We start from the raw sequence: 55,873 nt of genomic DNA on the forward strand, positions 1-55,873 counted from the left end.
AATCACATCCACGTAGATGCCCGCCATGGCGCTCATTAACGTGTCTGACTGTAAATCAAAATGGTCAAGCTGGCGCTGCAGGCCGTTAATGCGATCGCCTAACGTATTCAACGCGCCTTTGGCGGATGACAGCTTGCGCTCCAGCACCATCAGGCTAAGCGTATAACGCGTCAGTTCGGCGTTAAGTCCTTGTCGGCTGCTGGCATTCAGCACGCCGAGCAGTGTTTCCAGACCAAGACGCAGGTTATCTTCGCTGCCGCCGAACACGCCCAGAGTAGAACTGGGATTCATATCAATGACACTGTTGAGTGAAACGTGCAACGCGTCGGCATCACAGTGCCCCTGGTGCGCCAGTTGTTGCACCAGGCGTGCCGACTGGCAAATGCCAGACAGCGCGAGGGTGATGTCATAATAATTCTTTGCCACAATCACTGCTTCCTTGCATCAAATAAAATACACTTCATCTTTTAAGCCGCTTTGAGGCGACTTGAATGGTGTTGTGTATTGAATAATCAGACCGTCAGCGGCAGTCGCTGCTCGATAATGCCGCCGCCCAGGCAGACTTCGCCGCTGTAAAAGACAGCGGACTGGCCCGGCGTAACGGCGGCAACCGGCTCGTCAAAAATGACCTCGATACGATCGTCATCCAGCGCGTTAATCGTGCACGGAATATCGGTCTGGCGGTAGCGGGTTTTTACCGTACAGCGCAGGGTGCCGGTGAACGGTTCGCGATCGACCCAATGTAGCTGCTGGGCGATGAGGCCTACCGACATCAGACGTGGGTGCTCATGCCCCTGGGCGACAATTAACACATTGTTTTCAACGTCTTTATCCACCACATACCAGGGGTCTTCGCTACCGTCTTTGGTGCCGCCGATTCCCAGCCCTTTACGCTGACCGAGCGTATGATACATCAGACCCTGATGCTCGCCGATTTCATCGCCGTCAACGGTAATGATTTTCCCCGGCTGCGCAGGCAGATAGCGCCCTAAAAAGTCGCGGAATTTGCGCTCGCCGATAAAGCAGATACCGGTAGAATCTTTTTTCTTGGCGGTTACCAGCCCCAGATCTTCGGCGATTTTACGCACCTGCGGTTTTTCCAGCTCGCCAACCGGGAACAGACTTTGCGCAATCTGCTCATGGCCAAGCGTATAGAGGAAGTAGCTCTGATCTTTGTTGCCGTCGAGCCCGCGCAACAACCGGCTTTTGCCGTTTACATCCGCGCGGCGAACGTAGTGACCGGTGGCGATATAGTCGGCGCCTAAATCTTCTGCGGCAAATTCAAGGAAGGCTTTAAATTTGATCTCTTTATTGCACAGAATATCCGGGTTCGGCGTACGGCCCGCTTTGTACTCTTCAAGGAACAGTTCAAAGACGTTATCCCAATATTCTGCGGCAAAATTAACGGTATGCAGTTCAATGCCAAGCTTGTCGCACACGGCCTGCGCGTCAGCCAGATCGGCTGCCGCGGTACAGTATTCCTCACCATCGTCCTCTTCCCAGTTCTTCATGAACAGGCCTTCTACCTGATAACCCTGTTGTTGCAACAGCCAGGCGGAAACGGAGGAGTCGACACCGCCGGACATGCCGACGATCACTTTTTTTGGGCTTTCTGACATTGGAATACTCGCGACATTGAACTTCAAGGCGGCGTATTCTACCACGCAGCCCTTTACTTGACACCCTCTGTAAACGACCAGTTAAATTCGCCCACTATAGATAAGGGGTAACATTGTCCCGTTTGATAACTGCGAATGCTTTCAGCCACCAGCGGAGAACGTAAATTCGGCGCGTTCAGAATCTCGTCGGCGCTCACCCAACGGCAGCAATCGATGTCATTGTCATGGGGTTCGGTCGCGCAAATATGATCAAGCTTGATAGCGAATAAAAAGCGCAGGAACGGGGTCTTATCCGGCGCAATCCACTGATGCATACGGATAAAATACTGTGGTTGCGCCGTGATGCCAGTCTCTTCCCACAGTTCACGCGCGGCGGCCTGCGCCAGCGTTTCATCTGCCTCCAGGTGTCCGGCAGGTTGATTCCATAACGATTTACCGTTGATGGTCTCTTCCACCACCAGAAATTTATCTTCGGCATGTACGATGCAGGCAACGGTCACGTGCGGCTTGAACATAGGCATCCTTATTAAAGCGGTTTATCAATGTGGTCATAGATCGCGTCAAGCTGTTTCAGACGCTCGTTATAAGCTTTTGTCAGGCAGGTGACATCGGCCTTGCACTGCTGACGCTGTTTAAGCCAGCTCTGCTGGGCGTCCTGCAGCGCGCCGCGACTGCCCATCGCGAACAACCCTTTCAGAAACTGATATTTGGTGTGCATTTCCACGTTTTTATCATTCAGCGTCAGGTGCGCGCAGATAGCCTTTTCATCCGCAGCCTGCGCTTTCTGGCAGTCGAAGCTGGCCGCATCGACGGATAACGGTGTTAATAAAGCAAAAGCAATGAGAAGCCGTTTCATCTGTCTTTCTCCTGTGCGATCTCGCGCCACTGTCCATTATCGAGGCCGTTGAGCGTGTAGTCGCCCATGCTGTAACGAATTAATCGTAGAGTGGGATGACCGACATGCGCTGTCATGCGTCTTACCTGGCGGTTGCGGCCTTCATATAAGGTGACTTTTAGCCAACTGGTGGGAATATTCTTCCGTTCGCGAATCGGCGGGGTGCGCGGCCACAGCCAGTCAGGCTCCGCGACAATCTCAATACCGGCGGGCAGGGTAGGGCCATCGTTGAGCGTGACGCCAGTACGAAGCGCCTGCAGCGCTGCATTATCCGGGATACCTTCTACCTGAACATAGTAAATCTTGCCGGTGCGTTTGCCCGGTTGCGTGAGGCGCGCCTGCAGCGCGCCGTCATTAGTCAGCACCAAAAGCCCTTCGCTGTCGCGGTCCAGGCGGCCTGCGGCATAAACGCCTTGCACAGGAATAAAATCTTTTAACGTGCGGCGACCTGCTTCATCCGTGAACTGCGGCAACACATCGTAAGGTTTATTGAACAAAACCACGCGTTTTGGCTGGTTTTCTTTCCGTGATTTAGATGCTTGTCGTGAGCTGAATCGCTTAACGTAGTGATTTCTAAAAGAAGTTTTTTGCATGGTGTTTTCAGAACTTATTAATTGCCGCATTATAGCGCAATAATGAGTGTCTTTCATGGCGGCAAACAATAGGGTAGTATTGACATGCTCATTACAAAACATTAACAAAAAATTGCTCTAACGCAGTCGTGCAGCAGGACGCCATTGCACATGCAGCGCGATGACAGACGAGCAAACCAGAAGCGCTCGAAGGAGAGGTGAATGGAAAGCAAAGTAGTTGTTCCGGTGGAAGGTAAGAAGATCACCCTGCAAAACGGCAAACTCAACGTTCCTGAGAATCCGATTATCCCGTTTATTGAAGGCGATGGTATCGGTGTTGATGTCACTCCAGCCATGCTTAAAGTAGTCGATGCCGCCGTCGAGAAAGCCTATAAAGGCGAGCGTAAAATTTCCTGGATGGAAATTTACACCGGAGAAAAATCCACACAGGTTTACGGCCAAGATGTCTGGCTTCCCGCTGAAACCCTTGATTTAATTCGTGACTACCGCGTAGCGATTAAAGGTCCATTGACCACGCCGGTTGGCGGCGGTATCCGCTCTCTGAACGTTGCCCTGCGTCAGGAGCTTGACCTGTACGTTTGTCTGCGTCCCGTTCGTTACTATCAGGGCACGCCAAGTCCGGTGAAACATCCGGAGCTGACCGATATGGTCATCTTCCGTGAAAACTCTGAAGACATCTACGCCGGAATTGAATGGAAAGCTGACTCTGCAGACGCTGAGAAAGTGATCAAGTTCCTGCGCGAAGAGATGGGCGTGAAGAAAATTCGCTTCCCGGAGCACTGCGGTATCGGTATCAAACCGTGTTCTGAAGAAGGCACTAAACGTCTGGTTCGCGCGGCGATTGAATACGCTATTACCAACGATCGCGATTCCGTCACGCTGGTACATAAAGGCAATATCATGAAGTTCACCGAAGGCGCGTTTAAAGACTGGGGCTACCAGTTGGCGCGCGACGAGTTCGGCGGTGAGCTTATTGACGGCGGTCCGTGGCTGAAAATTAAGAACCCGAACACGGGTAAAGAGATCGTGGTTAAAGACGTTATCGCCGATGCGTTCCTGCAACAAATCCTGTTGCGTCCGGCGGAATACGACGTTATCGCCTGTATGAACCTGAACGGTGACTATATTTCCGATGCCCTGGCGGCTCAGGTTGGCGGTATCGGTATTGCACCGGGTGCGAATATCGGCGACGAATGCGCGTTGTTTGAAGCGACTCACGGGACTGCGCCGAAATATGCGGGCCAGGATAAAGTCAACCCAGGCTCCATTATTCTGTCTGCGGAGATGATGCTGCGCCACATGCAGTGGTTCGAAGCCGCAGACCTGATTGTTAAAGGTATGGAAGGCGCGATTGCCGCGAAGACCGTGACCTATGACTTTGAACGCCTGATGGAAGGCGCTAAGCTGCTGAAATGTAGTGAGTTTGGTGACGCGATTATCGCAAATATGTAATAACGATAATTGTTAAAAACTAAAACGGGGACTTAACGTCCCCGCTTTTATTATTAGTATTCGAACGGTTATCAAAACTTTATCAAAAAAATTTATCAAAACTCCCTCAATTCAGACCGCAATAGTAGTTCATCCTTTACCCCGATCGTCATGATAACCTGAGACCCCCCTGAAAGCTGATAGTTACCGATTTTGATTGTAGTGGTTTTCTTAATAATGTGTGATTTGGCTATTTTTTGAAAGTGCCTTACCAGATTTATTGTTATTATCAGGATAATTTTTTAATAAAAAGTGATGGTTTATTGACTACAATAGTGGGTAGGTTAAGTATTTTATAAAATTATTAGCATGCTTTATTTGCTTTTCTACAAGGCTGCTAAGAAGTGTTGAAATATCAGCCTGATAAAGAATACGTCAGCGAAAGTGAATGCTATATTAGTCATAAAAATTCAGGAGACATATGCTCAAACCTATCTGCCATAGTGGAAGTATAAAGGTTCCGGAATATCTGGAAACAGATAAGGAAAAAAATGCCGGACGTACTCCACTGTCTTCAGACATTCAGCAAGTTAGAAATGTTGTTGAAGATGTTCCGCCATTTCCAGAAAGCAGAACGGCGAGAGGTTCTGTGAGCGCAGCGTACAGGCTTTCTTTTGACGAAGTGTTTTGCGGTCTCAGCAATGAAGAGCGTAAAAAGGTGTATGGTCGCCTTTTTGGAAAACAAGTACTTGCGCATATTCATTCCAGGTGTCAGCGAGACGCTGACATAATAAGAGAAAAAGCGCTCAGGCGGATAAGCCGTGAGTGTGGTACCGAAATAGATTGCACTCTCTTGATAAATAAGATGGTGGATATTTTACAAAATGCCCGGCTGACAATAAATTTTAATGCGGCAAAAATTGACTTTGCCTCTCTCTTAAAAAATAAAGAATATCTGAACTCTTATGCATTAGGTTGCAGACCAGGAGATTTACCTGCTTATAATGTCGGACGTGATTCAGTTGAAACTAAAGCATTTGAACTGGAGAGGCTTGCAGATTCACCTTATGCCCCATATGGTCAGACAGGCGGTTTTTCCGTAGCATATACTCCCAACAGTAGAACTTTTAGCCCTACAAGCAGACCAATTTATGCTGCACTGGACTTTCTGAACGGTGAAAATGGAGGTGCCAGCGCCTATGGGAAATCATTTTTTGAATTAAATGATAATGTAAAAACAAATTGTACATTATCACCTTTTGATATCTACGGCCACAGATTTGGTCTGGATACGAGTAAACTATCAACATTTTGGCATATGGAGAACCTGATTGCATCCTGTCAAAATGATTTTTTTGGTTATAATTGCTTTAAGAGTTTGGTTAAAATGGCTAAGGGCGAAAAATTTTTAGCTCATTCTAATTATGGTAAAGGCTATGAAGGGAATTATATAGAAGCTCATATTCATGGTGATGTATGTTTATTCAGAGATATAAAACACGTTTATTTGTCTTTGCAAGAAAACTCTTACTCGGAAAGTCAACTATATGATTATGCAAAACAAATAAACCTGGTGCTTAATAGATACTGCATAATATTATATTGACAAGCTTATTATCAGGCTCTTTAAAAGAGCATTAAATGATCATGAGCGCATACTTCTTGAGGTAGGCAGTAGCTGCTATATTTTTATATTTATTAGCTTAGGATCAATCTGGCAGATACCTGGGTGGCGCTCCAGTATGGCCTAGCAAAATAGAGGAATATGGACCAGTAGAAGCGCCTGCTGGCTACTTTTCACTTAAATCGCTGGACTTCACCGGCGCTTCAGATGAAGCGACCTTCACAGTCATCAAGTGGCCTGTATTACCACAGGAGTGATTTACTGGCTATCGATATTCCTGCTCATATCAATGACAGTATTTCGCTCTTTCCCGTACATTGCTCTCCCGACCAGCTCACGGTCCAGTACATGACAGTCCTTTTCCACTTCGCTACGCCTAATTTTTTTTTAGTTGCTCTGTTTTATTGCGCTGAATTTGTACCTCAAAACAATAATTTTAAATACTTATTTGAATATTTTTTTATGATTTTTTCACGAAATGAGTAAAAAACAAAATGAAGAATGATATAAATAATTAATGCAATAAAAAATGATATCACACCAATTGATGGTCCTGTTTTGTATACGAATAACATGCATAAAAATATAGCAAATAGATCAAGGGAAATATCCGCGATGAAATCAGTAATTATTTTGAAAAAATTCTTCATATTACCTCTTTAAAATATCTATTTTATTCATCATTTTTAGGTCGGGCAGTGCTCGAAATTCTCACGTACAACGTATACGCTCCGGTTTCTGCGCGCTGCCCGGCTTCACACTGGCTCCAACAAGTACGCCCGCTGGAATAGATTCCTGGCGTCACATAACTTCACCTGGTTATCCACAAAAGACTCAATAAATAAACATCTTGAGTACGAAAAATTACAGTGTCAGAGAATGAAATAGCGATTTGCTGTCTTCAAGCAGTGCCTTAGTACCTGGCACGCGCTCTTTCGCGCTATAATTTTTATCAATGTTTGTATCGCCTGCTATTTTTTAAATGTCTGCTGTATTTCGTTCATCTTTTCAGCTGCTTTTTTACGCTGACTTTCAATGTCTTTTCTCGATTGTTCAACAAGTTGCTGTGCTTTTTCGGCTTATTTTTTTGGGTCGAAAGGTTCTTTGATCTCATATCCGGCAATAGAACCATCCTTATTTAAGGTCATTACCGCACGTGCTGTATTTTTAGCAGTGATGGTAATGTCATAGACGAATTCGCCATTATGAGCTATCTCTGCTCGTACAACGATATCGCTATCTTCCGTAACGGAAATAATGCCACTGGCGTTAGCGCGTTTAATTGTTTCCTGAATACGCTCTGGTATAATGCTGAAATTGATCGAGTCGAATTTGAATAAAGCCTCTTTTAGTGCTTCTTGTTTTTGCTCCTCTGTTATAGTGCCAAAGATGGTTAAGTTGACAGGCGAAGGTCCCCCCCAGTAGCCGTTGTTAAATTTAAACATCTCTACTTTAGCAGGGGTGTTAACGCTTTGTCGAATGAATGAATACCCGCCCTTGAAGAAACGGACTTCAATAATCGCAAGATTGGCTCCACCTTTTGCGTTGATATTGGCAATAGCTTTTTGCATTTCGGCTTTGTCGTAAAAGAACATTGATTGCTGGTGCTCTTTTTGCTGGATTTTTTGCATGTATTTCTCTTGATTTTTTTCAGCTTCCGCCATGGCATCTTTATCGTTATCACAGGCGCTAATTAGAGTTGCTGCAATGAAGGTAATCGGAAGTAAGAGATTTTTATATGTAACATGTATTTTATTCATGTGAAGTATTTCCCTTTTTTATATAAAATAGATAGTCTTGACTGGTCGAGACTATCTTGGAAACATAGTAATAATGCGTGTGCATATCTGCAGTAAGTTTTAGTTATGCTGGTTTTATTTCGGATTTTTACCTGTTACTTTTTGTTCGTAAATAGGTATTTTACGTATTGATGATAAGTTTAGAACCTATCCCAGTAGGCGTAATCGTTAAAGCCAGTTTGGCGAATAAAAGAGTCTAATGGGATAGGCTCTTAATAAACAACAAAACCAAACGTACTTTCAGATTTCAGGCTGGAATGCGCACAGCTGATTGTTGATAAGGGCTACTCATACCGACAGGCCAGTGAAGCGATGAATGTCGGTTCCACATACCGGTCTGAGGTATCAACAACAACATGTTCTGAGTGGTAGCGTTTGCGTTATATCGTCACAGACAGCGCCTCAGGGCGCTGTTTTCGATCGGACATGTCGCTTTCGCAGGAGGGGACGTTATTCGGCGACCAGCCACATATCAGCCTCTTCAAACATCTCTTCCAGCATACGGTGCAGCCGTTCTTTCTCGGTTTTTGTACAGTCACTGTTTAATGCGTTCGCCTGCATTGGCTTAACTTTCACTTGCGCATCGGGAAAAAGTTGATGTACGCGTTTTGTGAGTTCATTGAGGATGATTTCGCGTGCGCCTGGCAAACCTTCAACATTTCGCTTGTCATAAACGAGTTCGACGAACATCGCCATTTCCTTTTTACTGGTTGGATGACCAGTATTTAAGCTGGGTATATAACTGGTGTCAAGGTTTAGCCGCCGTTTTGTCATCCTGACGTTGCGGACGTAAAGTAAATTGATCGCACGTGGAAGTAAAGGTCGCTAACCTGTTGTCGTGTCAAGAGGTTAGCGGCACTCTCTTCACAGCGGTGTCCTGCTACCTGATGGTAAATTCCAGGGCGCGACTAAAATCGCAATCGGCCAACACAACAGGGTCGCCTTTTCTGACAATAATGCTATTTGTGCCCAGGCATTTTCGGCTCTGTTTCCCCTTAATTTTGTTATCATCAGTGAGCCAGCGCTGGTTATCATTACCCGTGCATGAATAAAGAATGATTGGTGTGCCTTCTTTTGTACCTTGTCCTGCGGCATCCAGACATTTCTCACCCTGCGTGATTCTGTCTCGGTGAAATGAGAAAAGCTGAGATTGCACATGCTTACACTCCCGCAGCGTCAAACGATTCTGTTGATCTGGGCCTGTATCAAGGCACAGACCATCAGTTGTCCGAATTTGTTCCGCGTCATTTATGTAATAACCACCGGAATTAATCTGGTTTTGTGTAATGACCGGGAGCGACAAATTAATACTATAAGGTGTGGGTAAGCCGTTCGTCGTACATCCACATAAAATAGAGGAGAGGCAGAGAACCAGTGTGGTTTTTCCTGAAAGCAAAGTCATTCAATTATTACCCTAAAAATAAATAGCGTTACAACTATATTGGCGATTTATACCCACTGAATATGACGTAGCATTGAGCGGCAATAGAGATAATTCCGATAGAATCACATAAATACTTCGGTTAAATGCGCGCAGCCAGTCACTCCTGTGACGATGGGTATATAGCGTTAAATACTTTTGCAATATTAGATGCTATCACAGTGAAAAACGGCTGTACATTTCTTCACGTTAAACAAAGTGAGAAGGGGGGGGCACCCGATATATGATAAAAGAGGTCACAGGAGTCATTAGCAAAATAAATCTTTTAGATTTTCGCCACTGAAAACATTCTGCAGCCTTTCAGGCAAAGCCTCATAGCAGGCTGCGGAGGTAGACGTACTCGCTAAATTTTTCTGAAAAAATGCCGGGTGACGAATTATGAAAGATAAACGTTGGCGGCGGTAGGTCCGCGGAGGCCATTAATACGACAAAACTCAACGCGTATACCGGGGATAAGCGCTTCTGTTTCGTGTTGGCGACATGCTGAAATGTGGACCTGAACATCTTTGCGTCCATCGGAGGGGGTGATGAGACCTTTACCGCTCTTACAATCAAAGGTTTTGACAATTCCTGTCATTTTACGAGACAAACAAATTCCTTAATGGGGATAACGAGGCGCACTATACACGTCAGGAAAAATAATGCCAGCTATATTTGATGGCAATCAAGATTTCCGGATGGCTAAAAGTAGTCGTTCGGCACCATTGTAGATAAATAACATTATGTTCTGGAGAAAGTATTCCCTTTCCTGGCGTCATTGACTGGTGCGGACATCATGGGTTTTGTCGTCGGGCAGGACGGTGAACTAATCTGCCTGGCTTGCTTTTTATCAGTATTTGTAGGTGGTTGCGGGGTTTTACTACCAAAATCGTAGATAAAAATATCCCATGATGCCTGTTGTAAACCAGAACAATGGCCTGAACTGGCCAAAACATGGAATGAAAAAATAAGTAATGACCAAAGCATAAAAGCATGATGTTTCATAGCACCTCCTGTTATATATAATGACTTGTGAAGTTCATCTCCTGAATTATGGAACGTCATTGACATTTTTTATTCAACGAAGAGTTAACCACTCTTAATAATAATGGGTTTTATAGCGAAATAGACTTTTTTATCGCGTGTTCAATATTTGCGTTAGTTATTATTTTTTTTGGAATGTAAATTCTCTCTAAACACAGGTGATATTTATGTTGGAATTGTGGTGTTGATTCTATTCTTATAATATAACAAGAAATGTTGTAACTGATAGATATATTAAAAGATTAAATCGGAGCGGGAATAAAGCGTGCTAAGCATCATCGTGAATATGATTACAGCGCCTGCGATGGCATATAACCGTATTGCGGCTGGAGCGTCACGTGAGGACTGTGAAGCACAATGCGATATGTTCTGGTTATATGGCGAGTTTGCTTAATGACATGTTTTTAGCCGATCGGTGTCAGGTTTCTTAATGTGGTTGTGAGATTTTCTCTTTAAATATCAAAATGTTGCATGGTGGTTTTGTTGTTCTATAGTGGCTAAACACTTTATGGTTTCTGTTAAATATATATGCGTGAGAAAAATTAGCATTCAAATCTATAAAAGTTAGATGACATTGTAGAACCGGTTACCTAAATGAGCTATAGAGTGCTTCGGTAGTAAAAATATCTTTCAGGAAGTAAACACATCAGGAGCGATAGCGGTGAATTATTCGTGGTTTTGTCGATTCGGCATAGTGGCGATAACTGAATGCCGGATCGGTACTGCAGGTGTTTAAACACACCGTAAATAATAAGTAGTATTAAGGAGTTGTTATGAAAAATATTATTTTATCCACTTTATTTATTACTACAAGCGTTTTGGTTGTAAATGTTGCACAGGCCGATACTAACGCCTTTTCCGTGGGGTATGCACAAAGTAAAGTTCAGGATTTCAAAAATATCCGAGGGGTAAATGTGAAATACCGTTATGAGGATGACTCTCCGGTAAGTTTTATTTCCTCGCTAAGTTACTTATATGGAGACAGACAGGCTTCCGGGTCTGTTGAGCCTGAAGGTATTCATTACCATGACAAGTTTGAGGTGAAGTACGGTTCTTTAATGGTTGGGCCAGCCTATCGATTGTCTGACAATTTTTCGTTATACGCGCTGGCGGGTGTCGGCACGGTAAAGGCGACATTTAAAGAACATTCCACTCAGGATGGCGATTCTTTTTCTAACAAAATTTCCTCAAGGAAAACGGGATTTGCCTGGGGCGCGGGTGTACAGATGAATCCGCTGGAGAATATCGTCGTCGATGTTGGGTATGAAGGAAGCAACATCTCCTCTACAAAAATAAACGGCTTCAACGTCGGGGTTGGATACCGTTTCTGAAAAGCATAATCTATGCGGAAGGTTCGCCTTCCGCACCGCCAGTCACAAAACAGGGCTTCTTTACCAGTAACACGTACCTGCCTGTCTTTTCTCTCTTCGTCATAGTGACGCTGTACATAACATCTCACCAGCATAAGCACAGATAAGGGGTTGTGGTAAGCAATCAAGGTTGCTCAGGTAGGTGATAAGCAGGAAGGAAAATCTGGTGTAAATAACGCCTGATCTCACAAGATTCACTCTGAAAAATTTTCCTGGAATTAATCACAATGTCATCAAGATTTTGTGACCGCCTTCGCATATTGTACCTGCCGTTGAACGACTACTGAAAAGTAGCAAGGTATGTATTTTATCCAGGAGAGCGCCTTTTTTGCGCCTGGCAGAAGTCCCCAGCCGCCACTAGCTCAGCTGGATAGAGCATCAACCTCCTAAGTTGATGGTGCGAGGTTCGAGGCCTCGGTGGCGGTCCAATGTGGTTATCGTATAATGTTATTACCTCAGTGTCAGGCTGATGATGTGGGTTCGACTCCCACTGACCACTTCAGTTTTGAATAAGTATTGTCTTGCAATCCTGTTACAGAATAATTTCATTTATTACGTGACAAGATAGTCATTTATAAAAAATGCACAAAAATGTTATTGTCTTTTATTACTTGTGAGTTGTAGATTTTTCTTATGCGGTGAATCCCCCTTTGCGGCGGGGCGTCCAGTCAAATAGTTAATGTTCCTCGCGAACCATATTGACTGTGGTATGGTTCACCGGGAGGCACCCGGCACCGCAATTTTTTATAAAATGAAATTCACACCCTATGGTTCAGAGCGGTGTCTTTTTACATCAGGTGGGCAAGCATAATGCAGGTTAACTTGAAAGATATGATCAATAGCAGAAACCAGTGATTTCGTTTATGGCCTGGGGATTTAACCGCGCCAGAGCGTATGCAAGACCCTGGCGCGGTTGGCTGGTGATCGTTCAATAGTGCGAATATGAATGGTTACCAGCCGCTGCGAATTCTACCTGGGTCACTTAATAAAGCAAAACATTTAAACGCTCAACAACGACAATTCAGACAGTTCGAACTTTTCTTTAAAAATAGGATTAACCATGCTTAAAAGTGGTTACTAATTAGCCATTATACTACGGTAGTGATTCACATATTCTTTAACGTTACGTTACAGGAAGGTTGAAGTGGAAATGCCTGATGAGTCTTCAGGCATTTCTTAAGGTTAGTTAGCTAAGGAACAGTTACTGAGAACAGGTTTATCATCACCTTCCACCAGTTCAGCCGTTTTGCCTTTGGTATAAAGTTTATAAGTATAATTTTTGTCTATGGCTTCGTAATTTGCTCCGGAGGCCATTTTCATTAACCGCATCGGGATCATCTCGTTTACCTGACTGATAATCGCATAGGCGTTTCCAGCCTCGGTGTTGACGTAAATCACCTCCATAACCTGGTTATCATTACAGGTGTATATAGATTTAGAAATCTCCTGCGAAGCTGCTATAGAGGTGGTACTGGCGCTAAGCGCAGCGAGAAAGAGGGTAAATGGGATCAATTTACGTTTCATCATTAGTATCCTTTGTGCATAAAATTGTCGTTAATTCCCTGAAGAACGGGAGATAAAGCGGCATCAATACGATGAATGCTGTAGTATTCCTGTTTACTGACGAAAAGTGCGCCAGAAAAGCGTATTATAATTTATCCATCACTGACATATGTGATGAGTAGACAAATCTTAAAATCATAAACTATAGGCTACAAATCATTATGGTGCGATAGAAAATGATTGTCACCACTGCTCAATACTATGGCATAAAAACCGAAGAAAACGGTACTGTTCACTGTCTCGTTTCATACGGTATCTGTCAGTGAAACTATTTCTTCAAATGATGGTCTTTTTATTATCGATCAGATAATGGCATCAACAGGGGTTATTCAGGAGTATATGTGAAAAAGTGGCTTATAGGAGGGATATTGATCGCAAGTTTTCTGACCGGTTGTCTGATGTGGCACAACATTGATAAATGGTTTAATAAAGATATAGAATTTTTCTACGTCGGAGACGATAGCTAAAATTCCTGTGAGTTGGCAACGGGTGTCATATCTTTAGGTATGGCGCCCGGAGCCGCCGGGCGCAAATTGTAGGTGTATAAATGTCATTTCATTAAAATTTTAGCGACAACATGGACAGTCACTACCGCGTGCTAACGGCCCTCTGAAGTCACAAGATGAATAAGCCAGTTTTTTTGTTTCAGCGGTGACTGAAACATATTTTGCTCCTGGTGGGCTTACCGCCAGTTGCTGAAAAAGACAACGATGATGTAACTGTTGCAGAGACTGACGAATACGACGACCGTGAATTTTATTTTTGGCGACCATATTTCCTCCCAAAAGGCCGCCCGAAGGCGGCGCTGGGTTTGATAATGGAGAAGGGCGTTGGTCACTGCCATAACCAACCTGTATACATTAATACAATTGATAATCATTATCAATTGTACTGGTGGAGAAAAATTGTAAAGATGAAGGGACAGAGGAAATGGCAATGAACGGGATGAGATTTTTCGTTAACCACTTAAATTCGTGACTAAAAAAAGGCTTTTATAGACTTGAAAATGTTTTTCCCGTCCCTATGTAGTCAGTGGACAAGCAATGCTTGCCTTGATGTTGAACTTTTGAATAGTGATTCAGGAGGTTAATGATGGCACTCAGAACCTTGTCAGCACTTCCCGTGTTTGCTGATTCTCTTTTCTCTGACCGTTTCAACCGTATTGATAGACTTTTCAGTCAATTAACAGGAGATACGCCAGTCACTGCGACGCCAGCTTACGATCTGCAAAAGCGCGATGCGAATAACTATCTGCTTACCGTGAGCGTTCCTGGCTGGAAAGAGGAAGAGCTTGAAATTGAAACGGTTGGCGGCAACCTGAATATTACGGGTAAACACACTGAAGAGACGGTAGAGGATCAGACGCACTGGATTTATCGTGGTATTCGTAAGGCGGATTTCCAGTTGAGTTTTTCTTTGCCTGAACATGCTAAGGTGAATAATGCGAAACTGGAACAGGGCCTCTTGTTGGTCGAGATTTACCAGGAGATCCCTGAAAGCGAGAAACCGAAAAAAATTGCCATAGAAAGCAAACCAAAGGCGATTGAACACAAATCATAATCGCGTTAATGAAGGCCCGTTTAGACGGGCCTTCATTGCCTGTAGCGAAAAGTATCCCGTCATGCTTGTAGGCACAGATCGCTAAATATTATAGCCCTGACCTCTATATTATCCCGTGCCACTGACCTCGTCGCCATTGGACGGCGGTAAGTTGGAATTATCCGCGAGGTCAGTCCAATTTTTGTCCACTCTCGACATTCTGCCTGTTATGGGCGCGATACCTGAATATAAATTCGTATAGCGGTTGATCGTTTTCACCGCGTTGATGCTATTTCTGCTAACACTACTTTCATACGTAAAAAAGCTGATGCTTTTTACCTTATTTAATAGAGGCAGGTATGAAATTAGTGCTCGTCAATCGGCAGGTCATTTTACCGGAAAGCGGAACCAAGTCCTTCCAGTGCCATGCCTCTACGCTTGTTCGCTTACCGTGCGGTACGCTCGTGGCCGCATGGTTCGCGGGGTTGCGCGAAGGAAGAGAAGATACAGCCATCTGGCTATCTCGCTATGAACATAATATCTGGACAACACCGCAGCGAGTGGCGGCACGCGAGGGGGAAGCGCACTGGAATCCGGTGTTATTTTACCCGTCGGATAAATTGTGGTTATTTTATAAAGTAGGCAGCGACGTACACGTGTGGAAAACCTGGTTTATCACCTCCAGCGATCGAGGATTTACCTGGAGTACGCCAGCTCCGTTGGTTAACGATGATATTTTGCCGCGCGGTCCCGTAAAAAATAAACTCCTGCTGGCATCAAATGGCGCCTGGATTGCGCCAGGGTCGATTGAAAGTCCTGAACGGTGGAGGGCATTTGTGGATCGATCCTCTGACGAAGGAAAACACTGGAATATCTCTTTTGTTCCGCTGGAGCCTGATAACGCTATTTCCGGGACAAACGTAGCGTTGTGGGATGGTGTAAAAAAGGGATGTTGTGGGAATGTTGTCTGGAAAACCTCCTGCGCTGGGATGGCGTTATTCAGCCTACGCTGTGGGAGTCTTCTCCGGGGCATATCCATATGTTGTTACGAAGCACACGCGGGGCAATTTTTCGCAGTGATTCAATCGACTATGGCGCTACCTGGTCTGTTGCCCGCGCGACATCTTTACCGAATAATAATAGTGGTATCGATCTGGTTAGTATGCAGGACGGTACGCTGATTCTTGCGTTAAATCTGGTCAACGGCAACTGGGGAAAGCGCTATCCGCTTTCACTGATTGCTTCCCAGGATAATGGCGAATCATGGCTACCGCTACTGGACCTGGAAAGTGACCACGGTGAGTATTCTTATCCCGCTATTATTAGCGAGGGCGGCGTCGTACATATCACCTACACGTGGAACCGGAAAAATATCGTATATTGTCGATTACAAACGGTGTAAGGCGCTATCAGTCGAAACCGATAGCGCTGGAATAATAATGCCTTGCCCGGCATGCTCTCTCACGCCGGGATGGCCGAAATAGTCATGATTTACCGGGTAACATCCTTGAAAATGTATCATCTTTTTGTATGTAATGGTGAAACAACGCCGCTGCTGCATGCATGGCAATCAGGAAATAGCCGATATTGGCCAGCATTTCATGAATACGCTTTATATCCGATTTTAGGGCGCTATCTGGCGTCAAAAATACCGGTACAGTAAAACCAAAAAAGCTCCAGCTTTTCCCGCCTGATGCCATCATCGCGACGCCCAGCAGCGGTAAGGCGAGAAAAGTGAGATAAAGCGCGATATGCATTAATTTAGCGGCTACGTGCTGCCAGTGAGGAGGGGGAGGCGTAATGACCGGATCCGGGTATTTGTGTTTAAGATATAACCGTAAAAACATCAGCGCCCAGACCAGAACGCCCTAGTGCGTGTCTTTCATAAACAGGTAAACGCTGGAGCCTTTTGGCGCCCACCCCCGTAACTCAATAGCAGCATATGCGATGCCTGTCAGGAGCAGTGTTAACCAGTGAAGCGTTATTTGCAGTCTTGAGAAATGTGCCATTATTATTATCCTTTATTAACAACTGCTTGTAGAGTATGCGTAAAATCTTAACAGAACCTTAAAGCGGGGGCTGAGTCGCAAGGAACAGACAGAGATAGCGGCACGTAAAATGGGATAAAAAGCCGGCGGCATCGCCGGCTTACTGTTGTTATTGTCCTCTTACGACAACACAGGTTTTACCATAAAACGGATATGAACCTGTAGTTTCATAATCAACACTCGACACTAAAGAAATATCGCCCGCTTTTTTCGCTGAATCAATAGATGCGTCGCCGGTATTTACAATACCCAATACCGTTTGCGCACACGCTTTACCGGTTTTGGTTGCCGGGAGACTCGTGGCAGTAATTGGCCCTTTAACATCCGTATATAAGCCAATCCCTGTCGGTGATGGTCCTGTAGCACACCCCGTTAAAAGAGAACCAATAAAGATAATTGAAAAAATGTGTTTTTTATTTGTCATGGGATTAGTCCATTATAAATTAATAGAAAACTTACCGTCCGAAAATGTCCGGACAGTCATTAAAAAAGTGGTGTATATTAAATATGCGATATTACTCTTTGCACCCTCCTGTTGATGTCGTACCTGACGGACAAATATCCGTTGAAGCCGGATATATTCCCCATGCCGTGTTTTTATAACTTGTGCATCCTGTCAGCAATGAGAACAGTACGGCTAAAAAAATCATCACGAGCCCTGGCGGCGTTAACATTTTTCGGTTGGACTCCATAGCATGTCATTTCATCGGGTTGCCGTATGACTGGCGTTCTGCTGGTAAGTTTCATTAACGCCCGGTTCGTTTAATGTTGGTTTAGGTTTAAAGCCAGGAGGCGCTAATTACGATACCTTCTTACGTTTCAGTACTGACTAATAATGTTGAGAAAATGAACAGCGTCGGGTGGGAAGACGCAATACAGAATAGAAAGGAAATAAGAGAATAAGATGGCGTTAATTAACCCGGTATTCCTGGCGTCATTTCCCTTGCGTTTTATCCCCGTCAAAAGCGGCCTTTAGCTCACGTTGGCGCTCCCGACGTTTGTGCGTATGATGTTTTTAAAAGATCGTCATACTTTCTGTTCTGCGTCAATTTTTTCATTACAAATGCTCGCCATAATGCCGTCCTCAGGAGGTCTCCCGACGTTTATGCTGCGCCGGGAGAAACAAAAACAACGCATAATCTGGGACAAATTGATGATTAAAGGCAAACTGGCGCTCGTGACGTGCGCGCTGACTCTGGTATTCACTTCGTCGCTTTTCGCCGCGTCGGACACGGCAGACGGTCGTACCCTGAAGCTGGCCATTGGCCCTGAGCCAACGGAAGGCTTTGATCCTATGCTGGGCTGGAGCCACGGCAGCTACTTATTGCTTCATGCGCCGTTGCTTAAGCAAAACGCCGACATGAGTTGGGGTAATTTACTGACGGAAAAAGTGGATACCAGCCCCGTCGGTAAAATCTGGACGCTAACCTTAAAGCCCGGGCTGAAATTCTCCGATGGCTCGCCATTAACTGCCGAAGATGTCGTTTTTACATACAATAAAGCGGCGAAGAGCGGCGGTAAAATAGACATGGGCAATTTTAGCCATGCGCGAGCGCTGGACGCACGCCGAATTGAGATGACGCTGAGCCATCCGCAGAGCACCTTTGTGAATGTACTCGGGTCGTTAGGGATTGTTCCGGCCAGCCGTTATGATGAAAAAACGTTCGCCCGCGAACCGATAGGCGCCGGTCCGTACCGACTGGTCAGCTTTCAGCCGGGTCAGCAACTGATCGTTGAAGCTAATCCCTGGTATGCGGGTAAAAAGAATGACTTTAACCGGCTGGTTTTTGTCTTTCTGGATGAAGATAATGCTTATGCCGCCGCGCGCAGCGGACAGTTGGGACTGGTGCGCATTGCCCCTTCTATGGCGGTGGCCCCGCAGCAGGATAATCTTAAACTCTGGGTACGCGATAGCGTTGAAAACCGGGGCATTGTCTTCCCGATGGTGCCTGCCGGTAAAAAGGATGCTAACGGTTATCCTGTCGGCAACGATGTGACCGCTGATGTCGCTATCAGACGCGCAATTAACTATGCCATTAATCGTAAGCAACTGGCGGAACAGGTGATGGAAGGCCATGCGATACCCGCCTATAGCGCGGTGCAGGGATTGCCGTGGCAAAATCCTTCAGTGATATTCAGCGATGGCGATATTGCAAAAGCGCGCGCCATCCTGGAAGAGGCTGGCTGGAAGATAAACCGTGCGGGCGTGCGTGAAAAAGCGGGTAAAGAAGCGCGTCTGACCTTATGGTATGCCAGTGGCGACAGCACCCGACGGGATCTGGCCGAGGCGGTGCGCGCCATGTTGCAGCCTTTAGGCATTGTCGTCTCGTTGCAATCGGGAAGCTGGGAAACTGTAGAGCGCCATATGCACGCTAACCCTACGCTGTTTGGCTGGGGAAGTCTGGACCCGATGGAACTCTTCCATCACTACAGTGGGAAAGCCGCTGGTGTGGAATATTATAACCCGGGCTATTACAGCAACCCTGCGGTAGAAGCACATCTGAAACAGGCTATAGATGCGCCTGACTGGCAAAAGGCGATTCCTTTCTGGCAGCAGGTTGAGTGGGATGGGAAGCAGGGCGCGGGCGTCCAGGGCGATGCGGCATGGGCATGGCTGCTTAATATTCAGCATACCTATCTGGCCAACCCCTGTATTGATCTGGGAAAAGGCGCGCCAGAAATCCACGGTAGCTGGTCGGTGTTAAACAATCTTGATGACTGGACCTGGACCTGTCGGTGATGAAATTGTTCTTCAGTCATTTTTTGCGGCTGATTATTCTGTTGGTGCTGGTGGCTGCCGGCACCTTCATTTTGCTTAGCTTTTCGCCCGTTGATCCTATCCGTGCTTATATTGGCAACGATCTGCTCCATGTTCCGCCAGAACAATATGCGCGGATTGCGGCGCGCTGGGGGCTCGACCAGCCGCTGTGGGAGCGTTTCGGTCACTGGTTTTGGCGTCTGCTCCAGGGTGACATGGGGTATTCTATGCTGTTCAACATGCCTGTCGCCAGCGTGATCCGGGAACGTTTTGCGACGTCATTCGCGCTGCTGGCGGGCGCCTGGCTATTGTCTGGTGTGCTGGGCGTGACATTGGGTTTTCTGGCCGGACGTTTTCTCCACCGTTGGCCGGATAAGATGATTTGCCGTATCAGCTACTTATTGTCATCGTTGCCCACTTTCTGGATAGCAATGCTGTTGCTGGCGCTATTTGCCGTCCGCTGGCCGGTATTACCTGTTTGTTGCGCCTGGGACCCCGGAAATAATGCAGGAACAGCTCTTTTATCGGAACGTTTACGCCATCTTGTGTTGCCGGTATGTGCGTTAAGTCTATTGGGCATGGGGCAAATTGCGCTGCATACGCGAGAAAAAATAGCCAGCGTAATGAAGAGCGAATTTATTCGTTTTGCGCGCGCTCAGGGGGATAAAGGATGGTCGCTGTTACGTCACCAGGTGTTACGTCATGCGATTACCCCAGCACTCTGTTTACAGTTTGCTTCTCTGGGCGAACTGATGGGGGGAGCGTTACTGGCAGAAAAAGTCTTTGCGTATCCGGGGCTGGGACAGGCCACTATCGATGCCGGTCTGCGTGGCGATGTCCCGCTACTCATGGGGATCGTTTTATTCTGTACACTATTAGTGTTTGCCGGAAATACGATTTCAGCCTGGCTTGTGGTGGTGCTTAATCGATCGCTGGAGCGTCCCGATGCTCTATAATCCTGCCCCGACGTTGTTTCGTCTGATCCTCTCCGTTACCTGTCTGCTGTTTATTGCTGGATACGGTTATGCCACGTTGAGCCAGCCGCCAGAGGTTAATCTGCTTGCCCGGCATCTGTCGCCTGATATCCAGCACTGGTTTGGCACCGATAATCTGGGGCGCGATGTATGGCTTCGTTGCTTTCAGGGGGCCTTCACCAGTTTACAAATTGGCGTTGGCGCCGCGCTGTGCAGCGGCGTTATCGCGCTAGTGATGGCGGCAGTGGCGCGCATTCATCCCCGGCTGGACCTCCTGATGCGGTTGATAACCGATGCTATGCTCGCCATGCCGCATTTACTTTTGCTGATCCTTATCTGTTTTACGCTCGGCGGCGGTAAAAGCGGCGTCATTGCGGCCGTGGCGTTAACGCACTGGCCCCGTCTGGCGCTGATTCTGCGCGCCGACGCGGAGCGGGTAGCGCAGAGTGACTACCTGACATTGACCTATCGTCTGGGGCATGGACACCTTTATTGCTGGCGATATCACTATTTTCCGGCGCTATTGCCGCAATGGTTGACGGGAACGTTATTGATGTTTCCTCATGCGGTATTGCACAGCGCGGCATTAAGTTTTCTGGGGTTTGGGCTGGCGCCGCATGAGCCTTCGCTGGGGCTGTTGCTGGCGGATGCGTTACGGTTTATTAGCCATGGTAACTGGTGGCTGGTGCTGTTTCCCGGCCTAATGTTATTCACGCTGGTGATGCTCTTCGATCAGTTTGCGCGCGCCATTCAGCGGCTGTGGCTAAGGAGTGACGTATGCTAAGTTTACAACAGGTTACGCTGGAAAGCGCGCGTTATCGCTGGTATGGCACGAGACGCTGGTCGCCGTTATTACAGAATGTCTCTTTTGATATCGCACCCGGCGAAATGGTGGCATTGGTTGGCGGCAGCGGGGAGGGAAAAAGTCTGCTGCTGCAATGCCTGCTCGATCTGCTGCCGGAAAACTTACGCTTTCGGGGGGAGATTACGCTTGATGGCAACCGGCTGGACAGACATACCATCAGGCAGCTTAGGGGCAATACGTTTAGCTACGTGCCGCAGGGGGTACAGGCGCTTAATCCCATGCTGAATATCAGAAAACATTTGAACAGAGCATGTCATCTGACCGGACGCGCCTGGGATGAGACGCAGATGGTACAGCTATTACAGCAAAGCGATCTTGAACCGACAGTCCTGGAACGCTTTCCCCGCCAGCTCTCTGGCGGGATGGCTAAACGAATTCTGGCGTGCCACGCCTCGCTCAGCCAGGCTCGTTATATCCTCGCGGATGAGATCACCGCCTGGCTTGATACCGCACTGGCAAACCAGTTGCTTGAGCACTTGCGAGGTCTCTGCGAGCGGGGATGCGGCGTGCTGTGGGTGACTCATGACCTGCTGCTGGAGGCGCGGTATGCCGATCGCATTGTGGCGCTGCATCAGGGTTATATCACGGACAATATCCGCTGCGAGCAGTTACAGCCGGAAGAGATGAGTGAGCCGTTAAAACGGCAATGGCAAGCATTGCCTGAACTAAACCCGTTATTTATGCCGACCGGAGAGGGAATAGAATGCTGAGCTGCCGCGACCTCGTTATTCGTCAGGGCGGGAAAGTCTTATGGCAGAACCTGACGTTTACGATTTCTGCCGGTGAACGGGTAGGAATTCATGCGCCAAGCGGAACGGGGAAAACAACGTTGGGGCGCGTCCTGGCCGGATGGCAAAAGCCGACGGCGGGCGACGTTCTGCTGGACGGCAGCCCGTTACCCCTGCATCAGTATTGTCCGGTACAGCTTGTCCCCCAGCATCCTGAACTGACGTTTAATCCCTGGCGAAGCGCCGGAGACGCTGTACGTGATGCCTGGCAGCCTGACCCGGAAACGATGAGGCGTTTGCATGTGCAGCCCGAGTGGCTGACGCGTCGGCCAATGCAGCTCTCAGGCGGGGAGTTGGCGCGTATTGCGATACTGCGCGCGCTTGACCCACGAACGCGTTTTCTGATTGCCGACGAAATGACGGCGCAACTCGATCCGTCTATTCAAAAAGCGATATGGGTATACGTGCTTGAGGTGTGCCGCAGCCGTTCATTAGGGATGTTGGTGATTAGTCATCAGTCTGCGCTACTTGATCAAGTCTGTACCCGCCATTTACAGGTGGAATAGCCGCAAGTCGTTTCTCCGCATTGCCGTGTCGCCGTTAACGCACCGGGAACCCATGGGTTCCCGGTATTGTCGGCAGAGATTTTACTGCATGACGCGTTTATCTGCGTTTTTTGCATCAGCGGTATTACTGTAGTCCCTGGTCTCTTCAACCTGTACAGGGGCTCTGACAACCAGACTAGGCAGCGCCAGTTCGATATCATTCTCAATGAGTTTTTCAATAATACGGATATTTATCTCTTGCTGAATATCCATGTATTTATTGTAATCCGCGGTATTGACGATATGCACCACCTCATAGGTCAGCCGATCCTGACCAAAGGCCAGTAGATGGGCGCGGTCGAATTGTGTTTCGCCGACATCGGTAATAATCTTTTTCACCATATCGCCGATGAGGCGTAACTTTTCCGGCGGTGTCGCAGTGGCGACGCCAAAAGTAAACACGATACGACGCGTTTGCATCCGCTTATAGTTGTGTATGGTTTGCTGCAACAACTGCGCGTTCGCACAAACGATCTGTTCGCCGCTGAGGCTACGGATGCGAGTGGTTTTCAAACCGATATGTTCAATCGTACCGGCTACATCATTAAAGACGACGAAATCGCCGATCTCGAAGGGCTTATCGAAACCAATCGACAGCGAAGCGAAGACATCGCTCAGAACGGTTTGTACCGCCAGGGCAATAGCAATACCGCCCACGCCGAGGCTGGCTACCAGTGCGGTAATATCCACGCCGACGTTCGCCAGGATGGAGAGCAACATCATAGACCAGACGAGCACGCGCAAAATCATACCAAGAATGACTAACGTCACCGGGTTTTTATTGGAGCCTGGGGCATACAGTAAATGACGCATCCATGACTGTACGCCCTGATCAAGCCAAATCGCCATTTGAATCGCAACCACTAAAAACCAGGCGTGAGAGAGGGTAGAGAATAACCGGTCGGGCAGGGCGACAAAGCGCAGGCTAAAGAGAAATGCGGCAAAAAAGATTAGCATCTTACTGGTCTTTTTCAGCATCTCGAAAACAATAGGCCGCAGCCGCCCATGAGCATCATTCTTTTTATCCGGGCGTTGTAGCGCTTTATAGACCACATTAAGTAGCCAGTTGATGAGCCAGTAAGTAATGAAGGTGACGAAAAAAACGACCGCCAGATTGATCCAGAACGTCGTTGACATCAGCATCGCAACGATATTTAGTCGTGCTAAATACTCCATTTTACCTCCGATGAAAAGCAGATGAACATTACAGTATAGACGTCACATCACGGAGGCCGATTTCCGGCTTTACTATTGCTGTTTTATTCAGCACTTTTGTTCAAAAAGTATGAAAAAGAGGGGTAGCCGTTTGGCTATCCCGGCGTTTCTGTGCAGACTTATCTACTCCTCTTAATAAAATAAGGAGTCATTTATGCAACAAGAACATCGTGAGTGTATTGAGCAGTGTTATGAATGCGCGGCGGCGTGTGATATCTGCGCCTCTTCTTGTCTGCGTGAAGATAACGTCGAAATGATGAAGCACTGCATCCAGTTAGATATGCAATGTGCGGCCATTTGTCGCCTGGCGGCGCAATTTATGGCATTGGAAAGCGAGTACTCACAAAAATTATGCCGTCTGTGCGCGGATATCTGCAAAGCCTGCGCCGAAGAGTGTGCAAGGCACGATCACGACCATTGCCAGAATTGCGCGCGGGCATGCAGCCAATGCGCAGACGCCTGCCTTAAAATGGCCGCGTAATTTTTCTTCCGCCATTAGCTCAACCGGATAGAGCATAGAGCTTCTACCTCTAAGGTTCGGGGTTCAATTCCTCGATGGCGGACCAGTTGATATCAAAAAAGGCCACCTGCGCGGTGGCCGCTGAGTTTCTGTTGAAATAAGTGCAATGTTATAATATAACAATCATCTTTCTAAGAAAGATGAGGGTAACGTTTTGGTGATTCATTTAAAAAAACTGACAATGCTTCTGGGAATGCTGTTGGTCAATAGTCCTGCCTTCGCGCATGGTCATCATGCTCATGGCGCGCCGATGACGGAGGTTGAGCAAAAAGCGGCAGCGGGCGTGTTTGATGACGCGAATGTACGCGATCGCGCGCTCACCGACTGGGATGGTATGTGGCAATCCGTCTATCCTTATCTGGTCAGCGGCGAGCTGGACCCTGTCTTCAGACAAAAGGCGAAGAAAGACCCGGAGAAAACGTTTGAGGATATTAAAGCGTATTATCGCAAAGGATACGTGACGAATGTTGAGACGATCGGCATTGAAAATGGCGTTATAGAATTCCATCGCGACAATAACGTTGCATCCTGTAAATACAATTATGCCGGCTATAAAATTCTGACTTACGCATCGGGTAAAAAAGGGGTGCGCTACCTGTTCGAATGTAAAGATGCGAATAGCAAAGCGCCTAAATATGTTCAGTTTAGCGATCATATCATTGCCCCGCGCAAATCGGCGCACTTCCATATCTTTATGGGAAATACCTCGCAGCAGGCATTGTTGCAAGAGATGGAAAACTGGCCTACCTATTATCCTTATCAGTTAAAGGCGAATGAGGTCGTTGGCGAAATGCTACATCATTAAGTCTGATTGCAATGTTAAAAGCTCGCTATGAATAGCGGGCTTTTTTTCTGCCGTTATGCCATATTTCTGGCAATCAATATAAAAAATACCTGCGCCCCCGGAGCAACGATGACGCTGTCCATATCGCCCTCGATTCAATGCCAAACGGAAGCGGCGTGTCGCCTGATTACTCGTGTCACAGGCGATACGTTGCGTGCTATTCATTTATATGGTTCCGCTGTCGCGGGCGGTCTGAAGCCAAACAGCGACATTGATCTACTGGTGACAATATGCCAGCCGCTGACGGAGGCCCAACGCGCAACGCTGATGCAGGAATTGCTGGCGCTTTCATCGCCGCCGGGGGCGTCGGCAGAAAAACGCGCTCTGGAGGTCACTGTCGTGCTTTATTCGCAGCTGGTTCCCTGGTGTTTTCCACCTGCCCGGGAAATGCAATTTGGCGAGTGGCTAAGAGAGGACATTTGTCAGGGGATTTATGAACCAGCGCAGCAGGACTGGGACATTGTGTTACTGATAACCCAAATTCTGGAAACCAGTATACCGCTAAAGGGAGAACGCGCGGAACGGCTGTTCACGCCAGCCCCTGCGGCGCAGTTGCTGAAGGCCTTGCGTTATCCCCTCGACCTTTGGCAATCCACGGCAGATGTGCAGGGAGATGAGTATCATATCGTTTTAACCCTGGCGCGTATCTGGTATACCCTTTCTACCGGGAGATTTACCTCTAAGGATGCGGCGGCTGACTGGCTGTTACCTCAGTTGCCAGAAGATTATGCTGCCACGTTGCGTGCGGCGCAGCGTGAATATTTAGGTCTGGAGCAACAGGACTGGCATATTTTGCTGCCTGCGGTCGTACGCTTTGTGGATTTTGCCAAAGCGCACATCCCCACGCAGTTCACATAAGATGCCCCAGGACGTCTGTCAGGTTGCGCAAACGGCGTTCCTCAACTACTACTTAATAGGTTCTCATCGCTGAAGTAAGCAGATGATCTTATGCGGGCCATCGAATGGATATTCCCACATGGCTCTCGTTTTGTTGAGGTGGATATGACTGGTTCCGCATCATCTGTTTTAAAGACAGATACAAGACTATTGAGCGAAAACCTGTTTCTTAATTATGGTCTGGAGTCCTTATTTAAGGACGTCGCAATAATAGCTGGCAACGTAAATTATATTATTTTTGATATCGACGATTACTACACCGTACAGCAGTATATTACTTCCACATTTAAAGCGGTACTCATTGGAATTGTTACCCATAATGAATATAACTTTATTGATGAACATCATGCTATATATCGAATAAAGGTCGATGCCTCTATTGCTGAGTGGCGCGAATTACTAATTTTGGCCGCTGCTGGTCAATTTTTTCCCAGGTCAGAGAAAGTCAGATTAACGGCGAATGAAAGAAATGTTTTGGCGATGCTTGTTAAAGGAATGGATATCCGACAAATAAGCTGTGAGCTGAATGTACATTTAAAAACTATTTACTCAGTACGCTACCATGTTCTGACTAAATTAGGTTGTAGAACAGTTCTGGACTATCAAATACTGTCCGTTTCTAAAGCCTTTACGCACTGGCTTACAATAAATAATGTTGATAATGTAATTTCCCGTGTAAATAGTAAGGTCATTGCTTAATAATGATTTGCTTCTGATGGCGTTTAGGTTCACTATGCTTTCTTACATCATCATGAGGCCAGACAGGCATGGCTACTTTTAGTATTAGCGCAATGGCGGCGCAGTGTGGTGTCACAACAGCAAATATCAGGTCCTGGGAACGCTATGGCCTGCTTCAACCTACCAAAGATGAAGCTGGCAATCGTTTTTATTGCATAGAAGATGCTATCAGAATACAGCATATTATCGACGCGTTAAGCAAAGGCTTTTCATTAAAAGAGATTAAACCTGCCCTCTATGGTGAAGAAACGCATTGCCGCTCGGGATGGTTATTCTACCAGGAAGAGATTTTAGCGCAGTGTAGAAAATTCGAACCCGCCAAATTGCGAAAATTACTCTGGCGTTATGGTCGGGAAATTCCGCCGTGTATCGTAATTGAGTCAATACTGCGTCCTTTACGGCTGTGGTTGTCCGCAGGCGATGATGATGCACGCCGATTTGAAAAGGCATTACTGGATACTGCGATTATTGAATACGCCACGTTCCAGCTAAGTAGCGTACGAAAGGCGCCAGCAGGCACAATGCTTATTGCTGCGTTTTCGCTGAACGACCCCATTGAGCTATGGCTGGAAACGATTAAATATTGTAGTGAAGGTATGCGAGTTGAAGTCATCCCCTGGCAGGCGCCGATGCCCGATCTTTTATCAACGTCTTTCGAGCATATTGTTCTGTGGCATGATGAGACATTAACTCCCGCGCAGGAAAATCTTATTCAGGCTTTAAAAGAATCGGGTAAATTTAGTCTTCATGTGAAAAATGGCTCAGGCTTAACATTACTGCCAGCCGTATACCGGCAGCATGAGATGCCCGAAAGCATGCAGCATGTTGCACCGCAAATCCATGCAAACGGCTACGAAAAATCAGGCACCGCACGTTGAGGCATCTGCATTATTAACGAACAGGGGAGGAGTAACCCCTCCCTTGTTTATACCCTTCATACTTCAAGTTGCTTATGTGTTGGCTACGGATTACTCGGCCCATCCATAGGCCTCGCCCTGACGGGCCGTCGCAAGCGACGTTCAAATCTGCTCCCGGCAGATTTGTCGTTCACCCCAGTCACATAGTTATCTATGCTCCTGGGGACTCACTCCCTTGCCGCCTTTAAGCAACTCGAATTATTTTGGGTATATATTAGATGTCGTCAGGTGTCTGAAACAAAACGGCTTCTAAGGCATTACGGTAAATATCAAGCTGCACTACGTCTTTTTCTGTTTCCAGTTTTTCAATAAGTTTGGCGATGATATCCTTATTTGAGACATGCTGCTGCGATTGCAATAGTTCGTAAGTAATTTCCTGAATAGCTCGCTGTTCACATAACATATGTGCAGAAAAAGGATTGCCAGTACTATTTTGTTCGTTGACTAGTGTAATGGTAGTCATATTTCACCATATTCGATGTAAATTGAAGCCGATCTCCCTGAGCGGGGGAGAGAAATTAGTGACCTATTAAAGTTAGACCTATATCATAAAACTGTAATAAAAAATCATAAAAACGTGATATGCATCACATTTGTGTGATTTGTTGTATATTTTATACACTTTAAATGAAGGTGAAGATTCCGCAGAATCAACGGCCTGTTCTTTCTATCACTCCAGTTTAAACGAATAAGCATTAATACCCATCTGTAATAATTACTTAATGTTATCTTAATAAAGATAAATTACTGTCAAGCCTCCGTAAAAGGAGGTTGATTAATGATTCGTCATATCGCCATTTTTCTTTGTTCTTTATTGATGTGCAGCACCACTTTTGCCGATTCGGTAACGTCGGTATCGCTTGGCGCGCTCTTAACCGCGCTCAATGAACGCATGTTATTAATGAAAGATGTGGCTGCTTATAAAATGAAGCACCATCTGCCGATAGAGGATTTCACACGTGAACAAAATGTTTTTGCCGAGGCTGAAGAAGAAGCGAAAAATAACGGTCTGGACCCGCATTCGATAACCCCTTTTATTCGTTCGCTAATGGATGCCAGTAAAGCGATACAGTACCGCTATTTAGCGCAGTGGCGAACCGGCTCAGAACCCTCCTTTCCGATACAAACCTTGTCGGTCACCCGGCAACGTATTCGACAACTTGATAATCAAATGTTGATCATTATCAGCCAGCGCTTGATGGTCGGCGCTTTCAGCCACGACGATATGGTGTGGCTGAGAGCGCAGTTTAATGCGCCGAATCTGAATGAGAGCGATATCAGTAATGTGTTGGCAGCCTTATCTTTGGTGCGACGCGCGCGTTAACTCCACATGAGGAGAGGTGGGCCAATACCTGGTGATTGCCTGCGGAGGTAGCGATAAAAGAACGCTTTTAGGTGATTTGGATATAAGCGTGGCGGAATAGCGGCTGGAGAGACGTGGTTTCGCTTCCCATCTTCCGGTGCATTCGTTAGCATACTGTTTCGCAGCTAAGCGTAAATGTTTTCAGGAAGAGGTTAATGTGTTCGCGGAGTATGGTGTTCTGAATTATTGGACGTACCTGGTCGGGGCGATTTTTATCGTTCTGGTACCGGGGCCGAATACGCTTTTTGTGCTTAAAAATAGCGTGGGACGCGGGGTTAAAGGAGGATATCTTGCCGCATGCGGCGTGTTTATCGGCGATGCGATATTAATGTTTCTGGCGTATGCGGGCGTGGCGACGCTGATCAAAACAACGCCGGTTCTGTTTAACATTGTTCGCTATCTCGGCGCGTTTTATCTGCTCTACCTTGGCGCAAAAATCCTTTACGCCACTCTGACCTCAAAAGGGCGTGCGGCGACGGAAACGGTAGTTCCTTTTGGCGCTATTTTTAAGCGTGCTTTAATTCTTAGCCTGACGAATCCTAAAGCCATACTTTTTTATGTTTCCTTTTTTGTGCAATTTATTGATGTTACTGCGCCGCATACTGGCGTGTCATTTTTTATTTTTGCCACCACCCTTGAAATTGTCAGTTTTTGCTATCTGAGCTTTTTAATTCTTTCTGGCGCTTTTGTAACCCACTATATTGGTACCAAAAAGAAACTGGCAAAAGTGGGCAATTCTTTGATTGGCCTTCTTTTCGTCGGGTTTGCCGCCCGCCTGGCAACGCTCCAGTCTTAACCCTCCCGGACCCGTCGTCAACGGCGGGTCATTGCTCTCCTTTCGGTGTTATTGCGTGGAAAACAGCAAAATAGTAACCAATAAATGGTATTTAAAATGCTGTTTTTGGAGCGTAACCTTTTTACGACAGCGATGAGATTATCGCTGAGTAACCTGCGGGAAGAGGGAAGCAAATGCGGCAAATTCCACAAAATCATATCCATACACGTTCCACGCCCTTCTGGAACAAAGAGACGGCGCCTGCCGGAATTTTCGAACGCCACCTTGATAAGGGAACGCGACCCGGCGTTTATCCTCGTCTCTCGGTGATGCAGGGGGCGGTCAAATATCTCGGATACGCTGATGAACATTGCTCTGAGCCGGAAGAGATCATGGTGATCAATGCCGGCGAGTTTGGCGTGTTTCCTCCGGAAAAGTGGCACAATATTGAGGTCATGACGGATGATACCTATTTTAACATCGACTTTTTTGTCGCGCCGGAAGTACTGATGGAAGGGGCGGCCTCACGAAAAGTCATTCATGCCGGGAGAGAATAATAATGGGAAAGGCCACTTATACCGTCACGGTCACGAATAATAGCAACGGCGTCTCTGTGGACTATGAAACGGAAGCACCGATGACGTTGCTGGTACCTGAAGTTGCAGCAGAAGTTGTGAAGGATTTGGTCAATACCGTGCGTTCCTACGATACCGAAAACGAACACGACGTTTGCGGTTGGTAAGGATCTTGTAGTATCTATTTGATATAAAGTGATTTTTTAAATCAGAAGCCGCATCGCGCGTCGCCAGCGTGATGCGGTTTTTGCGTATTGAAAAGCGCTGTTTATTTACATCAGACATGGGTTGAAAAGAAACATTAAGAAAACATTAAGAATATCGCATTGTTTGCTAATGAGAGCGTATTCATAAAACTTATGATTGGGTATTAAAAACCAGAAGAGTCTTATAATCATGAAACTCGATACCCGATTAACTTCGTCAGCACTTACTCTTGCGCTTGCCGCTGTGGTCATCCCGTTTACGGCGGACTGGCAATTGCCTTTGCTTAACGGCGTGGTGGTCCGATGGATTGAAAACGGACAAGCGTTATGGTTACTGTTTGGGGCGCTATTTACCGCCTGGTATATACGGCCACTTTCTCGTCCCGAAGGGGCAAAGCAGTTTTGGCTATGGGCTGTTGTCTGGTGGGTGGTGCTATTGGGTATAAGCACCAGTTGGGGGCGTGACTATTTCCCTGACGAGCCGCGTATGCTGTTCAGAACGATTTCAGTGCTATTAATTGCTGCGTTAGTCTTGCCAGTCCTGTTTTCTGCCGGGCTCCGTAAGGAGATTGTTCGTCGCCTACGGGACGCTCCTCTGCCATTGTGGCTGTTTACCGTGACGGCATGTTCATATCTGATTTCCGACACTGTCGAGCATCATCGGTGGTTGTCGCCGATATTCCTGCATAACGCTCGTTACACAGATTTGATTGAAGAGCTTTATGAAGTGCCATTTATGATCGGTTTGTTTATGGTGACCGTGGTGTTTATGCAGCAGGACAAGCAGGATGAATGTACGGCGCTGGAGATGACCCCGTATCACGCAAAATAGCGCGGCTGAAAAAGACCATGAATTCGACATGGGATAGATAGCGGTTAGCAAAAAAAGCCCGCACTCGGTGAGGCGGGCAAATAATACTGGAAGCAATGTGAGCAATGTCGTACCGAACAGGTGGGTTATAAACTCAACTACTCGGTGTTGATAAAGACAATCGTTATCATTAATGATTGCAACCCTGATATTTATGCGCTTTTATCCACGACGCTAAAAGGTGATGGATATCACAAACTTCACTTTCCTGACGATGTGCTATTCTTTTTAACGGCAAATAAACCGCTAACGTTAAGACATAAGTGAGGAAAAAATGGGCATTCTTTCATGGATTATTTTTGGACTTATTGCGGGTATTTTGGCTAAGTGGATCATGCCAGGTAAAGATGGCGGCGGATTCTTTATGACGATCATTCTGGGGATCGTTGGTGCGGTAGTCGGAGGATGGATCAGTACGTTCTTTGGCTTTGGCAAAGTGGATGGTTTCAACTTCGGCAGCTTTGCAGTCGCGGTGATCGGTGCGATTGTCGTGCTGTTAATCTACAGAAAAATCAAAAGCTAAACTCAGAACTTTCAGAGATAATAAAGGCTACGACAGGTAGCCTTTATTATTCAAAATGAATTTACCACCAGCCCAGTTCGGTACCCGCCGCCGCAATTAGCGCGATGCCCATCAACACCATCGTTGTTTTCCTCATGGTTATGCTCCCGGCGCGGCGTAACCGCCAATAAAAAACCATGCCAAAAATAATATTGCCGTAATGAAAATGACGACAGGGAAGAGGATACCCACTCTCATGCTATTACCTTCACTGTTCAGGGGGCGCCAGAATAGCAGGGTTTTCTCAGCGACAAAAGGTCGGTTGCTTTGTGACAGGGCGTGGCTATTACTGACTTAACCCGGGATAAACACCCACTAAAGCGCTGACAGAAAGTATGGAAATAGCGTACCCGCCAGGTTATCCTGGACAAAATATCGCTTTAAGGAGTCGTTATGAAATTTACGTGGATTGCGTTGCCAGGCGTATTGCTGCTGAGCGCTTGTTCATCGTCGCAACCCAACGCCCCCCGGCCGCCGCGCATTGGGATGCCTAATCCGGCAGCCGTCTACTGTGAGCAACAGGGCGGTACGCTGATGCCGGTGCAGACCCCACAAGGCGTGCGTTCCGATTGCAAATTGCCCAATGGCGAAATCATTGATGAGTGGGCATTATGGCGCAGAGAGCACCCTGATACGAAAAAGTGACAACCTGCGGTCCGACGGGATATGATTAAGAACAATCTGATAATGAGTTTCATGCGGCGCAAGAAAATATGTTTCAGTTAAAGCCGGGCGCGTTGGCAATAGTTATTGGCGCTAAGACACCCGCCGGACGGCGGAATATTGGTAAATCGGTTGAGCTATTTTGTCTGTGCCAACCCGGAGATGAATTCATTAATCCGGTAAATGGACACGTCACCTTACTGCCGAAAGAAGCGCCTCGGGCGCTGTGGCTGGTTACGGGCGACGTAGCCTCCGCCGATGGTCAGCACGGTTTTGCCTGGGTGCGAGCAGAACATTTGATGCCGTTGTCCCCGGACAGACAACCAGGCCAGGCGGCGGCACGACAATCACAGCTCTCGTAGCCACTCTGCCAGCACAATGGCATGGTTCTGGCGAGTATCTTTAGCGGCGTATAGCAACGTTAGCGGCTGGTGTCGGGCAATATCCGCCAGCCGTTTGCCTTCGTGATGCTGTTGCGCAAGTTCTGCCCGGTATTGCTGCGCGAAGTGGTTAAAATCAATCAGTTCGCTATGAAAGGCTTTGCGCAATTCGGTGGAGGGCGTAATGGCCTTATTCCATTCATCATAGACCAGCGCCGATTTTTTAATGCCGCGTGGCCATAGCCTGTCAACCAATACCCGATAACCATCGTCTTTTTCCGCCGGGAAATAGACGCGCTTACACTGGATTCGCATTTTTCCCTCCTGTGATGGTGTCGCTTACGGTACTTTTGTCGGATAGCGGTAATGATTTTAATGGATCAGGCCTGATAAACGAAGCGTCATCAGGCATTCAAGTGGGTATCAGGTTTATTTATGACGCTATCTCTCGATCGCGTCCGGCGTAGAGGCCTAAAATCGCCATGATGATAGCCAGAACCGTTACGCCCGATAGCGGCAGATACCAGCTACCGCTGGCATCATGAAGTTTTCCCATGACGGGCGGCCCACATGCCGCCAGTAAATACCCGACCGACTGCGCCATGCCGGAAAGCGCCGCCGCCTGATGCGCCGAACTGGCGCGCAGGCCGATAAACGTCAGGCCGAGGATCATCGTCGCGCCTGAACCGAAGCCGAACAGTAGCGTCCAGATGATCGCCTGGCCCGGCACAAACCAAAGCCCCGCCGCGCCCACTGCGCACAAGAGTGAGACCAGCGCGGCAATCCAGCGTTGATCGTTAAAGCGAGGCAAAATAAGCGGAATGGCTAACCCAGGCGCCGCGGTCGCCAGTTGCAGCAGGCCATGTAGCGATCCTGCCTGTGCTTCGCTGTAACCGTGGCTGATGAGTATTGTTGGTAACCAGCCGATAATCACATAATAAATCAGTGAGTTAAGTCCCAGAAACAACGTAACTTGCCAGGCTAAAGGCGAACGCCAGATACCGCGTTCATGTAATGCCCGGGAGCTACTCAGGTTAGCTGAGCGGGTAGTGCGCCACTGCGGCAACCAGATAAGAAATGCCAACAGCGGAAACAGCATTAGCATTAACAGCGCGCCGCGCCAGCCAAAACCGTGCAACGCCAGCGGAACCACCAGCGCGGACCCCAACGCGGCGGCGGCGCCCATCGTCAATGAATACGCGCCCGTCAGCCTGGCGACATGTTGTGAAAAATCGCGCTTAATCAATCCTGGTAGCAGCACATTACCCAGCGCTATCCCGCACCCAATAATGGCAGTTCCGGCAAACAACAATGCAGCGGAGGGCAGGGAGCGGAGAGCAATACCCGCGCAAATCAGCAGCATTGCGGCAAACAGACTGCGTTCCATCCCAAACCGGCGGGCAATACCGGCCGCCAGCGGCGAAACCAGTGCAAACGCCAGAAGCGGCAAGGTTGTTAGCAGGCCCGTCTGGGCGGTGGAAAGACCGTAATCCGAACGGATTGTCTCCAGCAACGGCGCAGCGCCGGTAAATGTTACGCGCAGCGTAGTGGCTATAATCAAAATACCGGCAATCAGTAAAGCGCCCTGTTTGCCGCGTGGTGAAAGGGCTGTCGTCATCGTTTTCTCATCTCGTCAGGCGAGGCGATACCTTAACAGTTTTTACTGTTTGGATGAATCAAGCTAAAATGACAATTTATCGCTAAAATCGGACAATATAATGATTGGCCTGAGACTGGACGGTTACGATCCCGACCTTCACCACGATGCCGCTGTGGCCTTTTGTATTCGCGCCAGGGATGATGAACTGTTTAGCCCTCGCCATCAGCATCGCAAGGGACAGTTGATCCTCGCTCTGCACGGCGCGATCACCTGTGAGGTGGAAAATGCGATGTGGATGGTTCCGCCCCAGTATGCCGTCTGGCTCCCCGGCTCGCTGCCGCACAGTAATCATGTGACCGCAGGGGCGGAGCTGTGCTTTTTATTTATTGAACCTGCGGCGGTCGTCATGCCGGAGCGTTGCTGCACGCTGAAAATTTCGCCGTTATGCCGGGAGTTGATTTTGTCGCTGGCGCGCAGAACCGATCCCGAAAGAGCGCAAATGCCAACGCAGCGCCTTATTCAGGTGTTGTTTGATGAACTGCCGCAGCAGCCGCAGGAACAATTGCAATTACCGGTATCGGGGCATCCGAAAATCCGCCAAATGGTTGAGACAATGGCGCAGGAGCCCGCGCGATGGAATACGTTAGGGCAGTGGGCCAGCGTATTCGCGATGAGCGAGCGTAACCTTGCCCGGCTGGTCGTCAAAGAGACGGGGCTAAGCTTTCGTCGCTGGCGTCATCAGTTGCAATTAATTCTGGCGCTACAAGCGCTGATCGCGGGACGTAATGTACAGCAGACGGCGCAAATGCTGGGTTATGATTCCACCACGGCATTCATTACCATGTTTAAAAAAGGCCTGGGGCAGACGCCAGGCCAGTATCTGACGGGCGAGTTACTGCTTCCCCACAATTAAAGAGACCAGCCCCGCCGCAATCAGTGGGCCGACCGGCACGCCGCGAAACAGCGCGACGCCAAGTACCGTACCGACCAGCAGCCCGGCGACGAGCTGCGGTTGGTTTCCCATCAGCGTAATGCCGCGACCGCCCAGCCAGGAGACGAAAACGCCGACGGCAATCGCGACCAGCGATTTCCAGTTCACAAAAGAGTGGATCAATGTGGAGGGCGGTAGGGTTCCGCTGGCGATGGGGGCCATCACGCCGATGGTCAGAATGATAATCCCGACGGTGAGCCCCTGTTTTTCAATCCAGGGAAAAAAGGTATTCAACGGGGTTACGCGGACAATAATCAGCACCAGAATTGAGACGGCGACAGTGGTGTTGTGGCTGATAAATCCCAGAGCTGCCAGTCCGAGCAGGATCAGCAGAGTGACATCAAACATTATGGTTTCCTTGCCAAAAAGTAAGCCTGACTACTTTACGCCCAAACGGGAAAGCGCACAGGCCTTTTTAACGATTGATGCGGATTTCAGGCAACTGCCTGAAAGACAATTTCTACGTGAAAAACGGCGTTGTCATTAAATTGCCATCAACGCAGCGTACTGCTAACCGGTGAACCGTCATTGTTGTCTTCCTGAGGATACAATTATGTACGATCCACCGTTTCTTGAAGCGCTGATGATAACGGCGTCGTTTTTCGCCATTTTTATCATTATCGTTGTGTCTGTATTGCTCCTTGAAGGGGAAGGGGACTAAGCCGTTGGCGATGACTGAAAGCGGCGGAAGACTGCCAGTTCTGGTCGGGCGATGCGCAGATAGTCCTGTGTATTCATAATGACTGATTTTTCCAGCAGGCCGGCATTAAAGGCAATTTCATCGAAACGCTCAAACAGGAGCGGATCGGCGACCAGTTTCAGATTGGGGTGAAAACTGAAAGGCGGGATCGCGCCAAAAACGCAGCCGGTCAGCATATCGACTTCCGCCGGGCTGGCAAGGGAAGCGCGTAAGCCGCCCAGATGTGAAGCAAGCTGAGAGAGGTCGGCTTGCTGATCGGCCGCCAGAATAGCAAGAACGTGCTGGTTGACGCCGTTGCCTTTGACTTTACAGACCAGCGCTTTTGCGCCCTGGCCCAGCGCAGTACCGCGTATTTCAGATACCGCTTCGCATTTCCCTACCGCTTCATGGTTCACCACACGATAGCGCGCGTTCTCCTGGGTTAATAAAGCCACTAAACGTTGGTGTGTAGCGACACCCTTTGCGACTTCAGTCATTTCGGCCATTTCTTACTCCTGGTGCAATATGAACATTTACTGCGAAGCACTATGATGAACGATGTTGTTTTTGCTGTTTGTTCAGATAGAGCTGCGCATCGGAAGCCTGGTAGGCATCATTAATCGTATCATTGGGCTGCATATTATAAATCCCGGCGGAAAAATGGACTGTCTTATCCGGTGCAATAATTTGCAGGTTACGAATAATACGCTCCGGCAGATGGATAGCCAAATCCGCCGCGTAATCAGCAAGAATAATACAGAACTCATCGCCGCCGAGGCGAATGGCGTAATCGCTTTTACGAATCGATGTTTTAATCGCTTTCGCCAACAGGGTAATAATTCGGTCGCCTTCCTGGTGCCCCTGGGTATCGTTGATAAGTTTTAACCTATCGCAATCAATAGCGACAAATGTCACCGGCGTCCCGGCATTGACCAGGCGTTGCAGTCGCTGTTCCAGCTCCGGTGTTAATATTTTACGGTTGTAAAGCCCGGTCATGGCATCGCTAATATTTTCGCGTGTGACGTTGCGATAAAGCCGAAAGTGCATCCGTACCATATTAAGCAGGAGCGCCGTTGCCAGTAAGTAAAAGGCCAGCGCTTTCCAGGACGAGACAAGGAAATAGGTTAAATCAAGGGACAACGAAACGCGCAGTCCACCCGGGATATCATGGCTATAATTCACATATTGAAACAGATTATTTTTGCTTTGATTAATAATAATTTCTTTTCCGGAGTCCATGTCCTTTAGTGTTACGTTAAGATAACGCCAAACCAGCGGACGGTCCTGGGTATAAAAAATATTTTTTAAATTATCCTGGTTAACATCCACCATCACGATACCTTTTAACGTTCCCGCCAGATAGACTGGCGTTAAAAAGCTCATGACGTTTTCCTGGGTAATATCATCCATGTAAATACTTGAAATAACCGTACGGCCGGTAAAAAGTTTATCTATATCTTTTCTGTTAATACCCATTGTGCCTTTTTGTAAAAAAGTCCAACGATGCATGGCGAAGCGCCGTGAGTTGATTAAATCATAGAAATAGACATAATGTTTATTTAAATCAACGTAATAACGGAATTTAAGCTCCAGTGTGCCCAGCCCGTGACTGTGGTCGTCCTGCGAACGGTTGATGCTTACCGCCTGATCAAATGCAGGCAGTAAAAGGGCGTCATCAAGATTATCGGTACACTGTGTAGCGGCGGTTTGCAGGGTGCCATGTAGCCCCGGATAATTATGCCGGGTCAGGTTGACGCCGTGCGTACCGTTAATAGCCTCAAAGGCGTCGCAAAACGCGCGGCGTTTTTCTGCAGTGACGGGGTCTCCCGGCGCTTCAAAAGTTCGCATCAAATGTGCGGCGATGCTCTGATTCTGGTACTTATCGTACAAAAACGACGAATCGGCTCTCTCCATGATATAACGCATATAGGCATTCATTGCCCTGTCGCTGGCAATAAGTTCGTAAATCAGGAAGGACGATGTCAAAACGATGACGCTTGCCGAGATAAAGTGCCTGAGCGCTTTATGATGCAAATTCATGATGAACTACAGCCCTGAAAGTCGGATGCGTTAGTTTACCATAGCGATGAGAATTCCTCTAATAGACTGTTTAAAAATAAAACGTATTGATGTTATGAAATAAAAATTATTCTCGATTTAATAAACCAATTAATACGCTGTGTTTATATTTTCATGTGTGACTATTGTGATAAAAACTAAATTTTTAACCAACAATACTGATCTATTTGTGACAAAAAGAAAATAACCTTTATTATGATGATGAAAAGAGTGTGAAGTGGTAAGAATAATAATTTACTTCCGTTCTGAGGCTCTATGAAACGATTTAAAGAGATGGCTGTGATTTTATTTTTTGCATTACTGGCAGCAGGTTTTACGTCGTCGGCGATGGCGGATGATCCTTTTTCACATGTTTTGGATCATGTTTTTGATAAAGTCCCTGCCTGTCACATTGTTCCTCCTGGAGTGGGGCAACCAGGACATTTGGGGCCTTGGTCTTGGCCTTGGTGTTATTAACATGATGGAATTCTATTAATGGGTTAAATTACCCGATATGCCGGAATACCTTCATTCAGACTATTCGCGGGTAATTGCTTCAGTCATAAAAACCGAACACCAGGTTTATTAAAATCCGCCCGACATATGAACGGGCGGATTTATTTATACGCTTTGATTGGCGCTCTGTTTCTGAAACAATTCGCGGAATACCGGATAAATATCCTCCTGATCGCGAATATGCTGCATGGCGAAGTTATCGAACGTCGCCTGCAGATGTTCATACTCGCGCCATAAGGTCTGGTGGGCGCGGCGGGTAATCTCGATATAGCTGTAATAGCGCACTACCGGCAGCAGCTTTTTCGCCAGAATCTCATGACACAGCGGTGAATCGTCGGCCCAGTTATCACCGTCTGACGCTTGCGCCGCATAGATGTTCCACTGCCCCGGGTCGTAGCGCTCTTTAACCACTTCATCCATGAGTTTAAGCGCGCTGGAGACAATCGTCCCCCCGGTCTCTTGCGAATAAAAGAACTCATGTTCGTCCACTTCCTTCGCCTGGGTATGGTGGCGGATATAAACCACTTCTACGTTCTTATATGTTCGGCTCAAAAACAGATAGAGCAGAATGTAAAAACGCTTGGCCATATCTTTGGTTGCCTGGTCCATCGAACCCGAGACGTCCATCAGACAGAACATCACCGCCTGGCTGGAGGGCTCAGGCCGTTTTTCATAATTTTTATAGCGTAAATCAAAGGTGTCGATAAACGGCACTCGCTCGATTTTAGCCCGTAGTTCGGCAATTTCCCGACGTAACCGCTCCTCTTCAAGCAGTTGCGCTGGTTCGCTATGGCTGATGGTCTCCAGTTCCGTTTCCAGCGCGTGCAGTTCGCGGCGTTTTCCTGCCGTCATTGCTGTACGGCGCGCCAGAGAGTTTTGTAGCGAACGTACCACGCTGATATTGGCCGGTACGCCGTTTGAGGTGAAACCGGCGCGGTGAGTTTTATACTCGTTAAGCTGGCGATGCTGGTTTTTCTTCAGATTAGGCAGCGCTAAATCTTCAAAGAGCAGATCCAGATATTCATCTTTTGAAATCTGAAAAACAAACTCATCCTGGCCTTCGCCGTCCTGGCTGGCCTGACCTTGACCGCTGCCGGAACCGCCGCCGCCACCGCCTTGCGGACGCTCAATGCGATCATTCTGGATAAAGTGATCGTTACCCGGATGGACGCGATGGCGCAGACCGCCGCGCCCCTGATGAAACATCGGTTCGCTAATATCATCGGTTGGAATAGAGACGGACTCTCCGCTGTCGACATCGGTCACAGAGCGTTTATTAATCGCTTCGGAAATTGACTGCTTAATTTGTGCTTTATAACGGCGCAAAAAGCGCTGGCGATTCACCGTGCTTTTATTTTTGCCGTTAAGACGTCGGTCTATGAACCAGGTCATATGCCCCCCGTACTGCCAACTGAGCGCCTGTTCTGTCAGTGCCGGATAGCGCTAATGCTTAGCCAGTCTACAGAACATTACTTTGTAGGCCCGGTAAGCGCAAGCGCCACCGGGCATTAACATCACGACGATTTACGCACGCGCAGGTACCACTCGCACAGCAAACGAACCTGCTTACGGGTATATCCTTCTCCATCATCCGATCGACAAAGTCGTCATGCTTTTTCTGCTCGTCAGTCGACGTTTTGGCGTTAAAAGAAATGACCGGCAACAGCTCTTCAGTATTAGAGAACATTTTTTTCTCAATCACCGTGCGCAGCTTCTCGTAACTGGTCCAGTTTGGATTACGGCCGCTATTGTTGGCTCTGGCGCGCAGGACAAAGTTTACTATCTCATTACGGAAATCTTTCGGGTTACTGATACCCGCTGGTTTTTCAATTTTTTCCAGTTCGGCGTTCAGCGACTCGCGATCGAACAGTTGACCGGTATCCGGGTCGCGATACTCCTGATCCTGAATCCAGAAATCCGCATAAGTCACGTAACGATCAAAAATGTTCTGCCCGTACTCAGAATAAGATTCGAGATAGGCCGTCTGGATCTCCTTGCCGATAAATTCGGCGTATTTCGGGATCAGGTAGCCTTTCAGGAACTCCAGATAACGCTCAGCTTGCTCCTGCGGGAACTGTTCACGCTCGATTTGTTGTTCCAGAACGTAGAACAGATGTACCGGGTTTGCCGCCACTTCCGCATGGTCGAAGTTGAATACGCGGGAGAGGATCTTAAAGGCGAATCGGGTGGAGAGACCGTTCATCCCTTCGTCCACGCCCGCATAGTCGCGATACTCCTGGTACGATTTAGCTTTAGGGTCGGTATCTTTCAGGCTTTCACCGTCATAAACGCGCATTTTCGAGTAAATACTGGAATTTTCCGGCTCTTTCAGGCGGGAAAGAATCGAGAAGCGCGAAAGCGTTTCCAACGTGCCCGGCGCGCAGGGCGCATGAGCCAGCTCGCTATGATTAAGCAGTTTCTCGTAGATTTTGATCTCTTCGGAGATTCGCAGGCAATAAGGCACCTTCACGATATAGACACGGTCGAGGAACGCTTCGTTATTTTTATTGTTACGGAAAGTCACCCATTCAGATTCGTTTGAGTGGGCAAGTATGATGCCATTAAAGGGCAGGGCGGAAATACCTTCCGTACCATTGTAGTTACCTTCCTGAGTTGCGGTCAGCAAGGGGTGCAGCACCTTAATAGGCGCTTTAAACATCTCGACGAACTCCATGATCCCCTGGTTAGCGCGGCACAGCGCGCCAGAGTAACCATACGCATCCGGATCGTTCTGGGCGTGATGTTCGAGTTTACGAATATCCACCTTGCCGACCAGCGCCGAAATATCCTGGTTGTTTTCATCGCCGGGTTCCGTTTTGGCGATGGCAATCTGCTCCAGAATGGAGGGCCAGACTTTCACCACGCGGAATTTAGTAATATCGCCGCCAAACTCATGCAGGCGTTTGGCCGCCCACGGGGACATAATCGTACCGAGATAGCGGCGCGGAATACCGTACTCTTTTTCCAGAATCTGCGCGTCTTCCTGCGGATTAAACAGGCATAACGGATGATCGTTGACCGGACTACGCTCGCCGTTGGCGCTTAAAACATAAATTGGCACGCGCTGCATTAGCGATTTCAGCCGTTCAGCGAGCGATGATTTGCCACCCCCCACAGGTCCCAGCAAATAGAGAATTTGCTTCTTCTCTTCCAGCCCTTGCGCCGCATGTTTCAGATAAGAGACAATCTGTTCAATCGCGTCTTCCATGCCGTAAAACTCTTCAAACGCAGGATAGCGAGCAATAACCCGGTTGGAGAAGAGTCGGGAAAGTCGGGGTTCCTGGGCAGTGTCGACCATATTAGGCTCGCCGATAGCCATTAATAGCCGCTCTGCCGCGTTGGCATAAGCACTGCGATCTTGCCGACAAATGGTAAGAAAATCCTGCAGTGTGAACTCTTCGTCCTTGGCAGCTTCGTAACGCTGGCGATAGTGATCGAATATATTCATGATATGCCATCCTTTCGTTTTTTCGCACATGTTAAGAGCCGTTCATATGAATAGTAGAGGCTCCCGGAAGAGGTAGACTGAACGCCGTCTCTGCTAAGAAAAAAAAGCAACTCTCATGCCATTTTATTGGTCAGAAGATCAACGTGTCCGGTGATACACCTTCTTAACATTAAGCGTAGATGGCATTTGCAAAACTTGCCTGTACGCGTCAGTGGATTTCGATGACATATCAATAACTCATCAGGTAGAAAAGGCTGGTGGATATCAGAAAAAGCGTTCCCGGTCACATAACGATCATCAGCCGATCATCTGAAAATAATCGGTGATGGTGATATTAAACGGTTACATTGTGTAAAATAGTTGGGCTTACAGGTATTGGCGGTTACACTTTTGCCGCAGAACATTTGAATAAGGAATTATGGATTGTGACCAAACTTAAACTTCTGGCTCTTGGCGTGTTTATTGCAACATCCGCCAGCGTCGCGCACGCTGAAAGCAACCTGACGTTGGGCGCAGGCGTTGGTGTGGTTGAACACCCTTATAAAGATTACGATAGCGATGTTTATCCGATACCGGTCATCGCTTATGAAAGCGAAAACTTCTGGTTCCGTGGTCTGGGCGGCGGGTATTACTTGTGGAATGACAATGCCGATAAGTTGTCAATCATGGCATACTGGTCCCCGATGTACTTCAAACCGGGCGACAGCGATGACCATCAGTTGCGTCGTCTGGACAGGCGTAAAAGTACTATGATGGCGGGCGTTTCTTACGCGCATCACACCCAGTATGGATTCCTGCGTACCTCACTGGCAGGGGATACGTTGGATAACAGTAACGGTATTGTCTGGGATCTGGCCTGGCTGTATCGGTATACCAATGGCGGGCTGACCTTAACGCCAGGTATCGGGGTTGAATGGAATAGCGAGAACCAGAACGATTACTATTACGGCGTATCACGTAAAGAATCTTCGCGTAGCGGCCTGCGCGGCTATAACCCGAACGATAGCTGGAACCCGTATCTTGAACTTAGCGCTAACTATAATTTCGCCGGTAACTGGAGCGTATATGGTACTGCGCGCTACACCCGCCTGTCGGATGAAATTACCGACAGCCCGATGGTGGATAAATCCTGGACCGGTATCCTTTCTACTGGCGTGACCTATAGATTCTGATTGATTGAATTTGCCGGAAAAACCATGACAAAGCCTGCGTTATGCAGGCTTTGTGCTAACTGAAACGCGAACATGGCGGCTTGCATAAATGCGCTGTTGACCGGGTATGGTACAGCCTTACGTGATTTATACTTTGTTACATCAATTTAAAAAACTAGCCTTTTATATGAAAAATCCAGGTGATTACAACTGCGCTAACAATTAGCGTAATAATTGTTGCAATGCTGGCTGATATCGCCCTGTCACGTCCCGCTTATGCTATACCCATTCTTCACAGTGAGTAAGACGAATGAGCATAGTATTCAATACCGTAGCCAAGCCCAGCGGCAGTCTGTGTAACTTATCCTGCAAGTACTGTTTCTATCTTGATAAACCCCGGGGGCAGCGCGTCATGTCTGACGATGTGCTGGAGACGTATATCCGCCGGGTAATTGATGATACGCCATCCTCAGAGGTCTCGTTTTGCTGGCAGGGGGGAGAGCCGACGCTATGCGGTCTTTCTTTTTACCAAAAAGTGGTGCGCTTGCAGCAACGCTATGCCAACGGCAAAACTATCTACAACAGTCTGCAAACCAATGGCGTATTAATCAATGAAGAGTGGGCGGCTTTCTTTGCGCAGCACCAGTTCCTGATTGGTATATCGATTGATGGGCCGCAAGTCGTTCATGATAATTACCGGAAAACGCCGTCAGGGCGGGCGTCTTTTTCCCGAGTCGTTAATGCTATCCGCCTTCTGCAGGCAAATGATGTCGAGTTCAACACGCTCACTGTCGTGAATGATGCGTCATGCCGTCATGGCAACGCTATTTATCATTTTTTGACGCAGGAACTGGAAAGTAAACACCTCAATTTATTCCCATTGTTGAGCCGCTCGCGCAAAAAGCGCAGCGTTCTTTGACGTTATCTGACAATGAGGATTCGCCTTCGCTGATGCCCTTTTCCGTCACGCCTGAAGGGTGGGGCGCCTTTATGTGCGATGTTTTTGATCAATGGATACGTCACGATGTCGGACGCATATTCGTACAGCTTTTTGATAACTTACTTGGCGTCTGGATGGGGGAGCCCGCCACGCTTTGTACGATGCAGTCGACCTGCGGGCAAAGTTTGCTGGTGGAGCAGAATGGCGACGTGTTTAGCTGTGACCATTTTGTTTTTCCCGCCTATAAACTGGGCAATCTGCAGCAACACTCTTTAGAAGAAATGGCGGCCTCTCCTTTTCAGCAGCAGTTTGGCGCGGCTAAAGCAAACCTTTCCTCACGCTGCCAGAACTGTACGTGGCGCTTTGCCTGTCACGGCGGTTGTCCGAAACATCGAATTTGTATGGACGGCGGCGAACGGCAAAATTATCTCTGTAAAGGATATCTGGAGTTCTTTCAACATGTGACGCCCTATATGAATGTGATGCGTCAATTATTACTAAATCAGCGACCCGCCGCGCATATTACCCGCATCGTCGACATGATTGCGGATGACGTTCGTCAGTGACAAGAAAATCGCCCCCTTGCGCGGTATGATGCCGGACATTACCGTAGGGTCTAAGAGTCCTGTATTGTTTTACCGCCGAGTGACCTTGAAAAGGAAATAAAATCAGTGAAAAACGTAACGTTTTGCGGGCAGGTGACGCTTCCTGCCATCGGACAGGGAACATGGTATATGGGCGAGCGCGCGGATCAACGTCAGCGCGAGGTTTCGGCGCTGCGCGCGGGGCTGGATTTGGGGTTACGCCTTATTGATACGGCGGAAATGTATGCCGACGGCGGGGCGGAAAAGGTCGTGGGCGAGGCGCTGGCAGGGCGACGCGATGAGGCATTTCTGGTGTCAAAAGTGTACCCGTGGAACGCTGGCGGCCAGAAGATAGTTGCCGCCTGTGAGGAAAGCCTGCGTCGTCTGAAAACAGATTATCTCGATCTCTATCTATTGCACTGGGCCGGAAGCTTTTCATTCGAAGAGACCGTTGAAGGTATGGAGCGGCTAATCGCGCAGGGGAAAATTCGCCGTTGGGGAGTCTCTAATCTTGATTATGACGATATGCAGGCGCTGTGGCGCATCCCTGGGGGACAGCAATGCGCGACAAATCAGGTGCTCTATCATCTGGCGTCACGCGGTATTGAGTATGATTTATTGCCGTGGTGTCAACAACAGCGAATGCCAGTGATGGCCTATAGCCCGCTGGCGCAGGCTGGCCGGTTACGTAGCGGTTTACTGAATCATCCGGTGGTGAATGAAATTGCGCAAGCGCATAACGCAACGGCGGCGCAAATCTTACTGACGTGGGTGATTGCGCATCCGGGCGTGATGGCGATCCCGAAAGCCGGAAGTACAGAACACGTGAAGCAAAATGCGGCGGCGCTTGAGATCGCCTTGTCAGCAAACGAACTTGCCTTACTGGACAACGCCTGGCCTGCGCCAAAAGGGAAAACCGCGTTGGATATGATGTGACGCCGGATAAAATGTGTAAGCGCCGCCATCCGGCAGGTCATGCCTGATGGCGGCTGACGCCTTTCAGATCCTATAGCAACGCCGTTATCCATTCACTTTTAGCGTTTAGCGACGCAGATAGTCTGCGCCAGACGAGAGGGTTTTTCTTCTGTGGCTTGTTGCGGCGCAGTAGCGTAAACCGTTTCAACGCAGACAAACGTTTTATAGCCGTCATCCGGCATGTCGCCCATGCTGACGGACAACGCCGGGCCAGGGTTCCAGCCTACGACGTTAAGGTGATGGTGGTGAACTACATCAATCGTGCGGTTTAATGTCGCATCGTGGATCACGCTACATGCTTCAGGATTGAGGTAAACGCGATCGGTACGGTCCGGAAAGGTTTGTATACCGCCGGCCAGGACACCTTCTTTAGCGTCGTTAACTTTATCAATAAACCGATCGCCGAGTCCGCTGACCTTAACGTTGGCGATGTCGCCAACGTTAAAATAGCTGTGGAGCGCGGATGTGGTTGCAAACTCGCCATGCGCTTCCAGTTCAATTTCACAGGTTTTGCCCACTTTAAAACGTGCCAGCAGCGTGAAATCGTGCGGCCAGTATTTCCGGGTGGCCTCACTGCTTTGCAGCTCAAATGTCAGCATTACGCCATTATCATCTTCATTATGCGCTTTTAGCGCCCACGGTAGATTACGCGCAAAGCCGTGTGACGGTAGACCCTGTTGAGCCGCAGGTCCAAACCAGGGCCAGCAGATCGGTACACCGCCGCGTAGCGCCACGCCGGTTTTGAAAGGCGTATTATTACTGAGCCACAATACCTCTTCCTCGCCAACGGGTTTCCAGGAGAGAAGGTGCGCGCCCTGTAATGCAAAAGAGGCTTTAACCTGCGGATGGTTAACGACGATCAGATCCAGGCCATCAAGCTGACGACGGGAAAGGACAGGGGTAAGCTGTTCGATAACCGGGAGGGCAAAAATTTTATTAATCATTACGCAATCCTCTTAACCCTAAATAATTCGAGTTGCATGACAAGGCGCTTGTGCCTTGACCAGTGCTTGCGCTGGCCCGTAGAGGCGAGGCCGCAGGCCGAGTAACGCGGCAAGTGAACGACAAATTCATCGGGAACGAATTTGAACAACCGTAGGTAACCTCCGGCCAGGGACATCCCTGATTCATCCCGATAAGTTCGACTTCCGTCAGTGATTCGGGTGAGAAAGCATAGCCAACACACCTGCAACTTGAAGTATGACGGGTATATCTTTAAGCAAAAAAAAAAGAGCGACCTGAGTCGCTCTTACCAATGACTGTGTCATCTCAACTTATTTGGAGATGTGAGCAATCAGGTCCAGTACTTTGTTGGAGTAACCGGTTTCGTTATCGTACCAGGAGACCAGTTTCACGAAGTTGTCGTTCAGCGCGATGCCTGCTTTAGCATCGAACACGGAGGTGCATACTTCGCCGTTGAAATCGGTAGATACAACGTCGTCTTCGGTGTAACCCAGAACGCCTTTCATTTCGCCTTCGGCAGCAGCTTTAACAGCAGCTTTGATCTGCTCGTAGGTAGCCGCTTTTTCCAGACGAACGGTCAGGTCAACAACGGATACGTTCGGAGTCGGAACGCGGAACGCCATACCAGTCAGTTTGCCATTCAGTTCTGGCAGTACTTTACCTACCGCTTTAGCAGCGCCAGTAGAGGACGGGATGATGTTCTGAGATGCGCCGCGGCCGCCGCGCCAGTCTTTGTGAGATGGGCCGTCAACGGTTTTCTGGGTTGCGGTAGTCGCGTGAACAGTAGTCATCAGACCTTCGATGATGCCGAAGTTGTCGTTGATAACTTTAGCCAGCGGCGCCAGGCAGTTGGTGGTGCAGGAAGCGTTGGAAACGATGTCCTGGCCTTCGTATTTGTCAAAGTTAGCGCCTTTAACAAACATTGGGGTGTTGTCTTTAGATGGACCCGTCAGAACCACTTTTTTCGCGCCAGCGGTGATGTGTTTACGCGCGGTTTCGTCAGTCAGGAAGATACCGGTAGCTTCAGCCACTACGTCAACACCAACTTCGTCCCATTTCAGGTTAGCCGGATCGCGTTCAGCGGTAACACGGATTTTTTTACCGTTAACGATCAGATGACCGTCTTTCACTTCAACAGTACCGTCGAAACGGCCGTGAGTGGAGTCATATTTCAGCATGTATGCCATGTACTCTGCGTCTAACAGGTCGTTGATTGCAACGATCTCGATGTCAGAACGTTTCTGAGCAGCACGGAAAACAATGCGACCGATACGGCCAAAACCGTTGATACCTACTTTGATAGTCATATATTCCACCAGCTATTTGTTAGTGAATAAAAGGTTGCCTGTAAAATTACAAAAACCTTACGCAGCGTCAAGCGGAATCGTGTCAATCATTGCGACAAATCAATCCTCTGCACAACCTTTGCGCGGCTGATTCGCCTCACTCTTCCTTTCGGCTTGAAAACACATGGGGGCGCCGCCCCGAATTTTAAAGGGCAACCGAGATAATAATGTGACATCAGTCACGATTCGTGAGCCGCCATTTCGCAATGATCAAGTTTAGAACAAAAGTTGGTACTGAGGTGTTAATGTTTTGTTAGAATCGGTCAGGCAATGTGAGCACGTTTAAAGTGAGATGTGAGCAAATGGCTAACCAACCTTCAGCAGAAGAACTCAAGAAAAAATTGTCCGAAATGCAATTCTACGTGACGCAGGATCGTGGCACAGAACCGCCATTTACCGGACGCCTGCTACATAATAAACGCGATGGGGTTTATCACTGCCTGGTCTGTGATACGCCGCTTTTTCACTCCCACACCAAATACGATTCAGGCTGCGGCTGGCCTAGCTTTTACCAGCCTGTCAGCGAAGAGGCGATTCGTTACATAGACGATTTTTCTCATGGCATGCAGCGTGTCGAAATTCGTTGCGGTAACTGCGATGCGCATCTCGGACACGTTTTCCCGGACGGGCCGCAGCCAACCGGTGAGCGCTATTGCGTTAACTCGGCCTCGCTGGCCTTTTCTGACGAGAAAAACGGCGATCAACTGAAAGGCTGAAAAAACGATTCAGCAAATTATTCCACAGGAGCGGACACATCATGAATCTTGATGAGATCATTAACAGCATGACGCCGGAAGTGTATCAACGTTTATCCACCGCCGTTGAGCTGGGTAAATGGCCGGATGGCGTGGCGTTGACGCCGGAACAGAAAGAAAACAGCCTGCAACTGGTGATGCTATGGCAGGCGCGGCACAATACCGAAGCGCAACATATGACGATCGATACTCACGGTCAGATGGTGATGAAAAGCAAGCAGCAGCTCAAAGCGGATTTCGGTATTACGTCAAAGCCGATTGCGACATTGAAAATGCAGTAACGGCAGCCGGATAAGAGGTAGCCGCCATCCGGCGGTTTCATTGCCAATGCGTTGTGCTTACCGGGCCTGCTCATTGCTGTCAGGCACAGGCCCGCCATATTTTTACCCATTAACGCTTAATGTCCAGCGAGTCCGCCAACTGTTTCGCTAACTGATTATTGTCATCGGCGGCCTATTCCCAGAACATTGCGCCGGCCAGTCCGCGCTTTTAATCTGGTCCGCGTTGATCGATCGCCACCGAGCGCGGATTTTCATAAGAGAGGGCAAGCAGTGCCTTCCTCCGGCAGACTTCACTGACAGCAGCAGGTCAGGCGTTTGAGTCATACGTATTGGCGTTGAAATACTGTGTGCCATAGGGCCATGTCGTAAGTCATCAGATTGATAAAATCGAGCTACGGGGCTATAGCTTTCACGTCCAGCCAGCTTTTCGGACTTTCCGCATTCGCGCCGACGACGAGGGTGACCCATTGGCCCATTAGCTGACGAAGCGCTTTTAAATGCGACGTTAAACGAATATTCCCAGTCAAGATCGATCCCATCGAGACCATATTTGTCGACAATCTTCTGCGCCGGTTGAATAAACACCGCACAGGCTTCTTTAACGATCCTCTTCGACATCTAAAACAGAAACACGCCACAGAATGGAGTGGCGAAAAAATAACCGCAGCAGATTAGCATCTTCATCCATGGAAACCTGCGCAGGCGTTCACGCCGTCTTTCGCGATACGGCTTCCATCTTTTTGGTTTTATCGCCGTTTGTTTCGTTGAGTTTGTGATCTTGGTTGGTAAATACAGATCATTATATGTGTTTTAAAGATTTATCGTTGACCTTAAAGATTTTATGGTTAAGTATGATGAGCATTGATGCACACCAAACACAAAGGAAGATGCAATGAAAGCACTGGCGAGATTTGGCAAGGCCTTTGGCGGCTACAAAATGATTGATGTCCCGGAGCCGGTATGCGGTCCGGAAGACGTGATTATCGAAATCAAAGCGGCGGCGATCTGCGGCGCGGATATGAAGCACTATAACGTTGACAGCGGGTCCGACGAATTTAACTCCGTTCGCGGTCATGAATTCGCCGGACGTATCGCGCGGGTGGGCGAAAAAGTGAAAGACTGGAAAGTCGGCCAGCGCGTGGTTTCTGACAACAGCGGACACGTTTGCGGCGTTTGCCCTGCCTGTGAACAAGGCGATTTTCTGTGTTGTACAGAAAAAGTGAATCTGTGTCTGGATAACAACACCTGGGGCGGTGGATTTTCCAAATACTGCCTGGTTCCGGGAGAAATCCTGAAAATCCATCGCCATGCCCTGTGGGAGATCCCGGAAGGCGTGGATTACGAGGAAGCCGCAGTACTGGACCCTATCTGCAACGCCTATAAATCTATCGCCCAGCAATCCAAATTTTTACCCGGCCAGGACGTGGTAGTCATCGGCACCGGTCCGTTAGGTCTGTTTTCGGTCCAAATGGCCCGCATTATGGGGGCGGTAAATATCGTGGTGGTTGGCCTGGATGAGGATGTTCCTGTCCGTTTCCCTGTGGCCAAAGAACTCGGCGCGACGGCGTTTGTTAACGGCTCCACGGAAGATGTCGTCGCACGCTGCCGGGAGATTTGCGGCAAAGACAACCTCGGTCTGGTGATCGAATGCTCCGGTGCCAACATTGCGCTTAAACAGGCCATCGACATGCTGCGGCCAAATGGTGAAGTGGTTCGCGTCGGTATGGGGTTTAAGCCGCTCGATTTCTCCATTAACGACATTACTTCCTGGAACAAAAGCATCATTGGGCATATGGCCTATGACTCCACATCCTGGCGCAATGCGATTCGCCTGCTTGCCAGCGGCGCTATCAAAGTAAAACCGATGATCACCCATCGTATCGGTCTTTCTCAGTGGCGCGAAGGGTTTGACGCAATGGTCGATAAAACAGCCATTAAAGTGATCATGACCTACGACTTTGATGAATAACCCTTCTGCTAAAGGAACGTTATCGCATGGAACAGATAACAAAACCGCACTGCGGCGCCCGGCTGGATCGCCTGCCGGATTGCCGCTGGCATTCATCAATGTTTGCCGTCGTCGCCTTTGGTCTGCTTGTTTGCTGGAGTAATGCCGTCGGCGGATTAATTCTTGCCCAGCTCAAGGAGTTAGGCTGGACCGATAATTCCACGACAGCCACCTTCTCCGCCATTACCACGGCGGGGATGTTTCTCGGCGCGCTGGTGGGCGGCATTATCGGCGATAAAACCGGACGCAGGAACGCCTTTATTCTTTATGAAGCGATTCACATTGCCTCGATGGTCGTGGGCGCATTTTCACCGAATATGATGTTCCTGATTGCCTGTCGTTTTGTGATGGGCGTGGGATTAGGGGCACTACTGGTCATGCTGTTCGCCGGATTTACCGAGTACATGCCCGGCAGAAACCGGGGAACCTGGTCGAGTCGCGTTTCGTTTATTGGCAACTGGTCATATCCATTGTGTTCCCTGATTGCAATGGGGCTGACGCCGCTAATTAGCGCGGAATGGAACTGGCGCGTGCAGTTACTGATCCCGGCTGTGCTGTCGCTGATTGCTACCGCGCTTGCCTGGCGATACTTCCCTGAATCTCCCCGTTGGCTGGAATCGCGCGGGCGTTATCAGGAAGCCGAAAAGGTTATGCAGGCCATTGAAGCAGGCATCGAACGTCAGACAGGAAAACCGCTGCCGCCGGTTGTTATTGAAAACAGCGGCAAGCCGCCGCGTTCCGTACCGTATTCAGCGTTGCTCACTGGCGTATTACTGAAACGCGTTATTTTGGGTTCCTGCGTGCTGATTGCCATGAACGTTGTGCAATACACGTTAATTAACTGGCTGCCCACCATCTTTATGACACAGGGCATCAACCTCAAAGATTCGATCGTTTTAAATACCATGAGTATGTTCGGCGCACCGTTTGGCATATTTATCGCTATGCTGGTAATGGATAAAATTCCGCGCAAAACCATGGGTGTCGGTTTATTAATTCTGATTGCCGTGCTGGGATATATTTATTCGCTGCAAACCAGCATGTTGCTTATCACCTTAATTGGCTTTTTCCTGATTACCTTTGTCTATATGTATGTCTGTTATGCCTCGGCGGTCTATGTGCCGGAGATCTGGCCAACAGAAGCGAAACTTCGCGGTTCCGGCCTGGCGAACGCTGTCGGCAGAATCAGCGGTATCGCTGCCCCCTATGCGGTGGCGGTATTACTCAACGGTTATGGCGTGACGGGCGTTTTCGTCCTGCTGGGCGCTGTCTCGATTATCGTCGCCGTCGCAATAGCGACTATCGGAATCGAGACCAAGGGTGTTTCGGTTGAAAGTCTGAGCATTGATAAGGTCACGAGTAAATAAAGGAATAAAAATGAAAAATTCAAAAGCGATACTAAAAACGCCGGGCACCATGACAATTATAGCGGCTGATATTCCAGTACCAAAAGAAAACGAAGTATTGATCAAAGTGGAATATGTCGGTATTTGCGGTTCAGATGTTCACGGTTTTGAATCCGGGCCATTCATTCCGCCGAAGGATCCAAATCAGGAAATTGGTCTCGGTCATGAGTGTGCTGGTACGGTCGTTGCGGTCGGCAATCGGGTAAGCAAATTTAAGCCAGGCGATCGGGTTAATATCGAGCCGGGCGTGCCGTGCGGCCACTGCCGCTATTGTCTGGAAGGAAAATACAATATTTGTCCGGATGTTGATTTTATGGCGACGCAGCCGAATTATCGCGGGGCCTTAACGCACTATCTGTGCCATCCGGAAAGTTTTACGTACAAGCTTCCGGAAAATATGGACACTATGGAAGGTGCGCTGGTGGAACCTGCTGCTGTTGGAATGCACGCGGCAATGCTGGCGGATGTCAAACCGGGTAAGAAAATCGTCATTCTCGGCGCGGGCTGCATTGGTTTAATGACCCTGCAAGCGTGTAAGTGTCTGGGGGCGACCAATATCGCGGTAGTGGATGTGCTGGAAAAACGGCTGGCAATGGCTGAACGACTGGGCGCGACAACCGTTATCAATGGGGCGAAAGAAGATACTGTCGCGCTCTGCCAGCAGTTCACCGACGATATGGGCGCCGATATTGTGTTTGAAACCGCCGGTTCCGCCTTCACAACTCAGCAAGCGCCGTATCTGGTCATGCGCGGCGGGAAGATCATGATTGTTGGCACTGTCGCAGGAGATTCAGCGATTAATTTCCTCAAAATTAACCGTGAAGTCTCCATCTAGACGGTATTCCGCTATGCCAACCGCTATCCGGTGACTATTGATGCCATCTCCTCCGGGCGTTTCGATGTGAAATCAATGGTGACGCATATTTACGATTACAAAGACGTACAACGTGCATTTGAAGAGTCGGTGAATAACAAACGCGACATTATTAAAGGCGTTATTAAAGTTTGCGATTAATGAAAAACGGGAGAAACAGCGATGTTGGCAGATATAAAATATTGGGAAAATGATGCACAAAATAAACATTACGCGATTGCGCACTTTAATGTGTGGAATGCGGAAATGTTGATGGGAGTGATTGATGCGGCGGAAGAGGCAAATTCGCCGGTTATTATCTCCTTTGGTACCGGATTTGTGGGCAATACTTCATTTGAAGACTTCTCTCATATGATGGTTTCCATGGCTAAAAAAGCCACTGTGCCGGTAATTACCCACTGGGATCATGGACGTAGCATGGACATTATCCATAATGCCTGGACGCACGGCATGAACTCGCTGATGCGTGACGCTTCTTCCTTTGATTTTGAAGAAAATATTCGCCTGATCAAAGAAGCCGTGGATTTCTTCCATCCGCTGGGTATTCCGGTAGAGGCGGAGTTAGGACACGTAGGGAACGAAACGGTGTATGAAGAGGCGTTGGCGGGGTATCACTATACCGACCCGGATCAGGCGGCGGAATTTGTAGCGCGCACCGGTTGTGACTCGCTGGCGGTCGCCATCGGCAACCAGCATGGCGTGTATACCTCTAAACCAAAACTGAATTTTGAGGTCGTGGAGCGCGTGCGCCAGGCAGTTTCCGTACCGCTAGTGTTACGCGGCGCTTCCGGTATTAGCGACGCGGATATCAAAAAAGCCATTTCTCTGGGCATCTCGAAAATCAATATCCACACCGAACTGTGTCAGGCCGCGATGGTAGCGGTAAAAGAGAATCAGGATCAGCCGTTCCTGCATCTGGAACGCGAAGTACGCAAAGCGGTAAAAGCCCGTGCGCTGGAAAAAATCAAACTGTTTGGTTCAGATGGTAAAGCGGAATGATGATATGGACGAAATTGAAGTTCTTTGCATAGGGGCGGCCATTGTCGACATTCCTTTGCAACCGGTTAGTAAAAATATCTTTGATGTCGATTCGTATCCATTAGAACGAATTGCCATGACCACAGGGGGAGATGCGATTAATGAAGCCACGATTATTTCGCGTCTCGGGCATCGCACTGCGCTAATGAGTCGCGTTGGCGACGATGCGGCAGGATATTTTATTCTCGACCACTGTCGGAAGGAGAATATCGATATTCAGAGCCTGAAGCAGGATGCGGATATTGATACCTCAATTAATGTTGGGCTGGTGACTGATGATGGTGAGCGCACCTTTGTCACTAACCGTAACGGCAGCCTGTGGAAGCTAAATATTAACGATGTCGATTTTGACCGTTTTTCTCAGGTCAGGCTGTTATCACTGGCAAGTATCTTTAACAGCCCGCTGCTGGATGGCAAAGCATTAACGGCTATTTTTACGCAGGCGAAAGCGCATCAACTGGTTATCTGCGCTGACATGATCAAACCGCGGCTGAATGAAACTCTGGACGATATTCGCGAAGCGCTAAGTTTTGTCGATTATCTGTTTCCTAATATTGATGAAGCCAAAAAGCTGACCGGGAAAGAGACGCTGGATGATATTGCCGATTGTTTTTTGCAATGTGGCGTAAAAACAGTGGTGATTAAAACTGGCAAGAAAGGCTGCTTTATCAAAAGCGCCGATATAAAAATGGAGGTGCCTGCGGTGTCAGGCATTACCGCCATCGACACTATTGGCGCTGGTGATAATTTTGCATCGGGATTTATCGCCGCGCTACTGGAGGGAAAAACGCTGCGTGAATGCGCACGGTTCGCCAATGCGACGGCCGCGATATCGGTACTCAGCGTGGGCGCCACAACG

General features: G+C 48.3%; 57 protein-coding genes, 2 tRNA genes and 8 pseudogenes (2 of these 67 cut by a window edge). 39 read left to right on the top strand and 28 right to left on the bottom strand.

Translation table 11 applies throughout. The annotated features are described in order from the left end of the window. The 5 genes from hflD to rluE form a co-directional block, all read right to left on the bottom strand. Positions 1 to 426, bottom strand: the 5' portion of a protein-coding gene (gene hflD / locus ACQ29O_RS09220) for a high frequency lysogenization protein HflD (RefSeq protein WP_001747268.1). The gene continues 216 nt to the left of window position 1, outside the view; 426 of the gene's 642 nt are visible here — the first part of the coding sequence; its start codon is at positions 424 to 426; its stop codon lies beyond the left edge, outside the window. An 86-nt stretch (positions 427 to 512) separates the two neighbouring features. After that, positions 513 to 1,619 (bottom strand): tRNA 2-thiouridine(34) synthase MnmA, encoded by a 1,107-nt coding sequence (gene mnmA, locus ACQ29O_RS09225; protein ID WP_000004540.1) that lies wholly within the window; start codon positions 1,617 to 1,619, stop codon positions 513 to 515. A 53-nt stretch (positions 1,620 to 1,672) separates the two neighbouring features. Beyond that, a complete protein-coding gene (locus ACQ29O_RS09230; RefSeq protein WP_020936942.1) occupies positions 1,673 to 2,134 on the bottom strand; it encodes an NUDIX hydrolase in 462 nt (153 codons plus the stop codon). An 11-nt stretch (positions 2,135 to 2,145) separates the two neighbouring features. Further along, positions 2,146 to 2,475, bottom strand: coding sequence for a lysozyme inhibitor LprI family protein (locus ACQ29O_RS09235; RefSeq protein WP_000825951.1), 330 nt, complete (start codon positions 2,473 to 2,475; stop codon positions 2,146 to 2,148). Then, entirely contained in the window at positions 2,472 to 3,137 is a 666-nt protein-coding gene (gene rluE, locus ACQ29O_RS09240) for a 23S rRNA pseudouridine(2457) synthase RluE (RefSeq protein ID WP_001249412.1), read from the bottom strand. The genes ACQ29O_RS09235 and rluE overlap by 4 nt, the downstream gene beginning before the upstream one ends. 171 nt (positions 3,138 to 3,308) lie before the next feature. Here rluE and icd point away from each other — a divergent pair, with 171 nt between their 5' ends. Both icd and sopF read left to right on the top strand, forming a co-directional pair. Further along, positions 3,309 to 4,559 carry an NADP-dependent isocitrate dehydrogenase gene (icd, locus tag ACQ29O_RS09245; RefSeq protein WP_000444508.1) on the top strand — a complete coding sequence of 417 codons (1,251 nt, stop codon included), beginning with the start codon at positions 3,309 to 3,311 and terminating at the stop codon, positions 4,557 to 4,559. A 460-nt stretch (positions 4,560 to 5,019) separates the two neighbouring features. Continuing rightward, positions 5,020 to 6,144, top strand: coding sequence for a type III secretion system effector SopF (gene sopF, locus ACQ29O_RS09250; protein WP_000917262.1), 1,125 nt, complete (start codon positions 5,020 to 5,022; stop codon positions 6,142 to 6,144). Between the two features lie 440 nt (positions 6,145 to 6,584). On the opposite strand, the gene ACQ29O_RS09255 is transcribed toward sopF, so the two are convergent. From ACQ29O_RS09255 to pagD, 6 genes and pseudogenes are all read right to left on the bottom strand, one after another. Continuing rightward, entirely contained in the window at positions 6,585 to 6,812 is a 228-nt protein-coding gene (locus tag ACQ29O_RS09255) for a hypothetical protein (RefSeq protein ID WP_000787627.1), read from the bottom strand. Positions 6,813 to 7,133: 321 nt separating this feature from the next. Next, positions 7,134 to 7,922: pseudogene (envF, locus tag ACQ29O_RS09260) on the bottom strand (putative envelope lipoprotein EnvF). A gap of 489 nt (positions 7,923 to 8,411) precedes the next feature. After that, positions 8,412 to 8,651: a virulence protein MsgA gene (gene msgA, locus ACQ29O_RS09265; protein WP_000497451.1), complete on the bottom strand. Its 240-nt coding sequence runs from the start codon at positions 8,649 to 8,651 to the stop codon at positions 8,412 to 8,414. A gap of 190 nt (positions 8,652 to 8,841) precedes the next feature. After that, positions 8,842 to 9,363 (bottom strand): RICIN domain-containing protein, encoded by a 522-nt coding sequence (locus ACQ29O_RS09270; protein ID WP_001746460.1) that lies wholly within the window; start codon positions 9,361 to 9,363, stop codon positions 8,842 to 8,844. A gap of 415 nt (positions 9,364 to 9,778) precedes the next feature. Then, entirely contained in the window at positions 9,779 to 9,991 is a 213-nt protein-coding gene (gene cspF, locus ACQ29O_RS09275; RefSeq protein ID WP_001537306.1) for a cold shock-like protein CspF, read from the bottom strand. A 131-nt stretch (positions 9,992 to 10,122) separates the two neighbouring features. Beyond that, entirely contained in the window at positions 10,123 to 10,386 is a 264-nt protein-coding gene (gene pagD, locus ACQ29O_RS09280) for a virulence protein PagD (protein WP_001535993.1), read from the bottom strand. A gap of 812 nt (positions 10,387 to 11,198) precedes the next feature. On the opposite strand from pagD, the gene pagC reads away from it, so the two are divergent. Beyond that, the gene (pagC, locus tag ACQ29O_RS09285) at positions 11,199 to 11,756 is read left to right on the top strand and encodes a virulence membrane protein PagC (RefSeq protein WP_000789466.1); all 558 of its coding nucleotides are present in this window, start codon (positions 11,199 to 11,201) and stop codon (positions 11,754 to 11,756) included. 390 nt (positions 11,757 to 12,146) lie between these two features. Further along, positions 12,147 to 12,223 (top strand) — tRNA-Arg (locus ACQ29O_RS09290). Positions 12,224 to 12,977: 754 nt separating this feature from the next. Here the strand turns inward: ACQ29O_RS09290 and ACQ29O_RS09295 are convergent. Beyond that, positions 12,978 to 13,322 carry a c-type lysozyme inhibitor gene (locus tag ACQ29O_RS09295; protein WP_000977725.1) on the bottom strand — a complete coding sequence of 115 codons (345 nt, stop codon included), beginning with the start codon at positions 13,320 to 13,322 and terminating at the stop codon, positions 12,978 to 12,980. Positions 13,323 to 14,025: 703 nt separating this feature from the next. Between ACQ29O_RS09295 and ACQ29O_RS09300 the strand changes: the two genes are divergently transcribed. The 3 genes and pseudogenes from ACQ29O_RS09300 to ACQ29O_RS09310 all read left to right on the top strand — a co-directional run bounded on the left by ACQ29O_RS09300 (position 14,026) and on the right by ACQ29O_RS09310 (position 16,299). Then, positions 14,026 to 14,298 (top strand): hypothetical protein, encoded by a 273-nt coding sequence (locus ACQ29O_RS09300; RefSeq protein WP_000927828.1) that lies wholly within the window; start codon positions 14,026 to 14,028, stop codon positions 14,296 to 14,298. A 152-nt stretch (positions 14,299 to 14,450) separates the two neighbouring features. Beyond that, positions 14,451 to 14,918: an Hsp20 family protein gene (locus ACQ29O_RS09305; protein ID WP_001218120.1), complete on the top strand. Its 468-nt coding sequence runs from the start codon at positions 14,451 to 14,453 to the stop codon at positions 14,916 to 14,918. A 338-nt stretch (positions 14,919 to 15,256) separates the two neighbouring features. Beyond that, positions 15,257 to 16,299: pseudogene (locus ACQ29O_RS09310) on the top strand (sialidase family protein). A gap of 82 nt (positions 16,300 to 16,381) precedes the next feature. Here the strand turns inward: ACQ29O_RS09310 and ACQ29O_RS09315 are convergent. Together ACQ29O_RS09315 and ACQ29O_RS09320 are read right to left on the bottom strand one after the other, a co-directional pair. After that, positions 16,382 to 16,906, bottom strand: a pseudogene (locus tag ACQ29O_RS09315) (cytochrome b). Between the two features lie 148 nt (positions 16,907 to 17,054). Continuing rightward, positions 17,055 to 17,369: a TRL-like family protein gene (locus tag ACQ29O_RS09320; protein WP_000182479.1), complete on the bottom strand. Its 315-nt coding sequence runs from the start codon at positions 17,367 to 17,369 to the stop codon at positions 17,055 to 17,057. 681 nt (positions 17,370 to 18,050) lie between these two features. Here ACQ29O_RS09320 and ACQ29O_RS09325 point away from each other — a divergent pair. Genes ACQ29O_RS09325 through ACQ29O_RS09345 form a run of 5 tightly spaced genes read left to right on the top strand, consistent with a single transcriptional unit; the run spans position 18,051 to position 22,836 of the window. Continuing rightward, the gene (locus ACQ29O_RS09325; RefSeq protein WP_000946094.1) at positions 18,051 to 19,685 is read left to right on the top strand and encodes an ABC transporter substrate-binding protein; all 1,635 of its coding nucleotides are present in this window, start codon (positions 18,051 to 18,053) and stop codon (positions 19,683 to 19,685) included. Beyond that, entirely contained in the window at positions 19,685 to 20,659 is a 975-nt protein-coding gene (locus ACQ29O_RS09330) for an ABC transporter permease (protein WP_001520270.1), read from the top strand. The genes ACQ29O_RS09325 and ACQ29O_RS09330 overlap by 1 nt, the downstream gene beginning before the upstream one ends. Further along, positions 20,649 to 21,461, top strand: a complete 813-nt coding sequence (locus ACQ29O_RS09335) for an ABC transporter permease (RefSeq protein WP_000966637.1) — start codon at positions 20,649 to 20,651, stop codon at positions 21,459 to 21,461. The genes ACQ29O_RS09330 and ACQ29O_RS09335 overlap by 11 nt, the downstream gene beginning before the upstream one ends. Then, a complete protein-coding gene (locus ACQ29O_RS09340) occupies positions 21,455 to 22,252 on the top strand; it encodes an ATP-binding cassette domain-containing protein (protein WP_000950213.1) in 798 nt (265 codons plus the stop codon). Before ACQ29O_RS09335 ends, ACQ29O_RS09340 begins: the two co-directional genes overlap by 7 nt. Next, on the top strand, positions 22,246 to 22,836 hold the full coding sequence (locus ACQ29O_RS09345) for an ATP-binding cassette domain-containing protein (protein WP_000947460.1): 591 nt from the start codon (positions 22,246 to 22,248) through the stop codon (positions 22,834 to 22,836). Before ACQ29O_RS09340 ends, ACQ29O_RS09345 begins: the two co-directional genes overlap by 7 nt. Positions 22,837 to 22,917: 81 nt before the next feature. Here the strand turns inward: ACQ29O_RS09345 and ACQ29O_RS09350 are convergent, their stop codons facing one another. Beyond that, positions 22,918 to 24,051, bottom strand: coding sequence for a mechanosensitive ion channel family protein (locus tag ACQ29O_RS09350; RefSeq protein WP_000456059.1), 1,134 nt, complete (start codon positions 24,049 to 24,051; stop codon positions 22,918 to 22,920). Positions 24,052 to 24,244: 193 nt separating this feature from the next. Here ACQ29O_RS09350 and ACQ29O_RS09355 point away from each other — a divergent pair, with 193 nt between their 5' ends. The 6 genes from ACQ29O_RS09355 (at position 24,245) to ACQ29O_RS09380 (ending at position 27,967) form a co-directional block, all read left to right on the top strand. After that, positions 24,245 to 24,571, top strand: a complete 327-nt coding sequence (locus tag ACQ29O_RS09355) for a four-helix bundle copper-binding protein (protein WP_001183699.1) — start codon at positions 24,245 to 24,247, stop codon at positions 24,569 to 24,571. A gap of 8 nt (positions 24,572 to 24,579) precedes the next feature. After that, positions 24,580 to 24,656: transfer RNA gene (locus ACQ29O_RS09360), tRNA-Arg, on the top strand. 111 nt (positions 24,657 to 24,767) lie between these two features. After that, positions 24,768 to 25,415, top strand: coding sequence for a metal-binding protein ZinT (zinT, locus tag ACQ29O_RS09365; RefSeq protein WP_162096519.1), 648 nt, complete (start codon positions 24,768 to 24,770; stop codon positions 25,413 to 25,415). Positions 25,416 to 25,523: 108 nt separating this feature from the next. After that, positions 25,524 to 26,312, top strand: coding sequence for a cryptic aminoglycoside nucleotidyltransferase ANT(3'')/ANT(9) (gene aadA, locus ACQ29O_RS09370; RefSeq protein ID WP_000175819.1), 789 nt, complete (start codon positions 25,524 to 25,526; stop codon positions 26,310 to 26,312). A 144-nt stretch (positions 26,313 to 26,456) separates the two neighbouring features. Continuing rightward, complete coding sequence (locus ACQ29O_RS09375) at positions 26,457 to 27,050, top strand: helix-turn-helix domain-containing protein (RefSeq protein ID WP_001576140.1); 594 nt, start codon at positions 26,457 to 26,459, stop codon at positions 27,048 to 27,050. Positions 27,051 to 27,118: 68 nt separating this feature from the next. Next, positions 27,119 to 27,967 (top strand): MerR family transcriptional regulator, encoded by an 849-nt coding sequence (locus ACQ29O_RS09380; RefSeq protein WP_000190263.1) that lies wholly within the window; start codon positions 27,119 to 27,121, stop codon positions 27,965 to 27,967. A 253-nt stretch (positions 27,968 to 28,220) separates the two neighbouring features. On the opposite strand, the gene ACQ29O_RS09385 is transcribed toward ACQ29O_RS09380, so the two are convergent. Both ACQ29O_RS09385 and ACQ29O_RS09390 read right to left on the bottom strand, forming a co-directional pair. After that, positions 28,221 to 28,469: a biofilm/acid-resistance regulator YmgB/AriR gene (locus ACQ29O_RS09385; protein ID WP_000208086.1), complete on the bottom strand. Its 249-nt coding sequence runs from the start codon at positions 28,467 to 28,469 to the stop codon at positions 28,221 to 28,223. A 78-nt stretch (positions 28,470 to 28,547) separates the two neighbouring features. After that, positions 28,548 to 28,702: pseudogene (locus ACQ29O_RS09390) on the bottom strand (hypothetical protein). Positions 28,703 to 28,784: 82 nt separating this feature from the next. Between ACQ29O_RS09390 and ACQ29O_RS09395 the strand changes: the two are divergent. The 6 genes from ACQ29O_RS09395 (at position 28,785) to ACQ29O_RS09420 (ending at position 32,319) form a co-directional block, all read left to right on the top strand. After that, entirely contained in the window at positions 28,785 to 29,330 is a 546-nt protein-coding gene (locus ACQ29O_RS09395; protein ID WP_000617985.1) for a chorismate mutase, read from the top strand. 196 nt (positions 29,331 to 29,526) lie between these two features. Then, complete coding sequence (gene leuE, locus ACQ29O_RS09400) at positions 29,527 to 30,165, top strand: leucine efflux protein LeuE (protein ID WP_000457188.1); 639 nt, start codon at positions 29,527 to 29,529, stop codon at positions 30,163 to 30,165. A gap of 173 nt (positions 30,166 to 30,338) precedes the next feature. Beyond that, positions 30,339 to 30,701: a DUF1971 domain-containing protein YeaR gene (gene yeaR, locus ACQ29O_RS09405; RefSeq protein ID WP_001248989.1), complete on the top strand. Its 363-nt coding sequence runs from the start codon at positions 30,339 to 30,341 to the stop codon at positions 30,699 to 30,701. Positions 30,702 to 30,703: 2 nt separating this feature from the next. After that, complete coding sequence (locus ACQ29O_RS09410; RefSeq protein WP_000513733.1) at positions 30,704 to 30,886, top strand: DUF1869 domain-containing protein; 183 nt, start codon at positions 30,704 to 30,706, stop codon at positions 30,884 to 30,886. A gap of 229 nt (positions 30,887 to 31,115) precedes the next feature. Then, positions 31,116 to 31,757, top strand: coding sequence for a hypothetical protein (locus tag ACQ29O_RS09415; RefSeq protein WP_001746783.1), 642 nt, complete (start codon positions 31,116 to 31,118; stop codon positions 31,755 to 31,757). Between the two features lie 313 nt (positions 31,758 to 32,070). Then, positions 32,071 to 32,319, top strand: coding sequence for a GlsB/YeaQ/YmgE family stress response membrane protein (locus tag ACQ29O_RS09420; RefSeq protein WP_000512149.1), 249 nt, complete (start codon positions 32,071 to 32,073; stop codon positions 32,317 to 32,319). A 138-nt stretch (positions 32,320 to 32,457) separates the two neighbouring features. Here the strand turns inward: ACQ29O_RS09420 and ACQ29O_RS09425 are convergent, their stop codons facing one another. Continuing rightward, positions 32,458 to 32,556 (bottom strand): YoaK family small membrane protein, encoded by a 99-nt coding sequence (locus ACQ29O_RS09425; protein WP_001589065.1) that lies wholly within the window; start codon positions 32,554 to 32,556, stop codon positions 32,458 to 32,460. 195 nt (positions 32,557 to 32,751) lie between these two features. Between ACQ29O_RS09425 and ACQ29O_RS09430 the strand changes: the two genes are divergently transcribed. Next, entirely contained in the window at positions 32,752 to 33,003 is a 252-nt protein-coding gene (locus ACQ29O_RS09430) for a putative hemolysin (RefSeq protein ID WP_000673491.1), read from the top strand. 68 nt (positions 33,004 to 33,071) lie between these two features. Next, complete coding sequence (locus tag ACQ29O_RS09435; RefSeq protein WP_000487129.1) at positions 33,072 to 33,383, top strand: hypothetical protein; 312 nt, start codon at positions 33,072 to 33,074, stop codon at positions 33,381 to 33,383. On the opposite strand, the gene ACQ29O_RS09440 is transcribed toward ACQ29O_RS09435, so the two are convergent. Together ACQ29O_RS09440 and ACQ29O_RS09445 are read right to left on the bottom strand one after the other, a co-directional pair. After that, a complete protein-coding gene (locus ACQ29O_RS09440; protein WP_001222530.1) occupies positions 33,369 to 33,716 on the bottom strand; it encodes a DUF488 domain-containing protein in 348 nt (115 codons plus the stop codon). The two genes, ACQ29O_RS09435 and ACQ29O_RS09440, sit on opposite strands and share 15 nt — an antisense overlap. Before the next feature lie 118 nt (positions 33,717 to 33,834). Next, the gene (locus ACQ29O_RS09445) at positions 33,835 to 35,019 is read right to left on the bottom strand and encodes a CynX/NimT family MFS transporter (protein ID WP_000205336.1); all 1,185 of its coding nucleotides are present in this window, start codon (positions 35,017 to 35,019) and stop codon (positions 33,835 to 33,837) included. Between the two features lie 100 nt (positions 35,020 to 35,119). On the opposite strand from ACQ29O_RS09445, the gene ACQ29O_RS09450 reads away from it, so the two are divergent. Beyond that, positions 35,120 to 35,914: an AraC family transcriptional regulator gene (locus tag ACQ29O_RS09450; RefSeq protein WP_000579793.1), complete on the top strand. Its 795-nt coding sequence runs from the start codon at positions 35,120 to 35,122 to the stop codon at positions 35,912 to 35,914. On the opposite strand, the gene ACQ29O_RS09455 is transcribed toward ACQ29O_RS09450, so the two are convergent. Then, positions 35,894 to 36,340, bottom strand: a complete 447-nt coding sequence (locus ACQ29O_RS09455; protein WP_000460698.1) for a DUF441 domain-containing protein — start codon at positions 36,338 to 36,340, stop codon at positions 35,894 to 35,896. The genes ACQ29O_RS09450 and ACQ29O_RS09455 overlap by 21 nt on opposite strands. Positions 36,341 to 36,545: 205 nt before the next feature. On the opposite strand from ACQ29O_RS09455, the gene yoaI reads away from it, so the two are divergent. After that, the gene (yoaI, locus tag ACQ29O_RS09460; protein WP_000272239.1) at positions 36,546 to 36,653 is read left to right on the top strand and encodes a small membrane protein YoaI; all 108 of its coding nucleotides are present in this window, start codon (positions 36,546 to 36,548) and stop codon (positions 36,651 to 36,653) included. Here yoaI and ACQ29O_RS09465 read toward each other — a convergent pair. Then, positions 36,650 to 37,168 carry a YbaK/prolyl-tRNA synthetase associated domain-containing protein gene (locus tag ACQ29O_RS09465; protein WP_010989016.1) on the bottom strand — a complete coding sequence of 173 codons (519 nt, stop codon included), beginning with the start codon at positions 37,166 to 37,168 and terminating at the stop codon, positions 36,650 to 36,652. The two genes, yoaI and ACQ29O_RS09465, sit on opposite strands and share 4 nt — an antisense overlap. 49 nt (positions 37,169 to 37,217) lie before the next feature. Then, the gene (dgcJ, locus tag ACQ29O_RS09470; RefSeq protein ID WP_020936944.1) at positions 37,218 to 38,711 is read right to left on the bottom strand and encodes a diguanylate cyclase DgcJ; all 1,494 of its coding nucleotides are present in this window, start codon (positions 38,709 to 38,711) and stop codon (positions 37,218 to 37,220) included. 294 nt (positions 38,712 to 39,005) lie between these two features. Between dgcJ and ACQ29O_RS09475 the strand changes: the two genes are divergently transcribed. Beyond that, entirely contained in the window at positions 39,006 to 39,206 is a 201-nt protein-coding gene (locus tag ACQ29O_RS09475) for a hypothetical protein (protein ID WP_016705258.1), read from the top strand. A gap of 144 nt (positions 39,207 to 39,350) precedes the next feature. Here the strand turns inward: ACQ29O_RS09475 and ACQ29O_RS09480 are convergent, their stop codons facing one another. Both ACQ29O_RS09480 and yeaG read right to left on the bottom strand, forming a co-directional pair. Continuing rightward, on the bottom strand, positions 39,351 to 40,637 hold the full coding sequence (locus ACQ29O_RS09480; protein ID WP_000219715.1) for a YeaH/YhbH family protein: 1,287 nt from the start codon (positions 40,635 to 40,637) through the stop codon (positions 39,351 to 39,353). Between the two features lie 122 nt (positions 40,638 to 40,759). Beyond that, positions 40,760 to 42,693, bottom strand: a pseudogene (yeaG, locus tag ACQ29O_RS09485) (protein kinase YeaG). Positions 42,694 to 43,118: 425 nt separating this feature from the next. Between yeaG and ACQ29O_RS09490 the strand changes: the two are divergent. From ACQ29O_RS09490 to ACQ29O_RS09500, 3 genes and pseudogenes are all read left to right on the top strand, one after another. Beyond that, a complete protein-coding gene (locus tag ACQ29O_RS09490) occupies positions 43,119 to 43,865 on the top strand; it encodes a MipA/OmpV family protein (RefSeq protein ID WP_000163762.1) in 747 nt (248 codons plus the stop codon). Positions 43,866 to 44,154: 289 nt separating this feature from the next. Further along, positions 44,155 to 45,350 (top strand): annotated as a pseudogene (locus ACQ29O_RS09495) (anaerobic sulfatase maturase). Between the two features lie 96 nt (positions 45,351 to 45,446). Next, a complete protein-coding gene (locus tag ACQ29O_RS09500) occupies positions 45,447 to 46,304 on the top strand; it encodes an aldo/keto reductase (protein ID WP_072200796.1) in 858 nt (285 codons plus the stop codon). A 98-nt stretch (positions 46,305 to 46,402) separates the two neighbouring features. On the opposite strand, the gene ACQ29O_RS09505 is transcribed toward ACQ29O_RS09500, so the two are convergent. Then, positions 46,403 to 47,287, bottom strand: coding sequence for a D-hexose-6-phosphate mutarotase (locus ACQ29O_RS09505; protein WP_020936945.1), 885 nt, complete (start codon positions 47,285 to 47,287; stop codon positions 46,403 to 46,405). 330 nt (positions 47,288 to 47,617) lie between these two features. Further along, a complete protein-coding gene (gene gapA / locus ACQ29O_RS09510; RefSeq protein WP_000153505.1) occupies positions 47,618 to 48,613 on the bottom strand; it encodes a glyceraldehyde-3-phosphate dehydrogenase in 996 nt (331 codons plus the stop codon). A 341-nt stretch (positions 48,614 to 48,954) separates the two neighbouring features. On the opposite strand from gapA, the gene msrB reads away from it, so the two are divergent. Together msrB and ACQ29O_RS09520 are read left to right on the top strand one after the other, a co-directional pair. Beyond that, positions 48,955 to 49,368 (top strand): peptide-methionine (R)-S-oxide reductase MsrB, encoded by a 414-nt coding sequence (gene msrB / locus ACQ29O_RS09515; RefSeq protein WP_001519539.1) that lies wholly within the window; start codon positions 48,955 to 48,957, stop codon positions 49,366 to 49,368. A 41-nt stretch (positions 49,369 to 49,409) separates the two neighbouring features. Further along, on the top strand, positions 49,410 to 49,688 hold the full coding sequence (locus ACQ29O_RS09520) for a YeaC family protein (RefSeq protein ID WP_001046864.1): 279 nt from the start codon (positions 49,410 to 49,412) through the stop codon (positions 49,686 to 49,688). A 313-nt stretch (positions 49,689 to 50,001) separates the two neighbouring features. On the opposite strand, the pseudogene ACQ29O_RS09525 reads toward ACQ29O_RS09520, so the two are convergent. Further along, positions 50,002 to 50,285: pseudogene (locus ACQ29O_RS09525) on the bottom strand (glycosyl hydrolase family 18 protein); the annotation flags it as partial. Between the two features lie 295 nt (positions 50,286 to 50,580). Between ACQ29O_RS09525 and ACQ29O_RS09530 the strand changes: the two are divergent. The 5 genes and pseudogenes from ACQ29O_RS09530 to ACQ29O_RS09550 form a co-directional block, all read left to right on the top strand. Beyond that, positions 50,581 to 51,657, top strand: coding sequence for a zinc-binding dehydrogenase (locus tag ACQ29O_RS09530; protein ID WP_000645181.1), 1,077 nt, complete (start codon positions 50,581 to 50,583; stop codon positions 51,655 to 51,657). Between the two features lie 26 nt (positions 51,658 to 51,683). Next, positions 51,684 to 53,063 (top strand): MFS transporter, encoded by a 1,380-nt coding sequence (locus ACQ29O_RS09535; RefSeq protein WP_000435323.1) that lies wholly within the window; start codon positions 51,684 to 51,686, stop codon positions 53,061 to 53,063. 10 nt (positions 53,064 to 53,073) lie between these two features. Then, positions 53,074 to 54,117 (top strand): annotated as a pseudogene (locus tag ACQ29O_RS09540) (NAD(P)-dependent alcohol dehydrogenase). A gap of 21 nt (positions 54,118 to 54,138) precedes the next feature. Next, positions 54,139 to 54,975 (top strand): ketose-bisphosphate aldolase, encoded by an 837-nt coding sequence (locus ACQ29O_RS09545; protein ID WP_000878871.1) that lies wholly within the window; start codon positions 54,139 to 54,141, stop codon positions 54,973 to 54,975. A gap of 4 nt (positions 54,976 to 54,979) precedes the next feature. Further along, positions 54,980 to 55,873, top strand: partial view of a sugar kinase gene (locus ACQ29O_RS09550; RefSeq protein ID WP_000343334.1) — the 5' portion only. The gene runs 54 nt beyond the window's last position; the window shows 894 of its 948 coding nt (coding positions 1–894); its start codon is at positions 54,980 to 54,982; the stop codon falls past the right edge of the window.

Source organism: Salmonella sp. GDC200615 (genome assembly GCF_050574145.1).
Taxonomy (GTDB): Bacteria; Pseudomonadota; Gammaproteobacteria; order Enterobacterales; family Enterobacteriaceae; genus Salmonella; species Salmonella enterica.

Bases quoted from the DNA above. Each gene is read 5' to 3' on its own strand.
- mnmA (WP_000004540.1), bottom strand. From the start codon at position 1,619: ATGTCAGAAAGCCCAAAAAAAGTGATCGTCGGCATGTCCGGCGGTGTC.
- ACQ29O_RS09230 (WP_020936942.1), bottom strand. From the start codon at position 2,134: ATGTTCAAGCCGCACGTGACCGTTGCCTGCATCGTACATGCCGAAGAT.
- ACQ29O_RS09235 (WP_000825951.1), bottom strand. From the start codon at position 2,475: ATGAAACGGCTTCTCATTGCTTTTGCTTTATTAACACCGTTATCCGTC.
- rluE (WP_001249412.1), bottom strand. From the start codon at position 3,137: ATGCGGCAATTAATAAGTTCTGAAAACACCATGCAAAAAACTTCTTTT.
- icd (WP_000444508.1), top strand. From the start codon at position 3,309: ATGGAAAGCAAAGTAGTTGTTCCGGTGGAAGGTAAGAAGATCACCCTG.
- sopF (WP_000917262.1), top strand. From the start codon at position 5,020: ATGCTCAAACCTATCTGCCATAGTGGAAGTATAAAGGTTCCGGAATAT.
- ACQ29O_RS09255 (WP_000787627.1), bottom strand. From the start codon at position 6,812: ATGAAGAATTTTTTCAAAATAATTACTGATTTCATCGCGGATATTTCC.
- msgA (WP_000497451.1), bottom strand. From the start codon at position 8,651: ATGTTCGTCGAACTCGTTTATGACAAGCGAAATGTTGAAGGTTTGCCA.
- ACQ29O_RS09270 (WP_001746460.1), bottom strand. From the start codon at position 9,363: ATGACTTTGCTTTCAGGAAAAACCACACTGGTTCTCTGCCTCTCCTCT.
- pagD (WP_001535993.1), bottom strand. From the start codon at position 10,386: ATGAAACATCATGCTTTTATGCTTTGGTCATTACTTATTTTTTCATTC.
- pagC (WP_000789466.1), top strand. From the start codon at position 11,199: ATGAAAAATATTATTTTATCCACTTTATTTATTACTACAAGCGTTTTG.
- ACQ29O_RS09295 (WP_000977725.1), bottom strand. From the start codon at position 13,322: ATGATGAAACGTAAATTGATCCCATTTACCCTCTTTCTCGCTGCGCTT.
- ACQ29O_RS09305 (WP_001218120.1), top strand. From the start codon at position 14,451: ATGGCACTCAGAACCTTGTCAGCACTTCCCGTGTTTGCTGATTCTCTT.
- ACQ29O_RS09320 (WP_000182479.1), bottom strand. From the start codon at position 17,369: ATGACAAATAAAAAACACATTTTTTCAATTATCTTTATTGGTTCTCTT.
- ACQ29O_RS09325 (WP_000946094.1), top strand. From the start codon at position 18,051: ATGCTGCGCCGGGAGAAACAAAAACAACGCATAATCTGGGACAAATTG.
- ACQ29O_RS09330 (WP_001520270.1), top strand. From the start codon at position 19,685: ATGAAATTGTTCTTCAGTCATTTTTTGCGGCTGATTATTCTGTTGGTG.
- ACQ29O_RS09335 (WP_000966637.1), top strand. From the start codon at position 20,649: ATGCTCTATAATCCTGCCCCGACGTTGTTTCGTCTGATCCTCTCCGTT.
- ACQ29O_RS09340 (WP_000950213.1), top strand. From the start codon at position 21,455: ATGCTAAGTTTACAACAGGTTACGCTGGAAAGCGCGCGTTATCGCTGG.
- ACQ29O_RS09345 (WP_000947460.1), top strand. From the start codon at position 22,246: ATGCTGAGCTGCCGCGACCTCGTTATTCGTCAGGGCGGGAAAGTCTTA.
- ACQ29O_RS09350 (WP_000456059.1), bottom strand. From the start codon at position 24,051: ATGGAGTATTTAGCACGACTAAATATCGTTGCGATGCTGATGTCAACG.
- ACQ29O_RS09355 (WP_001183699.1), top strand. From the start codon at position 24,245: ATGCAACAAGAACATCGTGAGTGTATTGAGCAGTGTTATGAATGCGCG.
- aadA (WP_000175819.1), top strand. From the start codon at position 25,524: ATGACGCTGTCCATATCGCCCTCGATTCAATGCCAAACGGAAGCGGCG.
- ACQ29O_RS09375 (WP_001576140.1), top strand. From the start codon at position 26,457: ATGACTGGTTCCGCATCATCTGTTTTAAAGACAGATACAAGACTATTG.
- ACQ29O_RS09380 (WP_000190263.1), top strand. From the start codon at position 27,119: ATGGCTACTTTTAGTATTAGCGCAATGGCGGCGCAGTGTGGTGTCACA.
- ACQ29O_RS09385 (WP_000208086.1), bottom strand. From the start codon at position 28,469: ATGACTACCATTACACTAGTCAACGAACAAAATAGTACTGGCAATCCT.
- ACQ29O_RS09395 (WP_000617985.1), top strand. From the start codon at position 28,785: ATGATTCGTCATATCGCCATTTTTCTTTGTTCTTTATTGATGTGCAGC.
- yeaR (WP_001248989.1), top strand. From the start codon at position 30,339: ATGCGGCAAATTCCACAAAATCATATCCATACACGTTCCACGCCCTTC.
- ACQ29O_RS09410 (WP_000513733.1), top strand. From the start codon at position 30,704: ATGGGAAAGGCCACTTATACCGTCACGGTCACGAATAATAGCAACGGC.
- ACQ29O_RS09415 (WP_001746783.1), top strand. From the start codon at position 31,116: ATGAAACTCGATACCCGATTAACTTCGTCAGCACTTACTCTTGCGCTT.
- ACQ29O_RS09420 (WP_000512149.1), top strand. From the start codon at position 32,071: ATGGGCATTCTTTCATGGATTATTTTTGGACTTATTGCGGGTATTTTG.
- ACQ29O_RS09425 (WP_001589065.1), bottom strand. From the start codon at position 32,556: ATGAGAGTGGGTATCCTCTTCCCTGTCGTCATTTTCATTACGGCAATA.
- ACQ29O_RS09430 (WP_000673491.1), top strand. From the start codon at position 32,752: ATGAAATTTACGTGGATTGCGTTGCCAGGCGTATTGCTGCTGAGCGCT.
- ACQ29O_RS09435 (WP_000487129.1), top strand. From the start codon at position 33,072: ATGTTTCAGTTAAAGCCGGGCGCGTTGGCAATAGTTATTGGCGCTAAG.
- ACQ29O_RS09440 (WP_001222530.1), bottom strand. From the start codon at position 33,716: ATGCGAATCCAGTGTAAGCGCGTCTATTTCCCGGCGGAAAAAGACGAT.
- ACQ29O_RS09445 (WP_000205336.1), bottom strand. From the start codon at position 35,019: ATGACGACAGCCCTTTCACCACGCGGCAAACAGGGCGCTTTACTGATT.
- ACQ29O_RS09450 (WP_000579793.1), top strand. From the start codon at position 35,120: ATGATTGGCCTGAGACTGGACGGTTACGATCCCGACCTTCACCACGAT.
- ACQ29O_RS09455 (WP_000460698.1), bottom strand. From the start codon at position 36,340: ATGTTTGATGTCACTCTGCTGATCCTGCTCGGACTGGCAGCTCTGGGA.
- yoaI (WP_000272239.1), top strand. From the start codon at position 36,546: ATGTACGATCCACCGTTTCTTGAAGCGCTGATGATAACGGCGTCGTTT.
- ACQ29O_RS09465 (WP_010989016.1), bottom strand. From the start codon at position 37,168: ATGACTGAAGTCGCAAAGGGTGTCGCTACACACCAACGTTTAGTGGCT.
- dgcJ (WP_020936944.1), bottom strand. From the start codon at position 38,711: ATGAATTTGCATCATAAAGCGCTCAGGCACTTTATCTCGGCAAGCGTC.
- ACQ29O_RS09475 (WP_016705258.1), top strand. From the start codon at position 39,006: ATGAAACGATTTAAAGAGATGGCTGTGATTTTATTTTTTGCATTACTG.
- ACQ29O_RS09480 (WP_000219715.1), bottom strand. From the start codon at position 40,637: ATGACCTGGTTCATAGACCGACGTCTTAACGGCAAAAATAAAAGCACG.
- ACQ29O_RS09505 (WP_020936945.1), bottom strand. From the start codon at position 47,287: ATGATTAATAAAATTTTTGCCCTCCCGGTTATCGAACAGCTTACCCCT.
- gapA (WP_000153505.1), bottom strand. From the start codon at position 48,613: ATGACTATCAAAGTAGGTATCAACGGTTTTGGCCGTATCGGTCGCATT.
- msrB (WP_001519539.1), top strand. From the start codon at position 48,955: ATGGCTAACCAACCTTCAGCAGAAGAACTCAAGAAAAAATTGTCCGAA.
- ACQ29O_RS09520 (WP_001046864.1), top strand. From the start codon at position 49,410: ATGAATCTTGATGAGATCATTAACAGCATGACGCCGGAAGTGTATCAA.
- ACQ29O_RS09530 (WP_000645181.1), top strand. From the start codon at position 50,581: ATGAAAGCACTGGCGAGATTTGGCAAGGCCTTTGGCGGCTACAAAATG.
- ACQ29O_RS09535 (WP_000435323.1), top strand. From the start codon at position 51,684: ATGGAACAGATAACAAAACCGCACTGCGGCGCCCGGCTGGATCGCCTG.
- ACQ29O_RS09545 (WP_000878871.1), top strand. From the start codon at position 54,139: ATGTTGGCAGATATAAAATATTGGGAAAATGATGCACAAAATAAACAT.